This window comes from Bradyrhizobium sp. 45 (assembly GCF_023073155.1).
Classification (GTDB): domain Bacteria; phylum Pseudomonadota; class Alphaproteobacteria; order Rhizobiales; family Xanthobacteraceae; genus Bradyrhizobium; species Bradyrhizobium canariense_D.
Genome location: NZ_JADPIX010000006.1, coordinates 112332 through 167603, shown reverse-complemented (window position 1 = coordinate 167603; position 55272 = coordinate 112332). Strand labels below are relative to the sequence as shown.

The window sequence follows — 55272 nt, the reverse complement described above, 5'->3', positions numbered from 1 at the left end:
CGACTTGCGTCTCATAGTCGGCAGGATCGATCTGGATCAGGAGATCGCCGGCCTTGACGCGCTGGAAGTCGGTGACCCCGACGGTCAGCACTTCGCCGGAGACGCGACTGGCGAGCCGCGTCAGCTCGGCGCGCACATAGGCGTCGTTGGTGGTCTGGACCACCGAATTGCCGACCCATTCGTCGAAGCGCTGCGTTGCAAGCGCGACGAAGCCGAGCGCGACGATCACCGCGAACAGCGGAATCGCGAGCCGGCTCCAGAGCGAACTCGCCGGTGGCTGCGTTGGCTTCGGTGGCGGCGGCGGTGTAGCAGGAGGTGGCGATGGCGAGATTTGTTCCTGCTGACTCACGCTAGACTCCAAACCACTTTCCCGAACGCTATTTTCAGACCGTCTTTTCCGGCCACCGGCAGAGATCGTTGATCAGGCAAACCTCGCAGCGCGGCTTGCGCGCGAGGCAAGTATAGCGGCCATGCAGGATCAGCCAATGATGGGCATGCAGCATGAACTCGGCCGGGATCACCTTTTCGAGACCGAGCTCGACCTCCAGCGGCGTCTTGCCGGGCGCAAGTCCGGTCCGGTTGCCGACGCGGAAGACATGCGTATCGACCGCCATGGTGTGCTCGCCGAAGGCCATGTTGAGCACGACATTGGCGGTCTTGCGCCCGGCGCCGGGCAACGACTCGATCCCGACGCGCGTGCGCGGCACCTCGCCGCCGAACTCGCTGAGCAGCTTCGCCGACAGCGCGATGACGTTTCTGGCCTTGGTGCGATAGAGCCCGATGGTCTTGATGTACTCGCGCAGGCGTTCCTCGCCGAGGTCAAGCATCTTCTGGGGCGTGTCGGCGACCGCAAACAGCGCGCGCGTCGCCTTGTTGACGCCGGCGTCAGTCGCCTGTGCCGACAGCACCACGGCAACCAGCAGCGTGAACGGATTGACGTGCTCGAGCTCCCCCTTTGGCTCCGGGTTAGCCTTGCGGAAACGGCTGAAGGCCTCGCGGACTTCGGGCGGCGTCCAGGGTTTCATGGCTTTGAGAGATTTCTTGCCGGGGGCCTTGGGCTTCGCGGCGGCCACCTTCGCCTTTTTCTTCGGCACGGACGTTTTGCGGGGGGCCGGCGTGCGGGTGATTTTCGCCATGATCGGGATATACTGAGGGACGATGAGCACAGGCAATGAAATTGAGCGCGAACGATCTGCAAGCGAGGCTGAGCCTCAGATCTTTTCCGCGCGCCTGACGCCGCACCGCTCGCTGAACCGCACCGGCTTCCTCGCCGTGATGCTGTTCCTGAGCGCCGTCAGCTTCGTCACCGGCCTCGTCTTCCTGATGATGGGCGCCTGGCCGGTGTTCGGCTTTTTCGGCCTCGACGTGCTGGTGATCTGGTGGGCTTTCAAGGCCAATTTCCGTGCGGCGCGGGCCAGCGAGGAGATCGTGGTCACGCCATCTGAATTGCGCGTGCGGCGCGTCAGCCAGCATGGCCAGGTCGTCGAATGGACCTTCAATCCGCTCTGGGTTCGACTCGACATGGAAATCGACGAGGATTTTGGCATCGAGCACCTCTATCTGATCTCGCGAGGTCACCAGATCCAGATCGCCCGCTTCCTGGGGCCGGACGAAAAGGCAAGTTTCTACAAGGGTTTGGTTGAGGCCTTAAATGCCGCCAGGCGCGGTCCGACCTACAATCCGGTGACCTGATTTGCGGATCGGAAATCGGGTGGTTTCGTACCCCGCCCCCTCCTACATTTCCAGGCATGATGACACTCGCGATACATGACCAGCGCCTGGCCGGGCCGGGCTCCCAGAACGCCGCGATGCGCGACTATGATTCCGTGCGCCGGGCGATCGCCTTCATCTCCGAAAAATGGCGCACGCAGCCGACCATCGAGGCGATGGCGGATGCGGCCGGCGTCACCCCGGACGAGCTGCACCATCTGTTCCGCCGCTGGGCCTCGATCACGCCGAAGGCTTTTATGCAGGCGCTCACGCTCGATCACGCCAAGGGCTTGCTCAGGGATTCGGCGAGTATCCTCGACGCCGCGCTTGACTCCGGTTTGTCGGGTCCGGGCCGGCTGCACGATCTCTTCGTCACCCATGAGGCGATGTCGCCGGGCGAATGGAAGAACGGCGGCGCCGGCCTCACCTTGCGCTACGGCTTCCATCACTCACCGTTCGGCACCGCGATCGTGATCGCGACCGATCGCGGATTGTCGGGACTCGCTTTCGCCGATCCCGGTGAGGAACAGGTGGCGCTTGCCGATATGACGCGGCGATGGCGGAACGCAACTTACGTCGAGGATCACGAAGGTACCGCACCATTGGCGCAGCGCATCTTCGACACAAAACTCTGGCGGCCGGACCAGCCGCTGCGCGTGGTGATGATCGGTACCGATTTCGAGGTGCGGGTGTGGGAGACCTTGCTGAAGATCCCGATGGGCCGCGCGGTGTCCTATTCGGACATCGCCTGCAACATCAACAGCCCGAAAGCGTCACGCGCCGTCGGCGCCGCCGTCGGCAAGAACCCGGTGTCCTTCGTCGTGCCCTGCCACCGCGCGCTCGGCAAGAGCGGCACGCTCACCGGCTACCACTGGGGCATCACTCGCAAGCAGGCGATGCTGGGCTGGGAGGCCGGGCAGCTGGGGCTGCAGTAAGAGTTGCCACGCGTAAACTGCCCCACTTAGTCGTCCTGGCGAAAGCCAGGACGACACCGAGTGCTTGGCGGGACTCAGTCGCGCGCGAACGTCTTTATCCCGCCAGATCCAGCTTCGATGCCACCGTCGAATCCGCATTGAGCCGGTAGATGATCGGCACGCCGGTGGCGAGCTCGCGCTTCAAAATGCCTTCGGGCGAGAGCTTTTCCAGCACCATGATCAGCGCGCGCAGCGAATTGCCGTGAGCCGCGACCAATGTGCGCTTGCCGTTGAGCACGCCGGGCAGGATCTCCTGCACGTAATACGGCAGCGCGCGCGCCAGCGTGTCCTTCAGGCTTTCGCCACCGGGCGGCGGCACGTCGTAGGAGCGGCGCCAGATCAGCACCTGGTCCTCGCCCCATTTCTTGCGGGCGTCATCCTTGTTGAGACCGGAGAGATCGCCATAGTCGCGCTCGTTCAGCGCGAGGTTCTTCGTCGTCGACAGGCCCTTCTGGTCGAGCTCGCCGAGAATGAGATCGAGCGTGTGCTGTGCGCGCGTCAAGACCGAGGTGTATGCAACGTCGAACACGAGACCCTGCGCCTTCAGCTTGCGGCCGGCTTCCGAGGCTTCCTTGACGCCGAGCTCGGTGAGATCAGGATCCTTCCAGCCCGTGAAGAGGTTCTTCAGATTCCATTCGCTCTGGCCGTGCCGCACCAGCACGAGAAGACGTTCGCTCATCGACTGCTTTTCCGTTTCGTTCGTTGTTTAAGCATGATCTTGTCGGAAAACCGCTTCACACTTTTCCGGATCATGCTTCGTTCAGATGTCGGACAGGCCGAGTACGTCGGCCATGGAGTAGTGCCCCGGCTTCTTGCCATGCGCCCAGAGCGCGGCTTTCAGCGCGCCGTGGGCGAACAGCATGCGATCCTCCGCGTGATGCGACAGCGTCAGGCGCTCGAACGCGCCGAGGAAGCTCACGCTGTGATCGCCGGCCGCGGTGCCGCCGCGCAACGACGCAAAGCCGATGTCGCCGGGCTTGCGTGCGCCGGTGATGCCGTCGCGGCCGCGGTCTGCATGCTCGTCGAGCGCGATGCCGCGGCCGCTAGCTGCGGCCTGGCCCAGCATCAGTGCCGTGCCCGAGGGCGCGTCGATCTTCATGCGGTGATGGGTCTCGACGATCTCGATGTCGAAGCTCTCGTCGAGCGCCTTGGCGACTCGCTTGACCACAGCGGCAAGCAGATTGACACCCAGGCTCATATTGCCGGACTGCACCACGACGGCGCGGTTGGTGACGCTCTTGATCACGGCGTTGTCGGAGCCCGACAGGCCGGTCGTTCCGACCACGTGCACGAGGCCGCGCTCGGCGGCGATCGCGACATTGGCGAGGGTCGCCGCGGGCACGGTGAAATCCAGAATGCCGTCGGCGTCCTTCGACATCGCCCAGAGATCGCCGGAGAGTTTGATGCCATTGGCCGGCAGACCTGCCAGCACGCCGGCATCCTTGCCGAGCAGCTCCGAGCCCGGCGCCTCCAGCGCGCCGGCCAGCACCGCGCCTTTGGTCTCGGCAATCGCCCGCGTCAGCGCCCGGCCCATCCGGCCGCCGGCTCCAGCAACGATCAAGCGCATATCGGACATGGTGCGATCCTCTCACGGCCGTTGTAGCGGGGGGATGCAGTTCCGGCAACCGAGGGGGATTGGGGGCAGGTCGCCTGCGGCCATCCTTCGAGACGCCCGCCTGTGGCGGCCCTCAGGATGAGGTCGCGTCTTGCGGCAAGATATCAGACCCTCATGGTGAGGAGCCCGCAAGGCGGGCGTTCCGGACGATGCTCTGCATCGCCGGGCGAACCATGCAGGCCGAGCATTTCGGCAAGAGTAATAAGAGGAGTTCGCGCCTCAGCCGTCTGACGGTTGCGGGCCGTCATAGCCCTCGATGACGATGAGGTCGGCGACGGAGTGCGGCTGGCGCACCTTGATGTTGGCCTGGTATTCCGGCGAGTTGTAGCAGGCGATCGCGGTCTCGTAGTCCGGGAATTCGATCACGACATTGCGGGTGCGGCTGGCGCCTTCGACGGTGGTGAACTTGCCGGCGCGGACGACGAAGCGGCCACCCCATTTCTTGAAGATCGGACCATTGGCGACGGCATAGGGCTTGTAGCCCTCGTCACTGCTCACGTCGACGCGTCCGATCCAGTAGCCTTTTGCCATTGTTCTTCTCCCTGTGTTGGTAGTTAGCCGAGCGCTTGCGCGATCTCGGCCTGGATGGCCTCGGCGATCGCCCTGGAGTCCGTGGCTTCCACCACCGGCCGCCCGACCACGAGATAATCCGCGCCGGCCGCAATCGCGCGGCCCGGCGTCATGATGCGTTTCTGGTCGCCGCTCGCGGCGCCCGCCGGCCGGATGCCGGGGGTGACGAGGCTCATCTGGTGGCCGACGATCTTGCGCAAGGCTCCGACTTCCTCGGGCGACGATACCAGCCCGTCGATGCCGAGCACCTGCGCCTGCTGCGCGCGCGCTTCGACGAGCTCGGAGACGCCGAGCCGGAAGCCTGCCGCGTGCAGATCGTCCTCGTTGTAGGACGTCAGAACAGTGACGGCGAGGATCTTCAGGTTCGAGCTGCCGCGACCTTCGACGGCACCCTTCATGGTCTGCGGATAAGCGTGCACGGTGAGGAAGGTCGCGCCGAGCCTTGTGATGCTGTCGACGCCCTGCGCCACGGTGTTGCCGATGTCGTGCAGCTTGAGATCGAGAAAGACCTTCTTGCCCTGGTCGGCGAGCTTGCCGACCAGCGGCAAGCCGCCGGCATAAGCGAGCCGATAGCCGATCTTGTAGAAGGTGACGCTGTCGCCGAGCCGGTTGACCATAGCTTCCGCGGCATCAACGCTGGGCAGATCGAGCGCGACGATCAGGCGGTCTTTCGGGGCAATCTCGGCTGGCGTCATGTCACCTCACATCATGCGTTGGGAAACGTCGATCAACTGCCGCACCAGTTCCTTCAACGCGGCGATATCGCCCTCGTGCTTCAGCCTGTCCATATCGTCATAGGCCTGGTCGGCAAAGGCGAGCGTCAGCTGGCTGGCAATCACATTGGCGTGGCAGGAGGTCAGGATCAGCCGCAACGCCTGCAGCGCGCGAGCCGCGCCAAGCCGGCTCTGCGAGGCGCCGGCGAGCGCGAAGACGCGGTTGCGGAACACCTCGCCGCGCGGCTCGTGCAGCTCATGCACGCGGCTGACCCAGTCGATCGCGTTCTTCAGCAGCGGCGGCACCGAGGCGTTGTATTCGGGCGAGACGATCAACACGCCATGATGCGCGCCGATCATGCGCTTGAGATTGATCGCGTGCTTCGGCACACCGGATTTGGCCTGCAGGTCGCCGTCATAAATCGGCAGCGGAAAATCGGCGAGCGAGATCCGGGTGACGTCGACACCGGCCTGATCGAATGCATAGGCAGCGACCGCTGCCAGCTTCGCATTTTGCGAGCCGGTGCGCAGGGAGCCGGGAATGATCAGAATTTTCGGTGCGGACATCCGCTTCCATGCGTTCGGCGAAACGAGACCGCCACGCAAACAGGAATGCCGGCGGAATTAGTCCTTGCGATACACCCAGACGCGGGCCGGCGGAAGGTTCATCCAGATCCGTTCGGAGGCCTCTGTGGACACGCCGGGCAGCGATTTCGGAATCGGCGGCACCACCGCATAGGTGAACTGGACGAAGGGCGCACCGGGCGCCAGGGCCGTGAAGGCGTCGCGGATGAGCCGCAGCCGCGTCAGCATCGGTTTTGTGACCAGCGGCAGGCCGGAGACGACCGCGGAGGCCGGCGCGCTCAGCACGTTCCACAGGGTGTCGCGCAGACGATAGGCATCGCCCTGCACCACCTTGGCCTGCGGATAGCGGTCGCGCAGCAGGGCGCAGAAGCCCGGATTGTATTCGACGAGGACGAGACGTTTCTGATCGACGCCGCGCTCGACCAGGGCCGAGGTGATGGCGCCGGTGCCGGGCCCAAGCTCGACCACCGGTGCGTCCGAATTGACGTCGACGTAATGGGCCATGGTCCGGGCCAGCAGCTTGCCCGACGGCATCACCGCACCCATGTGCAGGGGCTTTTCGATCCATGACCGGAGAAAACGCACCTCGTCATCGAGACGGGGCTTCTTCAACGCACGCGCGGACGATGGCAATGGCATGTCGGGACCGGCCGGGACCGCGGGACCGCGGCGTGTCAGAAAATGGTCATAAAGACGTATAGGCCGAAAGCGGCACGGTCAAGACGCGTCAACTCGCCCGATTACCGAAGAAATCCTTGACCTTGGTGAAGAAACCCTCGGATTCCGGCTGGGTGTTGCCGGAGGAGAGTTTGTCGAACTCGGCCAGCAATTCCTGCTGCTTTTTGGTGAGATTTTGCGGGGTCTCGACCACGACCTGAACGTACATGTCGCCCATCTGGCGCGAGCGCAGCACCGGCATGCCTTTTGATGCGATGCGGAATCGACGGCTGGACTGGGTCCCCGCAGGGACCTTCACCTTGGTCTTGCCCTTCTCGATGGTCGGCACCTCGAACTCGCCGCCAAGCGCCGCCGTCACCATCGAGATCGGCACGCGGCAATGCAGATCGGCGCCGTCGCGCTGGAAGAACTGGTGCTGGGCCAGCGACAGGAAGATGTAGAGGTCGCCGGGCGGGCCGCCGCGGACCCCGGCCTCGCCCTCGCCGGCAAGCCTGATCCTGGTGCCGTCCTCGACTCCAGGGGGAATGTTGACCGACAGCGTCCGCTCGCGGGTGACGCGCCCCTGACCCGAGCAGGACGGGCAGGCGTCCTCGATCATCTGGCCGCGGCCCTGGCAGCCCGGACAGGTTCGCTCCAGCGTGAAGAAGCCCTGCGACTGCCGTACGCGTCCGGCGCCGCCGCAGGTCGAGCAGGTCTTCGGCTTGGTACCGGCCTTGGCTCCGATGCCCGAGCAGGCTTCGCAAGTGACCGAGACCGGGATCTCGATCTGCGCGGTCTTGCCGCCAAAAGCTTCCTCGAGCGTGATTTCCATGTTGTAGCGCAGGTCGGCGCCGCGCTCGCGGCCGCCACGGCCCCCGCGCTGTCCGGCCATGCCGAACAAATCTTCGAAAATGTCGGAAAAGGAGGAGGCGAAGCCCGCGCCGAAACCGGCGCCGCCACCGCCGCCCTGCTCGAAGGCGGCATGGCCGTAACGGTCATAGGCGGCGCGCTTGTCCTTGTCTTTCAGGACCTCGTAGGCCTCGTTGATTTCCTTGAACTTGACTTCGCTGGTGTTGTCCCCGGGATTACGGTCGGGGTGAAACTTCATCGCCAGCTTGCGGAACGACGATTTCAGCGCGGAATCGTCGGCATCGCGTTCGACTTCGAGGGTTTCGTAGTAGCAGCGCTTGGTGGACGTGGACATGATGAGCTCGGTCTATCCGATCGCGATTCAAGTCGGAGCGAAGCAACGTCGCCATGCAGCGATATAAGCACCCTTCCGCCTCGCGGCAGAGGATTGCACGGCAGTGTTCAGAATAACGGCTGGGAATTGATCGATCGTAACGGCCCCGATTTTATCAGTGCCGATTTTATCAGTGCCTTGGCTTGTCGAGCCCGACACGATGGCCTCCCCCGCGAGGGAGGAGGCCGTTGGCGTGTGGAGGGTCCAAGCCGTCCGCATCATCACCCTCGCGGGGTTCAGGCGGACTTCTTGTTGGTCTTGTCGTCGTCGACTTCGGTGAATTCCGCGTCGACGACGTCGTCCTTGGCCGCATCCTTCTTGGCGTCGGCCTCGGCCTGCTGCTTGTACATGGCCTCGCCGAGCTTCATCGAAGCCTGGGCCAGCGTTTGGGTCTTGGCCTTGATCGCTTCGGCATCGTCGCCCTTCAGCGCTTCCTTGAGGTCGCTGACGGCATCCTCGATGGCGCGGCGCTCGGTCTCGGCGACCTTCGAACCGTGCTCGGCCAGTGCCTTCTCAGTCGAATGCACCAGTCCATCCGCGTCGTTTTTGGCAGTCACGGCCTCGCGGCGCTTCTTGTCCGCCTCGGCATTGGCCTCGGCGTCCTTGACCATCTTCTCGATGTCGGCTTCCGACAGACCGCCGGAGGCCTGGATGCGGATCTGCTGCTCCTTGGACGTGGCCTTGTCCTTGGCCGAGACGTTGACGATACCGTTGGCGTCGATGTCGAAGGTCACCTCGATCTGCGGCATGCCGCGCGGGGCCGGCGGAATGCCCATCAGGTCGAACTGGCCGAGCATCTTGTTGTCGGCCGCCATTTCACGCTCGCCCTGGAAGACGCGGATGGTGACCGCGTTCTGGCTGTCCTCGGCGGTCGAGAACACCTGGCTCTTCTTGGTCGGGATCGTGGTGTTGCGGTCGATGATGCGGGTGAACACGCCGCCCAGAGTCTCGATGCCCAGCGACAGCGGGGTCACGTCGAGCAGCAGCACGTCCTTGACGTCGCCCTGAAGCACGCCGGCCTGGATCGCGGCGCCGATCGCCACGACTTCGTCTGGGTTGACGCCCTTGTGCGGCTCCTTGCCGAACAGCTGCTTCACGACTTCCTGGACCTTCGGCATGCGCGACATGCCGCCGACCAGCACCACTTCGCCGATCTCGGCGGCGGTGAGGCCGGCATCCTTCAGCGCCTTGCGGCAGGGCTCGACGGTCTTCTGAACGAGGTCATCGACCAGCGCCTCGAACTTGGCGCGGGTGAGCTTCATCGTCAGATGCTTCGGGCCGGTCTGGTCCGCGGTGATGAAGGGCAGGTTGATCTCGGTCTGCGTCGTCGACGACAGCTCGATCTTGGCCTTTTCGGCGGCTTCCTTTAGGCGCTGCAACGCGAGCTTGTCGTTGCGCAGGTTGATGCCCTGCTCCTTCTGGAATTCGTCGGCGAGATAGCCGACCAGGCGCATGTCGAAGTCTTCGCCGCCGAGGAAGGTGTCGCCGTTGGTCGACTTCACCTCGAACACGCCGTCGCCGATTTCGAGAATCGAGATATCGAACGTGCCGCCGCCGAGATCGTACACGGCGATCGTGCCGGCCTTGGTCTTGTCGAGGCCGTAGGCGAGCGCGGCCGCGGTCGGCTCGTTGATGATGCGCAGCACTTCAAGGCCCGCGATCTTGCCGGCGTCCTTGGTCGCCTGGCGCTGGGCGTCGTTGAAGTAGGCGGGCACGGTGATGACGGCCTGGTCGACCTTCTGGCCGAGATGGGCTTCCGCGGTCTCCTTCATCTTCTGCAGGATGAACGCCGAGACCTGCGAGGGCGAGTAGGTCTGGCCGTCGGCCTCGACCCAGGCGTCGCCGTTGGAAGCCTTCACGATCTTGTACGGAACGAGCTTCTTGTCCTTCTCGACCATCGGGTCGTCGTAGCGGCGGCCGATCAGGCGCTTCACTGCGAAGAACGTGCGCTCGGGATTGGTGACGGCCTGGCGCTTGGCCGGCTGGCCGACGAGGCGCTCACCGTCGTCCGTCACGGCGACGATCGAAGGCGTCGTGCGCATGCCTTCGGAATTCTCGATGACTTTGGCGTTCTTGCCATCCATTACGGCGACGCACGAATTCGTGGTGCCGAGGTCGATCCCGATGACCTTTCCCATGGTCCTGTATCCTTGTTTTTGCGGCAGGCTGGCTGGGCCCAGAAGGCACCCGAACCGAAACCCCCTAAGATCAAACATTCGCGATATTGCGATGGTTGGGGGTCATATAGGAGGGGGGGAGGTGCCTGCAAGGACCGAACGCAAGTTTCGGCCGTGAAAACATTGGGTTTTGGAAGAACATATCCGGGCTGCACCGCCCTTGCGGGTGAGGAATTATTAACAGGTCCGCGATTGGCCGGCATCCGCTACCGCATCCCGCCCCGCCCTGTTGCGGCCAGACCAAAACCGTTAAAAGGCGGGCAGCCGGCCGGGCTCGTCCTCGGGCTGCCTCGCGCGACAAAGCGGCCGGCTGGCCACCATCGAACGGCCTCAATGTGAACCAATCAGAGTGCCCATGAAGCTGATCCGCCCCCTCGCCGCGCTCGCCCTCCTCGTCGCCTCTACGCTTCCGGCTCTGGCCGCCGACGCCGTTTTCCCACCCGGCTTGCGCCTCGGCATGGTGCCATTGGTCGGCCTCAGCACGGCCAAGACCTTTCCCGGCTTCGAGAGCGAGGACGGCAACGTCAAGGTGCTGATCACGGAGCTGCCGGCGGCCGCCTATGGCGAGGTCGTGAGCGCCTTCAACTCCAACCCGGCCGGCACCAACGGCGTCAAGCAGGACAAGATCGAGACGCCCGCGGGCGTGGCCTATTTCACCACGGAGAGCGGCAAGGCGGGCGAGACGCCAGTGCGGCGCTATTCGATGATCGTGCCGGGCGCCGGCTTCTCCGGCTACGTCGCGGTGCAGATTCCGGAGAATGCGATCAAGATCTACACCGACGAGGCGGTGCGGCAGATGTTCGCGAGCGTCGTCACCCGGAAGCAGGTCTCGGCCGAAGAGCAGATCGCACTGATGCCGTTCAAGATCACCGATCTCGCCGACTTCAAGGACGTCCGCACGCTGGCGCCGGGCTCGAGTATCATCCTGGCCGACGGCGACGAGAGCTCCGGCTATGAATCGAAGCCGTTTATCATCCTCGGCGTGATTGGCGCCACACCGCAAGCCGCCGACGACCGCGCCCGCTTCGCCCAAGAGGCGGCGCTCCAGATTCCCGGCGTGCGCGAGTCGCGCGTCACCATGTCCGAGCCGATCCGCATCAGCGGCCAGCAGGGTTTCGAGACCCGGATCGACGGCGTCAGCGGCAAGGACAAGACGCCGGTGACCGTGGTGCAGTGGATCCGCTTCAGCAGCGGCGGCGCCTCGCTGCGCATCATCGCCAGCGCCCCGCGCGAGCAATGGCCGGCCGCCTTCACCCGCTTCCGCGCGGTCCGCGACGGCATCCAGCCGAAGGGCTAGCAGCATCCGCAAGCGGGAGAGGTGCACCGAACCCGCGGCTCAAGCCCAACCACTCACCAAAGCCGGCTGCATTTTCGGGCTTCTGTTCGTATACGAACGGAACTAGGCTCCCCCTCCGTTGAGTTCATCCTGGAGGGAGGCGAATGATGCTGGATCGGCGACAAGTCTTGGCGGCGCTCGGGACGAGCGCGCTCGTGGCGCTCGCGCCAACCGCAGTTCTGGCAGCGGCATCGATCAAGCCGGACGATGCATCCGCGCTGCTCGTGATCGACGTGCAGAATTGCTTCCTGCCCGGCGGCAGCCTCGCCGTGAAGGAAGGCGAGCAGGTGGTGCCCGTCATCAACAAGATCTCGAAAGCATTTTCGAACGTGGTGATGACGCAGGACTGGCACACGCAAGGCCATATTTCCTTCGCGTCAGTCCACGCCGGCAAGAAGCCGTTCGAGACCGTCGATCTTCCCTACGGCAAGCAGGTGCTGTGGCCCGACCATTGCGTGCAGGGCACCGACGGCGCCGCGCTGTCGAAAGACCTTGCGATCCCGCACGCCGAGCTCATCATCCGCAAGGGTTTTCACAAGGACGTCGACAGCTATTCGGCCTTCCTCGAAGCCGACGGCAAGACCTCGACCGGTCTCGCCGGCTATCTGAAGGCGCGCAAGATCAAGCGCGTCTTCGTCGCGGGGCTGGCGACGGATTTCTGCGTCGCCTGGACCGCGCTCGACGCGCGCAAGGCGGGCTTCGAGGTCTATGTGGTGGAAGACGCCTGCCGCGGCATCGACAATCAGGGTTCGCTGGCAAAAGCCTGGGCCGACATGGCAAAGGCCGGCGTGAAGCGGATTCAGTCCGCGGATATCGCGGCGAGCGCGTAGGCCCGGTCAAAAAACTGCAAGACCCTCAGCCTGAGGAGCGCGCTTCTTCGCGCGCGTCTCGAAGGATGAAGGCCGCGATGCAGCAGCGCGGCCTGCATGGTTCGAGACGGCGCTGACGCGCCTCCTCGCCATGAGGATCGACTTAGTTGGCCGCGCCGTTCGGCTCGTTGCTGTTGGCAGCGGGCGCAGCCTTGGCGCCGCCCTTGGCGACACCGACCAAGGCGGGACGCAGCACGCGCTCGCCGATGGTGTAGCCGGCCTGCATGACCTGCACGACCGTGCCTGCGGGCACCGACGCATCGGGCACCTCGAACATCGCCTGCTGGAAGTTCGGGTCGAACTTCTGGCCCGAGGGGTCGAACTTCTTCACGCCGTGTTTTTCCAGCGCGCTGAGCAGCGAGCGCTCAGTCAGCTCGACGCCCTCGATCAGCGAGGCGAGGCCTGCATCGGCCGCCGCACGGGCTTCGGCCGGAACGGCATCGAGCGCGCGCTGCAGGTTGTCGGCGATGTCGAGCACGTCGCGGGCAAAGCCGGTGATGCCGTAGAGGCGGGCATCCGCGACCTCCTTGGTGGTCCGCTTGCGCAAATTCTCCATTTCGGCCAGCGTCCGCAGCATGCGGTCGCGCGCCTCGGCGACTTCCTTCTGCAGAAGCTCGACGGAGCCGGGCTCGGGATCGTCGGGCATGATGTAGGGTTTTGACACCACGGGCTCGCCGGCCGCAGCACTCGTGTCTTCGGGTTGCCGGTCTCGATCGGTCATCGGCTCTCTTTTCGCATTCGTCTCAGGGGGTTTCTGGCCCGGATATCGTGCTTCGGGCGGCGAAAATCAAGCGCCCGTGATCGGCCCGGCCGCCGGTCAGCCCCCCAAGAGCCGGCTGACGATGCGGGCAGCGTAGTCCACGGTGGGGATCACGCGGGCATAATTCAGCCGCGTCGGCCCGATCACGCCCAAAACGCCGACGATATGGCCGGCGGCGTCCCGATAGGGCGAGATGATGGTGGACGAACCCGACAGCGAGAACAGCTTGTTCTCACTGCCGATGAAGATCCGCACGCCTTCCGCGGTTTCGGCCCGGCCGAGCAGGTCGATCACGCCGCGCTTGGTCTCGAGATCGTCGAACAGCAGGCGAACGCGCTCGAGATCCTCCAGCGCATGCAAATCCTCGAGCAGATTGGCGTGGCCGCGGACGATGAGCTGACGATCCTCGTTCTCGCCGCCGGACCAGCTGGCGATGCCGGCCGAGATCACCTTGTGCGTCAGCTGATCGAGCTCGGTGCGCGCCTCTCCGAGCGCGGTCTCGAGCTCCAGCCGCGCCTCGGCCAGGGTCCGGCCCCGAATGCGGGCATTGAGGAAGTTGCCGGCTTCGGTCAACGCCGAGGATGGAACTCCCGGCGGCAGCGTCAACACGCGATTTTCGACCTGCCCGTCCTCGCCGACCAGGATCACCAATGCCTTTTCCGGTTCCAAGCGGACGAATTCGATATGTTTCAGCCGCGCATTGGATTTCGGCGTCAGCACGACGGCGGCGGCGCGGGTCAGGCCGGAGAGCCGCGTCAATGCCTCCTCGAGCGCAGCCTCCACCGATTGCGCGTGGCCGACGGAGGTCAACTGGCTCTGGATCGCCTGCCGTTCACTGTCATTGAGGTCGCCGACCTGCATCAGGGCATCGACGAAGAACCGCAGGCCAAGTTCCGTCGGCAATCGGCCGGCGGAGGTGTGCGGGGCGTAGATTAGGCCAAGCTGTTCCAGATCGGCCATGACGTTGCGGACCGAGGCCGGCGAAAGCGGCATGGCAATCAGGCGCGAAATATTGCGCGAGCCCACCGGCTCCCCGGTCGCGAGATAGCTTTCGACGATTTGACGAAAGATGTCGCGGGAACGCTCGTTGAGCTGGGCGAGGCCCGCGCGCGGCGCGATCAGATGGATCGGATCGTGATGGGCCACAGACGGTAACTCCTCTAAGACACAGGTAATTTGTCTATCCCGGATGCTTCTGACAAGCGTGGCGTTGGCGGATTGGAAATCGGGGGTGAAGAAGGCCTCGATCTTCCCCCTTGCCGCCCACCCTCACCCCCCCTACAAGCACCGCCAACAGCACTTTTTTGAGAGTTTTGGAGGATTTCCCATGCGGCCAAGCCGCCGTGCGCCCGACGAATTGCGCCCCGTGACGCTGGAGCGCGGCGTGGTCAAATATGCGGAAGGCTCGTGCCTGGTGAAATTCGGCGACACCCACGTGCTGGTCACCGCCACGCTGGAAGACCGCCTGCCGCCATGGCTGAAGGGCCAGGGCCGCGGCTGGGTCACCGCCGAATACGGCATGCTGCCGCGCGCGACCTCGGAACGCACCCGCCGCGAGGCCTCCGCCGGAAAGCAGAGCGGCCGCACCGTCGAAATCCAGCGCCTGATCGGCCGCTCGCTTCGCACCATCATCAATCTCGAAGCGCTCGGTGAGCGCCAGATCACGGTCGATTGCGACGTGCTCCAGGCCGACGGCGGCACCCGCACCGCCTCGATCACCGGTGCCTGGGTCGCGCTCGCCGATTGCGTCAGCTGGATGAAGGCGCGCAACATGGTCAAGGCCAATGTGTTGCGCGACAACGTCGCCGCGATCTCCTGCGGCATCTACAAGGGCACGCCCGTGCTCGACCTCGACTATGCCGAGGACTCCGAAGCCGACACCGACGCCAATTTCGTCATGACCGGCGATGGCCGCATCATCGAGGTCCAGGGCACCGCGGAACGCGAGCCATTCACGGAAGCCGAGTTCCTGGCGTTGATGGCGCTGGCGCGCAAGGGCGTCGCGCGTCTCGTGGACTTGCAGAAACTGGCGGTAGCGTAGTCAATAGCCCGATGCACCGCCGAATCACCGGAAAGCTGGTTATCGCGACCCATAATCCCGGCAAGCTCGCCGAGATGAAGGAGCTACTCGCGCCTTACGGCATCGAAGCAGTGTCGGCCGGCGAGCTCGGCCTTCCCGAGCCGGAAGAAACCGGAAACGATTTCCGCAGCAATGCCGCGATCAAGGCGATCGCGGCGGCGCAGGCAACGAAGCTGCCGTCTTTCGCCGATGATTCCGGCATCGTGGTCGACGCGCTCGACGGCGCGCCCGGCATCTACTCGGCGCGCTGGGCCGGCCCGAACAAGGATTTTGCCGCAGCGATGGCGCAGATCGAGCGTCTGTTGCAGGAGCGCGGCGCGACCACGCCGGCCAAACGCAAGGCGCACTTCGTTTCCGCGCTCTGCGTTGCATGGCCCGACGATCATCTCGAAGAGGTCGAGGGGCGCGTCGACGGCACGCTGGTGTGGCCGCCGCGCGGCACCGCCGGCTTCGGCTACGACCCGATGTTTTTGCCCGACGGCCATAGCCGCACCTTCGGCGAGATGGAGAGCATCGAGAAGCACGGCCTGCCGCCGCTCGGTCTCGGCCTGTCGCATCGTGCCCGCGCCTTCGTGAAACTGGCGGAGATCTGCCTTGAGCCGCGCTAAGGAAGCCTTCGGCGTCTACGTGCACTGGCCGTTCTGCCTGTCGAAGTGCCCCTATTGCGACTTCAACAGCCACGTTCGCCACGCCCCGATCGACGAGCCGCGGTTTGCGTCAGCATTCGCGCGCGAAATCGCTGCGACCGCCGAGCGCGCGCCCGGACGCGAAGTCACCTCGATCTTTCTCGGCGGCGGTACGCCCTCGCTCATGCAGCCTGCAACCGTCGGCGCTGTGCTCGACGCCATCGGCAAGCACTGGACCGTGGCGAAAGACGTCGAAGTCACGCTGGAGGCAAACCCGACCAGCGTCGAGGCTACGCGCTTCGCCGGCTATCGCGCCGCCGGCGTCAACCGCGTCTCGCTCGGCGTGCAGGCGCTCGACGATGCCTCGCTAAAAGCGCTCGGCCGCATGCACAGCGCGCGCGAGGCCCTCGATGCCGTCGCTATCGCGCGCCGCTCGTTCGATCGCTATTCGTTCGACCTGATCTACGCCCGTCCCGACCAGACGCCGGCGATGTGGGCCGATGAATTGCGTCTCGCGATCGGCGAGGCGGCCGAGCATCTGTCGCTCTATCAATTGACGATCGAAGAAGGCACGCCGTTCTTCGGCCTACATCAAGCCGGCAAGCTGAAGACGCCGGATGAAGCGGTCGCACGCGCGCTCTACGACGTCACGCAGGAGACCTGCGACAGGCTCGGCCTGCCCGCCTACGAGATTTCAAATCACGCGCGGCGCGGCGCCGAGTGCCGGCACAATCTGGTCTACTGGCGCGGCGAAGAATATGCCGGCATCGGCCCCGGCGCCCATGGCCGCCTCGACATCGACGGTATCAGGCACGCGACCGCCACCGAGAAGCGCCCCGAAGCCTGGCTGATGCGGGTCGAGACCAACGGCCACGGCGTCGTCACCGACGATCTCCTCAACAGCGAAGAGCGCGCCGACGAATTCCTGCTTATGGGATTGCGCCTCGCCGAGGGCATCGACCCCGAGCGTTACAAAGCGCTCTCCGGCCGCTCACTCGATCCCAAGCGCATCACGCTGCTGAGCGAAGAAGGTGCAATCACGGTGGATGCAACGGGACGGCTGCGCGTGACGAGCAGCGGTTTTCCGGTGCTGGACGCGGTGGTCGCGGATCTCGCGGCGTAAAGTCTCTCCATCGTCGTCCTGGCGAAAGCCAGGACGACGTCGAGGAAACAGCTACGCCCCAAAGCTCTTCGGCGAGCCCGCGACCGCAACGCCGCCGCCGGTCGTGACCTTCATCACCGCCAAGCCCCGCTCATTGGTGCCGTCGGCGCGAAAGCGGAACAGGCCGTCGATGCCGGCAAAGCCGGAGGGATTGGTGAGCACGTCCGACGAAAAGCGCGTCGTGCCCTGCGTACGCGCCAGCGCGGCCACCAGGGCGACCGCATCATAGGCAAGCGTGGCGGTGCGCACGGGCTCGGCGCCATATTTGGTGCGATAGCGGCCGGAGAAGGCGCGGAAGCCGGCCGGGTCCGGCGCGGCGTAGAGGCCGCCTTGCAAGTTGGAGCTGGCATAGACGCGCGGACTGTCCCACAGGCCGGTGCCGAGCAGCTGGATATTGCGCAGATTCGCACCCGCCGCGCTCATCGCATCGGCGACCGAGACGACGGCGTCGCCATCATCGGCGATGAACAGCGCATCGGCGCTGCCGAGCTGCTGCGCCACGGTCCGGGCCGGCGTGGCGCGATCGGCGCCGTATTTCTCGAACGCGACGATGCGCCCTCCGCGGCGCGGCACCGCCGCCTTCACCGCGGCCTCGACCACATTGCCATAGGCATTGTCGGGCACGAGCACGGCGACGGAGCGCTTCCCGATGCTGGCGGAATATTCGACGATGCGGTTGACGTCGGACTCCGGCAGGAAGCTCAGCAGATAGACACCGCGGCCGGCGATGCTGGAATCGGTCGAGAACGCCATCACCGGGATGCCGCGCGTGCGCGCGATCTGCGCCACCGCAGGCACCGACTGCGCGAATAGCGGCCCCAGGATGATCTCGGCGCCCTCATCGACCGCCTGCTGCGCACTGGCCTGCGCGCCCTGCGGGCTACCATTGTCGTCCTTGATCAGGAGCTGGATGTTGGGATTCTGGAACTCGGCCAGCGCCATCTCGGCGGCGTTGCGCATCGACTGCGCGGCAAGGCCGGCATTGCCAGATGCCGACAGCGGCAGGATCACGGCAACCTTCACCCCGCCGGTGCCGGCGGTCGTCGCCTGTTGCGGCGGGCCGGCCGGCTGGGCCGGAGGCGGGGAGGAACTGCTGAACGGATTGGAGAACTGGCTCAGGCTCTGCTGCACGCCGGCGCAGGCCGACAGCAGCGGCGCGCCGAGCAACAGACCGAGCGCGCTTCGCCGCGTCGCCCCTGACATCAGGGGCCCCTGAACGGGAGACTCCTCCGAAAAGGAGGATCTGGGATCACGTGGGCCCGTCATGACAGTTTCTCTTCCGACCGACCGTCGCCAGCCGGTCACGACATTCTTTCCACGACACCGGCCATGGATTCAGGCATATTGTCGGCAAATAGTTAACTCAAACAAAAGGATAATGCCCGCTTAACGCGGCTTCCTTTCAAGTTCTGGCTAGCTGTCCGCCGTCCGTCACCCAGCATCAAGGCGGCGTTTCCGCCGCGAATATGGCGCTGACGCTTCATTCCCTGGGGAATGTGATGCCGAATGGATCACATTCCAGTCCTGCCTCGCCCCTTGCCTCGCCCAGGCACGATCTTTTTCCGGGGACCGGTTCCCAGCCCCGGGGATCATACCTAAGTTCGTCTGATTATGCGCGCAAAGCCGTCCCCGACAAACACACCTGAGACGACGGAGGCCGCCTCGCGCGGTTTCTCCGTCGACGCCCATCGGCTTGTCGCGCCGAAGGCCGCGCCTGGCCTGCACCTGGTGGCGACCCCCATCGGCAATCTCGGTGACATCACGCTGCGGGCGCTGCAGACCCTCGCCGGGGTCGACGTCATCGCCTGCGAGGACACCCGCATCACGCGGCGTCTGACCGAGCGCTACAACATCTCTGCGCAGCTCAAGCAGTATCACGAGCACAACGCTGAAGCGGCCCGTCCGAAGATCCTGGAGCGGCTTTCGCAGGGCGGCTCGATCGCGCTGGTGTCGGATGCCGGCACGCCGTTGATCTCGGACCCCGGCTACAAGCTGGTGCGCGAGGTCTGCGCCGCCGGCCACGCGGTCTACGCGCTGCCCGGCCCGTCCTCGGTGCTGGCGGCGCTATCGGTCGCAGCGCTGCCGACCGACCGCTTCTTCTTCGAAGGCTTTCTGCCTTCGAAATCCGCCGCGCGAAAGTCGCGCGTGGCCGAGCTTGCGCGCATCGATGCGACGCTGGTGATGTTCGATTCCGGCAACCGCGTGCAGGACACGCTCGCCGAGCTCGCCGAGATCATGGGGACCCGGGAAGCCGCGATTTGCCGCGAGCTGACCAAACTGCACGAGCAGATTTCGCGCGCGACGCTGCGTGAGCTGGCGCGCGATGCCGACACGCTGGAGACGCGCGGCGAATTCGTGCTGGTGATCGCTCCGCCTGCGGCGGATGCCGAGATGCTGACATCGGATGCGCTCGACGACGTCCTGCGTGAGCAGCTTGCCGCGAACAGCGTCAAGGATGCGGTGGCGCATGCGGTCGCCCTCTCGGGCCGGCCGCGCCGCGAGGTCTATGCCCGCGCGCTTGAGCTTGCCAAAGATCTGCGGGGCGGCGATGGCGAAGACTGACGTCCCGTCGGAACCGAAAATCGCCTCGCCCGAGCGCGTCGCCGCGTTCCACACCGGCATCTCTGCGGAAAGCCGCGCTGCGGCTTATCTCATGGCCAAGGGCTACCGCATCCTCGCCAAACGTTACCGCACGCCGCATGGCGAGATCGACATCGTGGCGCGCCGCCGCAATTTGATCGCCTTCGTCGAGGTCAAGGCGCGCGCGACGCTGGACGACGCCGCCTTCGCCGTGACGCCGCGCCAGCAGCAGCGCATCATCGATGCCGCGCAAGGCTGGCTCGTCGCGCATCCCGAGCATGCGGAATTTGAAATGCGATTCGATGCCATGCTGATTGCGCCGAAACGACTTCCACGCCATGTGTTGGCGGCATTCGACGCCTCGACCTGAAAGGCAGACCATGAAACTGAACGTCGCCGTCCAGATGGACCCCATCGCCCGCATCAACATCAAGGGCGATTCCACCTTTGCGCTGCTCCTGGAGGCGCAGAAGCGCGGCCACGGCCTGTCCTATTACACGCCCGACAAGCTCTCGATGGTCGGCGAGGAAATCGTCGCTCCGGTTCAGCTGCTCACCGTGCGCGACGAGCCCGGCAATCATTTCACCCTGGGCGAACCCAGGCGCGAGGCGCTCAACAGCTTCGACGTGGTGTTGCTGCGCCAGGATCCGCCGTTCGACCTCGCCTACATCACCTCGACGCACCTTCTCGAACGCATCCATCCGAAGACACTCGTCGTCAATGACCCCGCATCGGTGCGCAACGCGCCGGAAAAGCTGTTCGTGATGAACTTCCCGCAGCTGATGCCGCCGACGCTGATCTCGCGCGATCTCGACGAGATCAACGCCTTTCGCGACAGGCATGGCGCCGTCGTCATGAAGCCGCTGCACGGCCATGGCGGCGCTGCGGTGTTCCGCGTGATGCCGCAGGACATGAATTTCGGCTCGCTGTTCGACATGTTCTCGGTGACATTCAAGGAAGCCTGGGTGATCCAGCAGTTCATCCCCGAGGTGAAGCACGGCGACAAGCGCATCATCCTGATCAACGGCGAGTTCGCGGGCGCGGTGAATCGTGTCCCGGCCGCCGACGACCTCCGCTCCAACATGGTGCGCGGCGGCGCTGCGCAGGAGACCGAGCTCACGCCGCGCGAGCGCGAGATCTGCGCTACCGTCGGCCCGGCGCTGCGCGAGCGCGGGCTGTTGTTCGTCGGCATCGACGTCATCAACGGCAACCTCACCGAGATCAACGTGACCTCGCCGACCGGCATCCGCGCCATCGCGCGGCTCGGCGGACCGGACGTTGCCGCAAAGCTCTGGGACGTGATCGAGCAAAAGCGCGCGAAGTAGCCGCCGGCCCGTAGCCCGGATGGAGCGCAGCGAAATCCGGGATGCCACATCATGTTCAGCGGCCCCGGATTGCGCTTCGCTCCATCCAGGCTACGTAATGCATGCGCGGCATCACCCCACACACCACTAACCACCCATTCACCATGACGCCGCGCGCATCATTCGAACGCAGTGGCCGCACTGCGTGAAACTACGGGGCCGGTGGCCGACCGGCTAACGCGACGTTCACCATCTGCCGAAAGACCACAGCGCGGCCGTCGATCACATTCGGCCTCGCAACACCGCTTATACTTTTGCTGCCTACTCATCGATGTCGGGGAGCCCGCCAGGTGCGGTTCGAGTGCCCCGCGTAGAGTAGAAGCGTATGAACACCGCACGCATTGTCGTTCTCGTCATCGCACTGGGCGCCGGCGGCGTCGCTGCGTATCTGGCGAGCGGCTATGACAACAAGCCCGCGCCCGTTCTCCCCGTCGCCGAGAAGCTGCCGACGGTCGAGGTCCTGGTCGCCAAGAACGACATCCAGCTCGGTCAAGCCGTGAAGCCCGAGGACCTGCAATGGCAGCTCTGGCCGGCGGCGACCGCGAGCAGCGCCTTCATCCGCCGCGACAACAGGCCCGAGGCGCAGATCCAGATTGCAGGCTCGATCGCACGCGTGCCGTTGATGCAGGGCGAGCCAATCCGCGAGCAGAAGCTGGTCAGGGCCGACGGCTCCGGCTTCATGGCCGCGATCCTGCCGTCGGGCATGCGCGCCGTCTCCACCGAGATTTCAGCCGAGACTGCCGCCGGCGGCTTCATCCTGCCGAATGACCGCGTCGACATCATGCTGACCCGCCGCCTGAAGAATCCTGACGGGGCCGCCGGTAACGACCTCATCCTATCCGAAGCGATCCTGACCAATATCCGCGTGCTCGCGATCGACCAGGCGCCGAAGGAAAAGGACGGCCAGAACGCCGTCGTCGGCAGGACCGTCACGCTCGAGCTTAAACCCGACCAGGTCGCCGCGCTATCGGCAGCGCGCCAGGGCGGCACGCTGACACTCGCGCTGCGCAGCATCGTCGATGCCAACTCGGTCGACAGCACGCCCGAGGACCAGGCGAGCAAGCGGTCCGGCGGGGTCAACGTGATCCGCTACGGCGTACAGGCGCGGCAACTGACGTCACAGAAGTGATGGGGACATGATGAACTACGGGGATGATCGGACGGGCATGCGCATTCGGGGGAATCGCGCGCGCTCGTTCTGGACGGGGACGATGCTGACCCTGGGGCTCCTCGCAGCCCCCGATGTCGTCAGCGCCGCAGATGCGCCGGTCGGCGACCAGGCGCCGATGCAGGCAGCCGATCTCGATGTTTCGCCGGTCGGGACGATCGCGCCGGCGAAGACGCGCTTCCTGTCGCTCGGCGTCGGCAAGTCCGCCGTCATCGACCTGCCGCGCGACGTCAAGGACGTGCTGGTCGCCGATCCCAAGATCGCCAATGCCGTGATCCGCTCGGCCCAACGCGCCTATATCATCGGCGGACAGGTCGGCCAGACCAACGTCGTGTTCTTCGCCGCAGACGGCCAGCAGGTCGCCGCCTACGATATCGCGGTGAAGCGCGATCTCAACGGCATGCGCACGGCGCTGCGCCAGTCGCTGCCGGGCGTGCAGATCGAAGGCGTCGGCGACAGCGTGATGCTGACAGGCTCGGTATCGAGCCCGGTCGAGGCCCAGCAGGCCGGCGACGTCGCCGCGAAACTGGTCGGCGGCTCCGACAAGGTGGTCAATAACATCATCGTGCGCGGCCGCGACCAGGTGATGCTCAAGGTCGTCGTCGGCGAAGTGCGCCGCGATATCGTCAAGCAGTTGGGCGTCGATCTCAGCGCCAGTCTGAACGCCGGCACCGCGGTGGTGAACTTCAACAATTCCAACCCGTTCTCGGTCAGCGGCGGACCGATCGTCAGCAACAACGGATTAGGTGTCGCCGGTCTCACCAAAGGCTTCGCGACCGTCAGCGCCACGATGCGCGCGATGGAAAGTGCCGGTGTCATGCGCACGCTCGCCGAGCCGAGCCTGACCGCGATCTCCGGCGAATCCGCCACCTTCATCGCCGGCGGCGAATTCCCCATTCCCTCGGGCTATGCCTGCGATCCCGTCACCCACGTTTGCACCACCCAGATCACCTACAAGAAGTTCGGCATCTCCCTGAACTTCACCCCGGTCGTGCTGAGCGAGGGACGGATCAGCCTGCGGGTGATGACCGAGGTGTCCGAGCTGTCGAACCAAAGCGCCATCACGGTGACCCAGGCGCTGTCGTCGAGCTCGACCAACTCGATCACCATCCCCTCGATCCAGACCCGCCGCGCCGAAACGACGCTGGAAATTCCCTCGGGCGGCTCGATGGCCATGGCCGGCCTGATCCAGCAGCAGACCAAACAGGCGATCAACGGCCTGCCCGGCGTCGACCAGGTGCCGATCATCGGCGCGCTGTTCCGCAGCCAGGACTTCGTCAACAACGAAACCGAGCTGATGGTGATCGTGACGCCCTATGTGGTGCGCGCGGTGGCTCAGAAGGAGCTGTCCCGCCCCGACGACGGCTTCGCCCCGGCGTCTGACGCCCAGACGGCGCTGCTCGGTCGCATGAACCGCCTCTATGGCGTCGCGCGCCGCGTCGATCCGATCGCGGGCACGCCCGGCGATTTCGGCTTCATCATCGACTGACGACGAACGGACAGGTTGGGGAACGGGGCAAGAGACGGGGCACGAGGGGATGAAGCGATGACGAAGACCATGGCCGATCGACGTCGCGGGTTGAGCGTCGCGCTGGCACTGACGGGGCTCTCCGTCATGCTGGGCGCCTGCAACACCACCGGCGAGATCGTCACCCAGACGGTGCCGACCGACTATCGCCAGCGTCACCCGATCGCGGTCGAGGAAGCCAAGAAGTCGATCGTGATCTTCGTCGGCAAGGCTCGCGGCGGCCTCTCGGCCGCGCAGCACGCGGACGTCGCCGGCATTGCCCGGGACTGGGTGCGCGAAGGCACCGGCTCGGTCGTGGTCGACGTCCCGGTCAACGCGGCGAATTCGCGCGCGGCGGCGGCGACCTATCACGAGATCCGTTCCGTGCTCGCATCCGTCGGCGTGCCATCGCGTGCCATCGTCCAGCATCCCTATCGGCCCGAGGATCCAGGGCTGCTGCCCACCATCCGCCTGAGCTATTCCCGGATCGCCGCGGTCGCCGGCCCCTGCGGGCTGTGGCCGGAAGATATCGGCCCCTCCATCCTCGACCCCGGCTACAACGAGAACCGGCCCTATTTCAATCTGGGCTGCGCCAGCCAGCGCAACCTCGCGGCCATGATCGACAATCCGGCCGACCTGGAGCAGCCGCGGTCCGAGACGCCGGTCTATAACGCACGGCGTGACATGGCCTTCGAGCGCTATCGCAAGGGCACGCCGATCGCGAGCAGCAATCCAGACGCCGACAAGGCCAAACTCAGCGATACAGGCAGATGACACGCGTCCACGACGAAGAAGCGGACGATCCGCAGCACCCCGAGGAACACATTGCGCCGGTTCCTCGCATCTCCGTGCAAGCCTTTTGCGAGACCGCGCAGACGCTCGCCGCGGTGACCGCGGCCGGGCAGGATCGCCGTCTCGCCAAGGCGCATCTCACGGCCAAGGACGGTGGCCTCGCGGCGGCAATCGAAGTCTATGAAACGATGCCGACGCCGAACGTCATCGTGATCGAATCCGACGGCACCCGCGACATCCTCGAGGGCCTCGACGACCTCGCCGGCGTCTGCGATCCCGGCACCCGTGTGGTCGTGATCGGCAATCCCAACGACACCGCGCCCTATCGCGAGTTGGTCCGCCGCGGCGTCAACGACTATGTGGTGGGACCGGTCGAAACGCTCGACGTCGTCCGCTCGATCTGCAGCCTGTTCTCGGCGTCCGAAACCATCATCACCGGCCGCGTCATCGCGGTGGTCGGGGCCAAGGGCGGTGTCGGTGCCTCCACCGTCGCGCACAATGTGGCCTGGACCATCGCCCGCGACCTCGCGCTCGATTCCGTCGTGATCGATCTCGACCTCGCCTTCGGCACCGCGGGTCTCGACTACAACCAGGACCCGGTGCAAGGCATCGCCAATGCGGTGCTGTCGCAGGATCGGCCGGACACGGCCCTGATAGAGCGTCTGCTCTCCAAATGCACCGAGCGTCTCAGCCTGCTTGCTGCGCCCGCCACCCTTGACCGCGTCTACGATTTCGGCGCGGAGGCCTTTGACGCGGTGTTCGACACGCTGCGCATGACCACGCCCTGCATCGTGCTCGATGTTCCCCATCAATGGTCGGGCTGGACCCGTCGCGCGCTGGTCAACGCGGACGACATCGTCATCGTGGCCGAGCCCGATCTTGCGAACCTGCGCAACACCAAGAACATGCTGAACGTCTTGAAGGCGGCGCGGCCGAACGACCGGCCGCCGCTCTACTGCATCAACCAGGTCGGCATGCCCAAGCGGGCGGAGATCGAGGTCAAGGCCTTCGCCAAGACCATGGAGAGCCAGCCGATCGCGGTGATCCCGTTCGATTCGAAGCTGTTCTCGACCGCGGCCAACAACGGCCAGATGATCGCGGAGGTCTCCAAGAGCCACCGCACCACCGAGCTGTTCCAGAACATGGCGAACCGCCTCGCCGGGCGGGGCGAAGTGAAGAAGCCGAAGCGCTCGCTGCTCGGGCCGCTGCTGAAGAAGCTGAAGGGCAGGTCGGGTCGCGGGTCAGCCCCGCATCGCAAGGCATCCTGAGCAAGGCGTTCTGAGCAAGGCGTTCGGACCAAGGCTTCCTGACACGGCATCCTGACGCGCGCGAGCGAGTTACTTCTCCGCCCGCTGCTGCTTCTTCACCAGCAACTGCCGCAGCGCCGTGACCTTGGCCGCCGCCTGATCCGGCGGCAGGTCCGCCTTCACGATGGCTTCGGCCTCGGCCTGCTTTCCTTCGAGTCCCAGCACGAGCGCGAGATTGGCGCGCACGCGGAAATCGGCGGGATTGCGCTCGTGCGCCCGGCGCATCGTTTCCTCAGCCCGCGGCAGATTGTTCTGCAGCATGTAGGACAGTCCGAGATTGGACAGCACCGACGGCTCGTCCGGCACGATCTTCAGCGCGGCGGCGTAATATTGCTGCGCCTCCTCGTTGCGACCGAGCTGATCGAGCGCGGCGCCTTGCGCCGACAGGATATGCCAGTCGGGATCCTCGGGCGAATGCGCGCGGCCGAGGACGTCGAACGCCTGCTGGAAACTGCCGCTGTCGGCGAGCGCACGGCCGTAGCCGGCGAGCAGCGCCTTGTTGCTGGAATGGGCGAGCACGGCCTGCTCCAGCACCGCGAGCGCCTGCGCGCGCTGGCCGGTCTGGCGCAACGCCTTGCCGTATTCGAGCGCGACGTTGGGATCGCCAGGCTTGGCGCGATAGCGCTCGCGCAGCGCATCCATGTCCGGCTTCACGTCCGGCTTGGCCTCGGCCCTGCCAGCCGTGTCCGACTTTCCGCCGAGCGCGCCGGTGATGTCCTCGATGCCGGTTGTCTGACAGCCGCCGAGGGCCAGGATCAGAAGCGCGGAAAACAGATATCTCGCCGGAAGAGAGGCGACGGACAAACGCTTGGACATACTCTGATCACTCGGCGACTGATCAGAGATGCTTACCGATTAACGCTAAAGTCCCGTTAAGGCGGGGCGCTTCCGAAAGCTCAGTCGGTGAATTCAGCGCCGAACTCGCAGCCGATGCGCCAGCGCAGGCGGCACTGCCGGGAATAGTCGGGCGCGAAGATGATGGTGAATTGCGGCGGCACTTCCAGAAATTCCGCCACGACTTTCACGCCGCCATCCGAAATATCCGTGATCGTGCAGTCCCGCGGCAGCGAACCCGCGCCAAAATGAATCTTGGCGAGCCGCGTGCACATCCGTCGTTCGCTTCTCCGGCGATTTGCAAGCATTTGAATTGTTCACCCGTTAGACCACGGCCCATCCCGCACCCCTAGGAGTAGCGGACATTCGTTGGAATGTGCTGAGCAGAGCAGCTTGCATTCGAGGCGTAGTGTCTTCGTCGTGTTTACGATTGGTTAGGACCTTCCGGCGCCCCTCGACCCGTTCCTGTATTGTTCTTGCAAGAATTGGCCCGCTCTGCTACCCCTAATTGTGCAAAAGGGCAGGCTGGTTCGGGCATGGTTCAGCGGGTTTCTACCGTCGCCTTTGAGGGGATCGAGGCCCGCGCGGTCGACGTGCAGGTGCAGGTCGCGCCCGGTCTGCCGGCCTTCGCGATCGTCGGTCTCCCGGACAAGGCGGTGTCGGAGGCGCGCGAGCGGGTCCGCTCGGCGCTGATCGCCTCGGGGCTGGCGCTGCCGGCGCGGCGGATCACCGTCAATCTCGCGCCCGCCGATTTGCCCAAGGAGGGCAGCCATTATGACCTGCCGATCGCGCTCGGCCTGATGGGGGCGATCGGCGCGATCCCTCCGGATGCGCTGTCCGGCTTCACCGTTCTGGGCGAGCTTGGCCTCGACGGATCGATCGCGCCGGTGGCCGGTGTTCTTCCCGCCGCGATCGGCGCCAATGTGCGCGAGGAGGGGCTGATTTGTCCGGCGGCTTGCGGCTCGGAAGCGGCATGGGCGAGCCCGGACATCCAGATCATCGCCGCAAGTTCGCTGATCCAGATAGCCAACCATTTCAAGGGAACGCAGGTGCTGTCGCGGCCTGTGCCGAAGGTGCATGAAGCAGCAAGCTCGCCGCTCGACCTGCGCGACATCAAGGGCCAGGAGAGCGCCAAGCGGGCGCTGGAGATCGCGGCCGCCGGCGGCCATCACCTGCTGATGATCGGCGCGCCCGGCGCCGGCAAATCGATGCTGGCGGCACGCCTGCCCTCGATCCTGCCGCCGCTGTCACCGGGCGAGTTGCTCGAGGTCTCGATGATCGCCTCTGTTGCCGGCGAGATCGAGGGCGGCGCACTGACGGCGCGGCGGCCGTTTCGCTCGCCGCATCATTCCGCCAGCATGGCTGCGCTCACCGGCGGCGGCATGCGCGCCCGGCCCGGCGAGATCTCGCTCGCGCATCAGGGCGTGCTGTTCCTCGACGAGCTCCCCGAATTCGATCCGCGCGTGCTGGATTCGCTGCGCCAGCCGCTGGAGAACGGCGAGGTCTCGGTGTCCCGCGCCAATCACCGCGTCACCTATCCCGCACGCTTCATGCTGGTCGCGGCGATGAATCCCTGCCGCTGCGGCAATGCGTTCGAGCCCGGCTATGCCTGCAAGCGCGGCCGCATCGATCGCTGCACGGGCGACTACCAGGCCCGCATCTCGGGGCCGCTGATGGACCGCATCGATTTGCGCATCGAGGTTCCCGCGGTGACCGCGGCCGATTTGATCCTGCCGCCGCCCGCAGAGGGCTCGGCCGAAGTCGCCGCGCGCGTGGCGGCGGCGCGGGATATCCAGCTCGCCCGCTACGCGGACGCCGGCCTGCCGAAGGTTCGCACCAATGCCGAAGCGCCGGCCTCGGTGCTGGAGGAGATTGCCAAACCGGATGCGCAAGGCCAGAAGCTGCTGCGCGACGCCGCCGAGACCATGCGGCTGTCGGCGCGCGGCTATCACCGCGTGTTGCGGGTGGCGCGCACGCTGGCCGATCTCGATCATGCGGACAGGATCGGCCGGCTGCATCTCGCCGAGGCCTTGTCCTACCGCGCACTCGCGGAGGATGTGCGCCAGATCGCCTGACCGATACGCCCGCGGCATCTTCCTGACGAACAGCACGTTCCCCGAGAGTGAAGCTATGACCGACGCCAATGCCTGCACCATCAGATTTGTTCGTGCGTCCCAATACGCTGATTGGCTGAGGTCATACGAGCTGTGGGTCAACGGGACCAGCGTTGGGAAGCTTGCGCGCAACGGCGTGTTGGAGATCACGCTGCCGGCCGGCGCCTGCACGATCGAGGCGACCATTGATTGGGGCAGGAGCCAGCCGCTCGTCGTTCGCACCACTCCCGGCCAAACCGTCGAGATCGAGGTCAGGAACAGGTGGGGTGCCTGGGCGGCGCTGTGGGCGATCAGCTTCGGCAAAAACAGCTATTTGGTTCTCACTGAAGTCGAGCGAAAAACGAACAGAAGCGCCTGACCGACTGAGATCCTCATCCCCGGATACCGGCATCAACCCGGCGGTAACGAGTTTCCTTTACGCTCTGCAAACCATAAGGCCCATCAGTTCCCCGTACCGGGCCCGGCGAGTAGCGCGTCATGTTGCGTTTCAAGATCCTGGCGTCGGTTGTTCCCCTGTTGGCGGCCGCGGTGTTTGCCCGAAGCGAGATCGGATCGGTCTCGCATCCCTGCATCGCCCTCGGCGACACCTCGGTCGAGCTGACGTCGCTGTTCTGGACCGCCGGCGTGCATGTCGCCTTCACCGATGATCCCGCGCGCGCCACGGTGCGGGTTCAGATCACCGAGGATGCGGACGCGGCCGACTTCGCCGTCGTCGACGACGGCCTCGGCTCGGAATCGGAGTCCTGCCAGGCCAACCCCTCGACTCGCCTGATCTCGATTGCCGCGCAGCCCGTCGACGGCGGTCAGGTGATCTATCTCTCCACCGAGGGGCCGGCGGATTACCGTGTCTATGTGCGCTCGAAAACCTTCTCGCAGCGCGAGGCGGCGGCGCTGATCGTCGGCGCCCGCGGCGGCCACCGCCGTCTCCAGGCCGCCTCGCTTTGAGCCGCGTCGCTTTGCGCCGTTAACGCCTCGTCAACCCTGTTTGGAGGCGGTCGCAGGGCCTCAAACTGTTCGCAAGGTCGGCGGCACATCGTCGTTTACAGCGAGCGTAGCGTTTTAAGAAAACAGTCGGGTCGGTGGCGATGGGTCGGACGTTCCGGATCAAGGTGCGCATGCGCCGCTTCAGGCGACAGCACCCCCGAATCGCCTTTGCGATCCGCTCCTTCATGATCTTCTCGGCGACCTTCGGCGGCGCCTATGGGTTTGTCTCCGGCAGCCGGTCCGAGACGTCCGGCTACGATCCCAATGCATTTGCGATCGGCGTCAGCTTCCTGTTCGCGCTCGCCTGCCTCGGCCTCGCCACGCTCAGCATGCGCCTGCGCTTCGTCAACAAGCGGATGCGGGCGCTGGCTGCCCACAACGAAACGCTGATCGACCGCAATTGGGAGCTGAAGGAAGCGGAAGAACGCGCCCGCAGCCTGTTCGAACAGCAGGGCGATCTGATCGTGCTGCGCGACACAAATGGCTGCATCACCTTCGCCAACGACGCCTATTGCGCGCTTGCCGGACAGGCGCGCGGCGCGCTGGTCGGCACGCGCTTTGATTTCGCCGTGCTGGAGCAGGGCGACAGCGCCCGCGAGAGCAACGGCACGCGCATTCACGACCAGAAGATCACAACCCCGCTCGGCGCGCGCTGGATCGCCTGGCGCGAAGGCTATGTTCGCCTCGACGCCGGCCAGCCCGCCGAATTGCAGAGCGTCGGACGCGACGTCACCGACCGCACCGAGACCGAGCGCGCGCTGTCCGACGCCCGCGATCAGGCCGACGCCGCCAACCGGGCCAAATCGCGCTTCCTGGCGATGGCGTCGCACGAGATCCGCACGCCGCTGAACGGCATCATCGGTATGGGCGGGCTGCTGCTCGACACCACGCTGACGCCTGAGCAGTCGACCTACGCCAAGGCCGTGAAGACCTCCGGCGAAGCGCTGATGGCGCTGATCGAAGAGTTGCTCGACTATTCCAAGATCGAAGCCGGCAAGCTCGATCTCGAGCAGCGTCCCTTTTCGCTCTCGGCCCTGATCGAGGACATCACCGAGCTGCTCGCGCCGCGCGCGCAGGCGAAGCAGCTCGAGATCGCCGCCTATGTCGACGAGCGGCTGCCGCTCGAAGTGGTCGGCGACGCCGCGCGGCTGCGCCAGGTGCTGCTCAACCTCGCCGGCAACGCCATCAAGTTCACTGCGAGCGGCGGCGTCGCGCTGATCGTCGAGCTCGGCATCTGGCCGAACGAGATCAGTTTTCTGGTGCGCGACACCGGCATCGGCATCGCAGCCGACGCGCAACAGCGCATCTTCCGCGAATTCGAGCAGGCCGACGAACGCGTCGCCCGCACCTATGGCGGCACCGGCCTCGGTCTCGCCATCAGCGAGCGCATCGTCAAGCGCATGGGCGGCCGCATCACGCTCACGAGCGAGCCGGGCAAGGGTTCGACCTTCGAGGTCGCGATTCCGCTCGCGCCAGCGCACGCTGGCGCAGAACAGACGGCGTTCCCCGTCCCCGATCTCACCGGCAAGTCGATCCTGCTGATCGCCGACGGCATCGAGGCCTCCTTGATCGCGCGCCGGCTGGAGCGCTGGGGCGGCCAGACCTGCATGGTGACGGACGTCGCGGTGGCGGAAGCGCTGCTGCCGGAACGCTCATGGCATTCGGTCCTGATCGATCGCGCGCTCGGCGCTGCCACCGCCGACCGCCTCGGCGAAGCCGCACGCAGTCATGCGACGCAACGCCTCGTGCTGCTGACGTCCGGCTCGCGCCACGAGAAACTTTCGCCGGCCTTCACGGGCTTCCTGGTGAAGCCGCTGCGCGCGGCCTCGCTCGCCGCACGCCTCACGCTACCCCCGGAGGTCGCCTCGCCCGATCTCGCGCCGGAGCCCTCGGCCCCATCCACCGCCGCGGTACCGGCGAAAGGCCTGTCGGTTCTCGTCGCCGAGGACAACGAGATCAACGCGCTGTTGATGCGCTCGCTGCTGACGAAACTCGGCCACCGCGTCGTCATCGCGATCAATGGCGAGGCCGCGCTGGAATCCTGGCTCGGCGCGGCATCGGCCGGCACGCCCTATGATCTCGTGCTGATGGACATCCAGATGCCGCAGCTTGACGGCATCGAAACGACAAAGCGAATCCGTGCGCATGAGGCAGCTAGAGGCGGCCATCACACGCCGATCCTCGCGCTCACCGCCAATACGCTGGTGGAAGATCGCTACGCCTGCTTTGAAGCGGGCATGAACGGGTTTCTGATCAAGCCGCTCGATCGCGAGAAGCTGGAAGAGGCGCTGGCCGGACTGGCGGCGGCGCGGCAGCTCGCGGTTTGATTCGGATTTCATAGGAACCTGATCTCGGCCGGTAATCGACAATTGAAATCGACCGCGTCGCACGTCACCATCCTCTGGGGCATTTAAACAGAGGATTTCGCATGAACGTGCTTTGCCGCCTCGCTTTCGTGATCCTTCTCTGTGGTTCCACTCAAGCCGCCGCGGCCGATAGCTCGCAACTGATCGCCTCGCTCAAGCAAGGCGGCTACGTGCTGGTGTTTCGCCACACCGCTACCGACGACAGCCAAAAGGATGTCTACCCTTTCAAATTCGACGACATGAGCGCCCAGCGTCAGCTCAGTGAAAAGGGCCGGGACATGGCGCGCCAGATCGGGACGGCCATCAAGGAACTCGCGATCCCGATCGGCGACGTCTACACCAGCCGGCTGAACCGCGCGATCGAGGCCGGCAGACTGATCTCCGGCCGCGAGATCAAGCCGGTCGACGCATTGACGGACAGCAGTAACGCGAGTGCGTCGGGCATGGCAAATCCGACCGGTGCAAATGCAAAGGCGGGCCAGGCCGTGCGGCAGTTCGTCGATGCGCCGCCCAAGGCCGGCACAAACACCTTCCTGGTCACCCACAAGACCAACATCGCCGATGCCTTCGGCAAGGAGGCCGGGGACGTGCAGGAAGGTGAAGCCTTCGTCTACAAGGCCGGCGGCTCGGGTCCCGCAACCTTTGCAGGACGCATCAAGCCTGCGGATTGGATCGCGAAGGCAGGCAAGTGAGCCACCTGCCGGCGACGCACGTCAGCTTGGGTGCGGAGCAGGCCGGGAGCCCGGCATCACTGCGCGCTCCGACGGGATGAACCGTTATGCGGCATAAGCCATAAACCGCGGCGCAGACAGCTTGTCATGCGGCGCCTGGCCTCCCCTGAACATGGTGTCTACCTGGGCGGCGCGCTTGCAATGCGGACACACGAAGAGATGCGCGATGATCGGGGTCGGCTCGTCCGCGAGCAGTTCGGAGCGGAACCACTTCATCTCGATATGGCAGTCCGGGCAGGTCGGTGCTTCGAGATGCTCGGCGGCGCTTCTGAGACGATCAACCATGGGGCCCGTTTGCGTTTCCGAAAGCCATAACCAAATACCCCTCGCCGGTCTGCAACAAAAGATACTCAGCCCGAAATTTGACAAAGGGCGCCGTCCATCAAGGCTGCTACAGCCGCCTGAGCGCCACGCTCGCCACCGTGTGATCGGCGCCCTTCTTCAGGATCAGGGTCGCGCGGGGACGAGTCGGCAGGATGTTGTCCTCGAGATTTGCGAGGTTGGTGCGTTCCCAGATCGCGATCGCGGTGGCGGTGGCTTCCTCGTCCGACAACAGCGCGTAGCGATTGAAGTAGGATTTTGGATTGGTGAACGCGGTGTCGCGCAGCGACAGGAAGCGCCTGATGTACCACTGCCGCAGCGCCGCCTCGTCCGCGTCGATATAGACCGAGAAATCGAAGAAGTCGGACACCACGGGCACGGCCTTGCCGTCACGCGGCAGCTTGCCGGTCTGCAGCACGTTGACGCCCTCGACGATCAGGATGTCGGGCTGGTCGATCTCGGCCCACTGGTTCGGCACGATGTCGTAGGTCAAATGCGAATAGACCGGCGCGCGCACATGGCGGCGGCCGGCCTTGATGTCGGAGAGGAAGCTGAGCAGCAGCGGCAGGTCGTAGCTCTCCGGAAAGCCCTTCTTCTGCATGATGCCCTGCCGCTCCAGCACGGCGTTGGGATACAGAAATCCGTCGGTGGTGATCAGCTCGACCTTGGGACGCGGCGACCAGCGCGCCAGCAGCGCCTGAAGCACGCGGGCCGTGGTGGATTTTCCAACCGCGACCGAACCGGCGACGCCGATGATGTAGGGCATCTTGCGGTCGCGGATGTTGAGGAACTGGCGCTCCGCGTAATAAAGCCGCTGCATCGCATCGACATAAATCGACAGCAGGCGCGACAGCGGCAGGTAGATGTCCTCGACCTCCTGCAAATCGAGGCGGTCGTGCAGCGAGCGTAGCCGGTCGAACTCGCCCGGCTCCAGCGTCATCGGCGTGTCGTCGCGCAGTCGCGACCACTCCTCGCGCGTATAGACGCGGTACGGATTATACTGCTGCTCGGGTGCGCGGATATCCATGACGCGACTCTCCACCTCGGCTAGCTGCCGCCCTTACGCGACGCCTTTTCTTCCAACCCTGACATATTGGTCCGCTTGTCCAATGCGGCCTCGACCTCTTCCAGCTTTACGCCGCGGGCCTTGAGCAGCACAAGGAAATGATAGAGCAGGTCGGCGCCTTCGGCGATCAGATGCGCGCGATCGTTTTCGACTGCTGCGATTACGGTTTCGACTGCCTCCTCACCGAACTTTTTGGCGCAATGTTCGGCGCCCTTGTCGAGGAGCTTGCGGGTATAGGACGCCTCGCCACCCGCTGCCGCGCGGGCGTCGATGGTCTCGGCCAGATCGTGGATGGTGAAACGCGGCATACAAATACTCGGAAAACGCGCCTTGGCCGATGATTGGCCGGTTTCTGACGGGATAAGCCGGTTCCCGCCGATGATTTAGCATTTTTAGGAACGGGAGTCGTCAGGCATCGAGGCGCATGGGCAGCCCGCGCCGGGACATGTGCTCCTTGGCTTCGCGGATGGTGAATTCCCCGAAATGGAAGATCGAGGCGGCCAGCACGGCGGTGGCGTGGCCGTCGCGAATACCGTCGACGAGGTGATCGAGATTGCCGACGCCGCCCGAGGCGATCACAGGAACGGGAATGCTGTCGGCGATCGCCCGGGTCAGCGGGATGTCAAAACCCTGCCGCGTGCCGTCGCGGTCCATCGAGGTGAGCAGGATTTCACCGGCACCGAGCGAGACCACTTCCTGGGCATATTCGATGGCATCGATGCCGGTCGAGTTGCGGCCGCCATGCGTGAATATCTCCCAGCGCTCTCCGCCACCGGCGCGCTTGACCCGCTTGGCGTCGATCGCGACCACCACGCACTGCCCGCCGAATTTCTCGGCGGCTTCCTTGACGAACTCGCGCCGCGACACCGCGGCGCTGTTGATCGAGACCTTGTCCGCACCGGCGCGCAGCAGGGTCTTGATGTCGTTCACCTCACGCACGCCGCCGCCGACGGTGAGGGGCATGAAGCAGGCTTCCGCGGTGCGCTGGACCACGTCCAGCATGATGCCGCGATTCTCATGGGTCGCGGTGATGTCGAGAAACGTAAGTTCGTCCGCGCCGGCGGCGTCATAGGCGATCGCCGCTTCGACGGGGTCACCGGCATCGCGCAAATCGACGAAGTTGACGCCCTTGACGACCCGGCCGTCCTTGACGTCGAGGCAGGGGATCACGCGCACCTTGAACATCGGAGGTCTCCTAGGCAGCGCCTGCGTTACGGATCAGGGCGAGGGCGGACGCAGGATCGAGCCGGCCGTCATAGAGCGCGCGGCCGGCGATCGCGCCGGCGAGTTTTTTCGCGCGCGGCGTCAGCATCGCCTTGACGTCCTCGATCGAGGCGAGGCCGCCGGAGGCGATCACGGGAATCGAGATCGCATCCGCCAGCGCAATGGTCGCATCGAGATTCAAGCCTTTGAGCAGGCCGTCGCGCGCGATGTCGGTGAAGATGATGGCGGCAACGCCGGCATCCTCGAAACGCCGTGCGATCTCCAGCACCGTCACCTGCGAGGTCTCGGCCCAGCCTTCGACCGCGACCTTGCCGCCACGTGCATCGAGCCCGACCGCGACGCGGCCGGGGAATTTCCTGGCGGCAGCCTTCACCAATTCGGGGTCGCGCACCGCGGCGGTGCCGATGATGACGCGGGTGATGCCCTTTTCGAGCCAGGCTTCGACAGTCGCGAGATCGCGAATGCCGCCACCGAGCTGCACCGGAATCGTGATCGTCTTCAGCATCGCCTCGACGGCCTGCGCGTTCACAGGCTTCCCGGCAAACGCGCCGTCGAGGTCGACGACGTGGAGATACTCAAAGCCTTGCGCGACGAAGCTCGCCGCCTGCGCAGCGGGATTGAGGTTGAACACGGTCGCGCGCGCCATGTCGCCCTGTTCGAGGCGCACGCATTGGCCGTTCTTGAGGTCGATCGCGGGAAAGAGAATCACGGTTTCCATCGCAAAAAATTCGAGATCAGGGCGAGGCCGAAGCGCTGGCTCTTCTCGGGGTGAAACTGCGTCCCGATCGCGGTGTCCTTGCCGACGATCGCGGTGACGGGCCCGCCGTAATCGGCGCGCGCGAGCACGTCCGCCTCGTTGGTGGCGTTGAGGTGGTAGGAGTGCACGAAATAAGCGTGCTGGCCCTTGGGGCCGAGCGGCAGCCTGTCCAGCACCGGATGCTCGCGCAGCACATCGAGCGTATTCCATCCCATGTGCGGGATCTTCAGCCTCTCGTCGTTCGGCGTGATCTTCTCGACGTCGCCGCCGATCCAGTTCAGCCCTTGCGTGATCACATGCTCCTTGCCGCGGGTGGCGAACAGCTGCATGCCGACGCAGATGCCGAACATCGGCCGCGCCTTGACGCGCACCGCTTCGGTGATCGCCTCGACCATGCCGTTGACGGCATCGAGCCCGCGCCGGCAATCAGCGAAGGCACCGACGCCCGGCAGTACCAGACGGTCGGCGCTGTAGGCCTGGTCTGGATCGCTGGTGACGAACACCTTTTGCGGGTTGTCCATGCCGCGCGCGGCGCGCTCGAACGCCTTGGCGGCCGAATGCAGATTGCCGGAACCGTAATCGATGATGGCGACGCTCATCTTGACCCTCCCGGTTCTGGAAACAAACCAATGATGCCACCTGCCGGCATTGGCGGCGGGTTGGAGAATTGCTGACCCGGCACGTTGCGGGTCGGCGGCGGGCCACCGCGATCGACGGCCCATTGATCGTTGACGATGCCGCGCTGCTTCTGGCTCCAGCGCTCGAAGAAGCGGCGCTCGGCGGTGTCCTCGTCGTCGGAAATCACCACGTCGAGCTGTCGCCATTTACCGCGCGAGAGCGTCCAGCGGCGCAGGCTGGAGGCCTCGAATCCCATCAGCAGCGCGACGATGATGTCGGCGAAAAAGATCGACGAACGGCCGACACCGAGGCTGGACAGCCCGACGTTGAAGGCGGCAACGAAGATCACCCAGCCGATCAGCGCCAGCCACAGCCGATTCCACAGCAGCCAGAGCGGTCCGAAGATCATCGCCCAGAAATGGAAGCCGTCGCGCACGAAGACGAACTTGTCGGTCGCGCGCAGATCGGATCCTGCGGGGGAGGGAGCATGAACTGTGTAGACGGACATGGCGATGCCCCGTTCCCTAGGAATTCAGTGATACCGCAAACGGCGCGGGCCGCGGGCCGAAAGATGTCAGCCGCCGAGCGAGCCCTTGGTGGACGGGATTTCGCCCACCGCCTTCGGATCGATCGCGACGGCGGTGCGCAGCGCCCGTGCCAGACCCTTGAAGCAGGACTCGGCGATATGGTGGCTGTTATCGCCATATAGGGTCTCGACGTGAAGAGTCACGCCGGCGTTCATGGCGAAGGCCTGGAACCACTCGCGCACCAATTCGGTGTCGAACTCGCCGATCTTGTCGCGGGGGAAGTCGACCTTGAACACCAGGACCGGGCGGCCCGAGATGTCGATGACCACGCGTGACAGCGTCTCGTCCATGGGCATGTGCACGCCGGCATAGCGGGTGATGCCCGCCATGTTGCCGAGCGCCTGCTTGACGGCCTGGCCGAGCGCGATGCCGGTGTCTTCGGTGGTATGGTGATGATCGATGTGCAAATCGCCGACCGCCTTGACCGTGAGGTCAATGCGGGAATGGCGGGCGAGGAGATCGAGCATATGGTCGAAAAAGCCGATGCCGGTCGCGATATTGGACACGCCGGAGCCATCGAGGTTCACGGTGACCTCGATGTCGGTTTCCTTGGTCTTGCGCTTGATCGTCGCGGTGCGCATCAAAACACGCTTCCATCCTAGTTCGGGCCGAAAACGCCGGTCTTTTAACAGCCAAATGACGCCTTCGCTACTGCGGCAACGGCTGGCCGGGCCTCTACTTCTGCCTATGGTGAGCAAATTGGGCCCGGAGCGGCCCGTTGTGCCCCCGCTCCCGACCGCCTAAATCAGCCCGGTCAACGAGGATCATTCATGCAGGACTCCCCAAACAGCTCGCCGGGCTGGCACGGCACCACGATTTTGACGGTCCGCAAGGGCGGCAAGGTGGTGGTCGGCGGCGACGGCCAGGTCTCGATCGGCCAGACCGTGATCAAGCACAACGCCAGGAAGGTCCGGAAACTCGGCAAGGGCGACGTCATCGGCGGCTTTGCCGGCGCCACCGCCGACGCCTTCACGCTGTTCGAGCGTCTGGAAGCCAAACTCGAGCAATATCCGGGGCAATTGACCCGGGCCGCCGTCGAGCTCGCCAAGGACTGGCGCACCGACCGTTATTTGCGGCGGCTGGAGGCCATGATGATCGTCGCCGACAAGGACGTCTCCCTGGTGCTGACAGGCACCGGCGACGTGTTGGAGCCCGAAGCCGGCGTCATGGCGATCGGCTCCGGCGGGAATTACGCGCTGGCGGCCGCCCGCGCCCTACTCGACACCGACAAGGACGCCGAGACCATCGTCCGCCGCTCCCTCGACATCGCCGCCGATATCTGCGTCTACACCAACCGCAATGTGACCATCGAAGCGCTGTCGGCCGGGTAGGCCATGGCCCTCGCCTACACCTTCCGCCCGATGACCGCGGCCGTTCTGCCGCTGATTCGGCGATGGCTGGGCGAAGCGCATGTGCGGGAATGGTGGGGCGATCCGGACGAGCAGTTCGCGCTCGTGAGCGGCGATCTCGGCGAGCCGGCAATGGACCAGTTCATCGTGTTGGCCGAAGGCAAGCCGTTCGGCTATCTTCAATGCTACCGCCTGACCGCCTGGAATACGGGTGTTGGGCCGCAACCGGAGGCCACCCGTGGCATCGATCAGTTCATCGGCGAAAGCGACATGATCGCGCGCGGGCACGGTTCGGCATTCATCCGGCAATTCGCCGACGCGCAGTTGCGGCAGGGCCTGCCGCGCATCGTCACTGATCCTGATCCGCTCAACGCGCGCGCCGTGCGCGCCTATGAGAAGGCCGGCTTTGTCCGCGACCGCATGGTCGAGACGCCCGACGGGCCCGCACTCCTGATGGTGCGCGAGCCATGACGCTGGCAACCACGCATGAGAGCAAGGCCGCGTTTCCGCCGCTCGCCTGGGTCGGCATCGCGCTGCTGCTGCTGGCGATGCAGGCCTCGATCCTGCTTGCGATGGGCCGGGTGCCGATCTGCACCTGCGGCTATGTCAAGCTGTGGCATGGCGTGGTGAACAGCTCGGAGAATTCGCAGCACATCGCCGACTGGTACACCTTCTCGCACATCCTGCACGGCTTCCTGTTTTACGGGCTGACCTGGCTGCTGTTCGCGCGGCTGCCGTTCGTGTCTCTGTCCTGGCCCGCCCGCCTGATCATCGCCATTCTGATCGAAGGTGCCTGGGAGATCGTCGAGAACTCGCCCTTCATCATCGAACGCTACCGCGCCGGCACGATCTCGCTGGATTATTTCGGCGACAGCATCGTCAATTCGATCTCTGACAATTTGTCCATGATGCTGGGCTTCCTCGTAGCGCGCCTGCTGCCTGTATCAGTGACCATCCTGCTTGGGCTCGCCTTCGAAATCATGCTGGCGCTGCATATTCGCGACAATCTGACGCTCAATATCCTGATGCTGATCCATCCGATCGAGGCCGTGAAACTATGGCAATCGGGTCCGCCGATCATCTGACGGCCAAAAAAAGCGGCTTGTCCCGCCCCGCATCTGATCCTAGCTAAGGTCCCATGACAGACTTCTCCCCCCGCGAAATCGTTTCCGAACTCGACCGTTTCATCGTCGGCCAGGCCGATGCCAAGCGCGCCGTCTCGATCGCGCTGCGCAACCGCTGGCGGCGGCAGCAGCTCGAAGGCTCCTTGCGCGAAGAGGTGCTGCCGAAGAACATCCTGATGATCGGCCCGACCGGGGTCGGCAAGACCGAGATCGCGCGGCGGCTCGCCAAGCTTGCCAACGCGCCGTTCCTGAAGGTCGAGGCGACGAAATTCACCGAGGTCGGCTATGTCGGCCGCGACGTCGAGCAGATCGTGCGCGATCTCGTCGAGGTCGCGATTTCTCAGGTCCGCGAGCGCAAGCGCAAAGACGTGCAGGCACGTGCGCAGCTCGCCGCTGAGGAGCGCGTACTTGATGCCCTGGTCGGCGCCAATTCCAGCGCCGCGACGCGGGACTCCTTCCGCAAGAAGCTGCGCGCGGGCGAGCTCAACGACAAGGAAATCGAGATCGAGACGCAAGGCGGCGGCAGCGGCTTTCCGATGTTCGAGATCCCGGGCATGCCTGGCGCGCAGATGGGCGCGGTTTCGATCGGCGACATCTTCGGCAAGCTCGGCGGACGCAGCAAGACGCGGCGGCTGACGGTGGAGAGCTCGCACGAGATCCTCATCAACGAGGAATCCGACAAGCTGCTCGACAGCGATCAGTTGACGATGGAGGCGATCAGTGCGGTCGAGAACAACGGCATCGTGTTCCTGGACGAGATCGACAAGATCTGCGCCCGCGAAGGCCGCGCCGGCGGCGACGTCTCGCGCGAGGGCGTGCAGCGCGACCTGCTGCCGCTGATCGAGGGCACCACCGTCTCGACCAAGCACGGCGCGGTGAAGACCGACCACATCCTGTTCATTGCCTCAGGCGCCTTCCACGTCGCAAAACCGTCCGATTTGCTGCCGGAATTGCAGGGCCGCCTGCCGATCCGCGTCGAGCTGCAGGCGCTGACCCGTGACGACATGCGCCGCATCCTGACCGAGCCGGAGGCTTCGCTGATCAAGCAATATGTCGCGCTGATGCAGACCGAAGGCGTCACGCTCGACATCACCGACAACGCCATCGACGCGCTTGCGGACGTCGCGGTGGCCGTGAATTCCACCGTCGAGAACATCGGCGCGCGGCGGCTGCAGACCGTGATGGAGCGGGTGCTGGACGAGATCTCCTTCACCGCCCCAGATCGCAGCGGCGAGACCGTCAGGGTCGACGCCGATTTCGTGCAGAAGCACGTCGGCGACCTCGCCAAGAACGCGGATTTGAGCCGGTTCATTTTGTAATTCCGGACGGTCGCGCTATGGATGCGGCGTGACCGCACGCTTCCTGCAAAACCCCTGGCGCCTGCTGCTCGCGATCAACGCGGCAATCATCGTTGGCGTCTTCGTTCACAAGATCCAGCTGCCGCCTTACGTCCCCTACATCCACCTCCTCGTCGATTACCATTTTGGCTTCATCAAGCGCGCGCTGATCGGGACGATCGTCGCGCTGTTCACCGACAAGGTGCCGCTATGGCTGGTGTTCGCGCTCGGCGGCGCTACATGGCTGGTGACGCTCGGGCTGTACGCAAGACTATTCCAGACAACGTTCGGCTTCACCGCGAAGACATTGCCGACGTTCGTCTTCATCGCGGGCTCGCCGTTCTTCCTCAAGAACTTCATGCACACGCTCGGCCATTTCGACATCTATGGCTGCGCGCTGGCGATCGTCCTGCTGCTGGTGCCGGCCGGCTCGCTGCTGTTCGTGGCGCTGGCTGCGCTGTTCTCGATCGTTCTCGTCCTGATCCACCACATCCATCTCTTGATGTATGTGCCGACCATCATCACCATCGTCGTGATCAGGCATTATCTAGCGCATGGCTGCGATCGCACCAATGTCGCGTTCGGCATCATGGCCCTGCTGGCCGTCTCCGCGCTGTTCTTCGCCGCGCAGTTTTGGGGAACGATGCCGGTCCCGGAGGCGGATTTCGTCGCCGATCTGAAGAGCCGGATGGCCGATCCGTCGCGGACCGACCTGCTGCAGTTTGCCTACATCTGGTATCAGCCGTTGGCGAAGGAGATTTCCGACACCTGGGGCCGCCTGCCGCACAACATCCTCGGCGTGCCCGTGTTCGCGCTGCTGATCTGGCTGCACACACCGCTGTGGCGCTATTTTGCGAATTTGATCGGCGCGCTCGCAAGCGACACGCATCGCCGCCTCGTCATTGCGGCGCTGATCGGCGTCAGCCTCGCCTATGTCGTGATGTTCGCGATGGTATTCGACTATTCGCGCTGGATCTCGAACTGGGCAGTCTGCATGTTCCTGATCCTGCACGCGGTGAAGATGCTGCCCGCCGCACGCGAGACGCCGCTGATTTCGGCGGAAGATCAGACGACAAATATCTTCGGCCTGATTGTCACATTGATCCCGCGCGTCGGAATCGTGCGGCCGTTCTAATATCTCGCCCGCCTGATCCGCACGTAGAGCGCGCCCTCGCCGCCATGGCCGATACCGGCCTCTTCGAATCCGACGACGAAGGCCCGGAATTCCGGCAGGCTCAGCCATTCCGGCACCTGACGGCGCAGCACGCCGCTTTCGCCGCCGCTTCGGCCCTTGCCGGTGATGACCAGCACGAAGGTCAGGCCGTCATGATGGGCGCGGTGCAGGAAGCCGCTCAGCGCGCGGTGGGCACGCATCTGGGTCATGCCGTGCAGATCGAGCCGCGCCTCGATCTCGCTGCGCCCGCGCGACAGCTTTGTGCGCTCGCGCTTGCCGAGCGGCGCCAGCGGCGGCACCGCCGGCTTCGCTGCGCGCGGTGCCGGGGCAGCGGCAATCGGACGTGGCGACGGCGCAATCCGGGGGGCGGGCGCTGCAGGCGAAGACTCGGTGCGTGGTGCAGCTTGCGCCTTCGCCGCACGATGCTTTCTCAGCGGCTTGACCTGCTTTGCGACCGTATCCCACAGCGCGCGCTCTTCCTCACTCAGCGCGCGACGGCGCGGCGAGGGACGAGGCTCCAGCACGGGCGGACGGGACGATCGCTTCATTGTTGCCGATGGGAGCGATTTTTCACCGGCCGCCGCGGCTCCTGAACTGGCTCGATCACGGGACGCGGCACCGGCAGCGGGACTGGACCGGCGACAGCGACCGTCTCGCTCTTGCTTTGCAGCTCGGCAGGCGGCTTGTCCTTCGCAGGCTCCGTTTGCGGAAACAGCTTTGCGATCTTCTCCGAGGGCCGCGGGTCCGGCACCGGGAGCCGCGCGCCGCGCGTTGTGGGATCGAGGCTCTTCGGCACCAGCATCACGAAATGCATGGCATGGCGCAGCCGTCCGGAGACCCGGCCGGCATCCTGACCCGCGCCGAAATAGAGATCGGCGCGCGCCGGACCGATGATGGCCGAGCCCGTGTCCTGCGCGATCATCAAGCGATGGAACGGCGTCTTCGCGCGTTCGGAATCGATCGGCAGCTCGCCTTCGATGAAAAACGGGGTGCCGTAGACGTGGAGCGATTTGTCGACCGCGATCGAGCGGCCGGCCGTCAACGGAATGCCTTGCGCGCCGACCGCCTCCTCCTTGTCGGATAGATTGACCTCGCGAAAGAAGATGTAGGAGCGGTTCTGGCGGCGCAGCTCCTTGGCACCGTCAGGGGTCTGCGCCATCCACTCCCTGATCTTCTGCATCGACATCTCTTCCTTTGGAATGATGCCGCGCTCGATCAGGATGCGACCGACCGCCGTATAGGGATAGCCGTTATAGGCGTCGTAGTTGAGCCGGACCGTGCCGCCGTCGTCGAACTTGATCCGCGCCGAACCCTGGATCTGGGCGAACAGCAGATCGGTCGGGTCCTTCAGCCAGGCAATCTCGAGTCCGCGGCCGGCGATCTTGCCGTCCTCGATCTCGGCGCGGTCGTAATAAGGCACGAGCTTGCGGCGGCCGATCTTGCGATAGACCGGGCCCTTGTTGGGCAGGCTGACCGAATCCTGCTTGTAACCGCGCACAAAGAGATTCGAGGGGCGGCGATAGACCGGGACATTGTAGACGTCGGTCTGCGTGCGCGATCCCTCCAGCACCGGTTCGTAATAGCCGGTGACGAAACCATCGGGCTCGCCGAGGCGCGAGATCCGCAGCGGCGCAAAATTCTCCTCGAAGAAGGTTTTGGCCCGAGCGTCGTCGGTAAGCTCGAGCGATTTGGCGACCCGGCAGGGTTCGCCCAGCGAGGCGCCCAAAGCCTTCGGTTCGGGAGCGCCGGTCTGCGCGTTGATCGGACGGCAGCTCGCGCGAAAGGTCTTGTAGGCGGCGAGATGATTGTCGTCGCCCCAGCCCTTCACGTCGGCCCAGGCCAGCGGCAGATATTGGGCGCCGGGAATTTCGAGCGGCAGGGGAAGCTGCGGATATGGCAAGGCGCGCGGCGGCGCGGCAGGCAATTCCGGGAGATGATGGTGATGGCTGCGATAGTGGCGCCGCGCCGCCTCAGCGCCGAGTGAAAACGACGACAGCGCGACGGCACCTGCGCAAAGCGCCGTCGCGCTGGTCTTCAGGAAAACCTTAATTCGCGCTTCCGGTGCCAACCAGCTTCCAGTTCGGATCGCGAGAAGTGATGTCGCGGGCGAAAGTCCAGATGTCGGTGATGTCGGCGACCGTGTCGGCGCTTCCGTCGACGATGTTGCCGGCCTTGTCCCGGGTGGCCGAGATCATCTGCGAGACGAAGCGGATCGTGAGCTGGGCGGTGCGGTCGCGCAGTTCGGCGCCGACGAGCTCGGCCTTGTCGATCGAGACAAAACGCGTCTCGGTCTTCTGCTCGTTCTTCTCGCGCTCCTTGATCGCGGCATCGAAGCTTTCATAGACCTCCGACGACAGCAGGTCGCGCAGCGCGCGGCGGTCGCCATTGGCAAAGGCCAGCACGATCATCTCATAGGCGCCGCGGGCGCCGGAGATGAAATGCCGCGGATCGAAGGTGGAATCCTTTTCGACGATGGCGTCGAGACCCTGGGCGAGCACGGTGCCCGGCTCGGTCAGGCCCTTCCAACGGTCGGAGGGCGGGGTCGGCTCGGCCGTCGGCGCCAAGGGAGCCTGGTCGATGACCTTGCCCGGCATGGTGACGACGTTCTTGTCCTGGGCGCCCTGGAGCGCGTTGCGGTCGAACGGCGGCCGCTCGTTGCCCGTGCGCTGCCCCAGCACGCTGCGCAGCCTCAGAAAGATGAAGACCGCCAGCGCCAGGAAGATGATGGTGTAGATGTCCACGTCGTATTCGCTTTCTGGTCGTCTGTAGAAGGGGCCGTCTCGAAAGGATCGTGCCGGGAAAATCGATCCGGCCAGTAGACCGTTCCATACCGGAACGGCAAGTCTACATCACCATTTTGGGTCCGCGCGTCAGGTCCGTGGGATGTAGGCACGAAATCTTGCCCGGCCAATGGCGCCTTTTGGCACAGCACCGAGTGTAGCGCGTTTTATGCTTAAGGGGAAACCCGATCCTGCCCGGAAATCGCGCATCTTCAATCGTTTAAGGCGCAGTTGCGCTGGATCGCCGGGGTGAACGCCACAGTTGTGGGCGTGGCCGGAATTCCCCATCCGGGACCGTTCGTCCTTGTGGAACGAGGTAGCCCTATGTTAGCCAACCGCCGCGAAATTCAGCCCAATCGGGTAAGGAGACACTCTTATGACCAACGGTAACGGCACCCCTCCCGAGGCGGCCCAGGCTCCCCAGCTCAACGTCCTGGCGCAATATACCAAGGACCTCTCGTTCGAAAATCCGAATGCGCCCAGCTCGCTCCAGCAGCAGAGCCAGCCGCCCCAGATCAACATCCAGATCAATGTCAGCGCCAACAATCTCAGCGAACAGGAGTTCGAGGTGACGCTGTCGGTCGAGGGCAAGGCCGAGACCGCCGGCAAGATCATGTTCTCGTTCGAGCTCGCTTATGCCGGCGTCTTCCGCATCTCCAACGTGCCGAAGGACAATTTGCATCCGCTGGTCATGATCGAATGCCCGCGCCTGCTGTTCCCGTTTGCCCGTGAGATCATCGCCACTGCCGTGCGCGACGGCGGGTTCCCGCCTTTGATGCTGGATCCGGTCGACTTCGTCGGCCTCTATCGCCAGAACATGGAGCGGCAAATGGCCGCTCAGCCGAGCGGCCAGGCTTAACCAGCCAAAGGGGCGGCTGGAGCGGGCAAGAACTCGTTCCAGATCGCCTTGTCGCCGAGCGTTGCGATGAAGGCCCGGTGGGCCTCGCGCTCGGCGTCCGAAATGCGCGGGGTGAGCGGCGCCGGCCGTTGCCGCCGAGGCGCATCGGCAGCCCCATTGGCGCGAGTCTCTTCGGATTCCGAAGCAAGCAGCAGCTGCGACTGCCGCGCCCCGACCAGATCCACATAGACTTCCGCAAGCAGCTCGGCGTCGAGCAATGCGCCGTGCTTGGTGCGGCGTGAATTGTCGATCGCATAGCGTGAGCAGAGATCGTCGAGCCGGTTCGACACGCCGGGATGCTTGCGCCGAGCCAGCAGCAGCGTATCGACCAGCCGCTCGCGCGGGATCGCCGGGCGCTTGATCCGGTCGAGCTCGGCATTGATGAAGCTGATGTCGAACGAGGCATTGTGGATCACCAGCGGCGCGTCGCCGATGAACTCCAGAAAATCGTCGACGACCTCGTGAAACAGCTGCTTCGTCGCCAGGAATTCGGCCGACAGCCCGTGCACCGCAAAGGCTTCTGCCGGCATGTCCCTTTCGGGATTGATGTAGACGTGGAAACTCTGCCCCGTCGGCATGCGATTGAGCATCTCGACGCAGCCGATTTCGACCAGGCGATCTCCCCGCAACGGGTCAAGGCCGGTGGTTTCTGTGTCGAGAACGATTTCGCGCATGATCTGGGAAGCCGTGTCAGGCGGCGAATCAGGCGCGCCGCTGCGGCATCTTAACGACGTCGGCGAGGATGTGCGCGATTTGGGCGCGCACCGGTTCGAGTCCGTGGGATGTATCCACCACGAAATCGGCACGCCTGCGCTTTTCCGCATCGGGTGTCTGCTTGGCGATGATGGCGTCGAGCTTGGCCTCGTCCATCGTGCCGCGCGCCAGCACCCGCTCGCGCTGCAGTTCCGGAGACGTGGTGACGACGACTACGGCATCGACCCGCGTCTCGCCACCCGTCTCGAACAGCAGCGGTATGTCCAGCACCACGACCGGCGCGTTGGCGGCTTCGGCGTCGGCGAAGAACTTTTTCCGGGAAGCGCCGAGCATCGGATGGACGATCTGCTCGAGCTGCTTGATGGCCGCAGGATCGTGCACCACACGCGCCGAGAGTTTTGGCCGATCAACCTTGCCGTTCGCGGTAGTGCCGGGGAAGGCGGCCTCGATCGCGGGTGCGGCCTCGCCCTCATAGAGCTGATGGACGGCCGCATCGGCATCGTAGACAGGCACGCCAGCCTCCGCGAACAATTTCGCGGTGGTGGATTTGCCCATCCCGATCGAGCCGGTCAGTCCCAGGATCCGCATCAGCGCCCAACCATATCTGCCAGTCACACCGCAACTAGCCGCTCGCGCCGCAGGAACGCAAGCAGCGGCAGCAGCGGCAAGCCGAGAATGGTGAAGTGGTCGCCCTCGATACGCTCGAACAAATGGATCCCCAGGCTTTCGAGCTGATAGCCGCCGACGCTGGTGCTGACGGCGCCGCCGGCGATGTCGAGATAGGCCGAAAGCTCGGCCTCGGTCATCTGCCGCATCGTGAGGCAGGCAACCGAGACGTCCTCGAAGATGATCTCGCCATCGCGTGCGATCGCCACGGCGGAATTCAGCTCATGGCTATGGCCGGAGAGATCGCGCAGCTGCGCCAGCGCCTGGGCGCGGCCCGCTGGCTTGTTGAAGAGGCGATCGCCAAGCGCCAGCGTTTGATCAGCACCAATGACGGTGCTTCCAACGTGATGGGCCGAGACTGCCTTGGCTTTTTCGCGCGCCAGCAGCAGGGCAATCTCGCGCGGACCAGAAAGCCCGGAGGCGGCCTGGATGCCGCGCTCGTCGATATCAGCCGTGATCGCCTTGAACTCGAGCCCGGCATTCGCCAGGAGCATCTTTCTCGCGCTGCTCTGCGAGGCCAGGATCAACGAAGATTTGCCGAGCCAGAGACCCATCGCGAAACTATCCCAAAGCTATTCAGAAGGCCGGTTACGCTGACGATCGCTGTAAAGTTTCATGATCGCCGCGGCGGTTTCCTCGATCGAGCGCCGCGTGACGTCGAGCAGCGGCCAATCGTGCTTGGCGCTCAGCTTGCGGGCAAATGCGACCTCCTCGGCGACCGATTGCTTGTCGGTATAAGTGTCGCTGCTGGAATCGGCCCCCATGGAGAGCAGGCGGTTCGTGCGCACCTGGATCAATCGTTCCGGCGTCGCATGCAAGCTCACCACCAGCGGTCGCGTCAACGTCTCCAGTTGCGAGGGCACCGGAATGCCTGGAACCAGCGGCACGTTGGCAGTGCGGATGCCTCGGTTGGCAAGGTAGATCGACGTCGGGGTCTTGGAGGTGCGGGAAACGCCGACGAGCACCACGTCCGCGTCGTCGAGCCCTTCGACATGCTGGCCGTCATCGTGGATCATCGTGTAGTTCAACGCGTCGATACGCTTGAAGTATTCGGCATTGAGCACGTGCTGGGCGCCGACCCGGCCGGTCGTGGCAGCTCCGAGATAGGCCTCGAACAACTGCATCACCGGCCCGATGATCGACAGGCTCGGAACATTGATCCCCTTGCACTTATCCTCGAGCCTCGAAACCAGATCCTTCTCGAGCAGCGTGAACAGCACGATTCCCGGCGCTTCCTCGATCTCGTCGAGCACGCGATCGAGCTGTTTCTGGCTGCGCACCAGCGGATAGACGTGCTCGACCGGGGTCACGTTGGCGTACTGGGCGGCAACGGCGCGCGCGACCGTGATCAGCGTCTCACCGGTGGAGTCGGAGACGAGGTGCAGATGGAAATAATTGTTCGAAGTCGGCACAAAAGCCCTTTGTATGGAGTCGGTGTGGTTTGTGGATTTCTGTGGAGCTTAACCTCCCGGAAAGGGATGTGCGACACCGGGGGCGGGACAACGGCGGATTTTCTTCACACCGCTGCCCCTGAGAACAACTTCGACGCCCTCCCGAAAGGGAAACGGGATTGCGTCGATAACCCTCTTGATAAGCTGCCGACAGAAACGCGCAAGCCTTTGAAGCTGACCGACTTATCGAAAGCGGCCGGAGCTGTCAGAGGATATGTTGATGGATGTGAACAAGCGCGTGTGAACGGGCGGACGGAGATGTGTGAGTCCAATTCACCGTCACATAGACTCAAACCTTAAGAATCTAAGATTCTTATTGGAGAAGGGCGCTACGGACGGATATGTGTGCAGGCAAGACCTTAACGAGTTCTTACTATCCCCAACGTTTCCCCTCGGCTGGGCAGGAATCCGGACCCCCAGACATGTTTGAAGACGTCTACCTCTGGATCAAGGCGCTGCATGTGATCGCCGTCATTTCCTGGATGGCGGGCATGCTCTATTTGCCACGGCTGTTCGTTTATCATTGCGAGGCTGAAGTCGGCTCGCAGCAGTCGGAAACGTTCAAGATCATGGAACGGCGGCTGTTCAAGGCGATCATCAACCCCGCTATGATCGTGACCTGGCTCGCCGGGCTCTACCTCGCCTGGGCTGGACACTGGTTCACTTTCGGCTGGCTGCACGTAAAACTGGCACTGGTCCTGGCGATGTCCGCGGTCCACGGCTTTTTTTCGCGCTGGCTGAAGGATTTCGCGGCGGACCGGCGCCCCCGGAGCCAGAAATTCTATCGGATTATCAACGAGGTACCAACTGCCTTGATGATTCTGATCGTCATCATGGTGATCGTGAAGCCGTTCTAGGCAGCGGTCGCGAACAATCGCTCAGTGCTTCTGCTTGCGGAGTGTGAGGCGATTTTCTATATTAGCGATATCCCACCCAACGCAGGCGGATGTGGTCGTGTCTGAGCTTTCCAGAGGCCGGACACCCCATCAGGTTTGAAGCCTCACCGGCGCTCTCCTTGCCAGACCTGCGGACCTTACCTTTTCGCGTCCGCATTTCAGAGCCTCCTCGCACCCCCCTCCCAGGTTACCCCACAGGACCACCCCAATGCGGGAAATCAAACTCCAGGACCTCAAGTCGAAGACGCCGGCCGAGCTCGTCTCGTTCGCGGAAGAGAATGGGGTCGAGAATGCCAGCACCATGCGCAAGCAGGAGCTGCTGTTCGCCATCCTCAAGCAGCTTGCGCTCGCCGAGACCGACATCGTCGGCGAAGGCGTCGTCGAGGTTCTCTCCGACGGCTTCGGCTTCCTCCGCTCGCCCGATGCGAATTATCTGCCGGGCCCGGATGACATCTACGTTTCGCCCTCGCAGATCCGCCGTTTTGGCCTGCGCACCGGCGACACTATCGAAGGCCACATCCGCAGCCCGAAGGAGGGCGAGCGCTATTTCGCGCTGCTGAAGGTCAACACGCTCAATTTCGAGGACCCGGAAAAGGCCAAGCACAAGGTCAATTTCGACAACCTCACGCCGCTGTTTCCGAATCAGCGCTTCCGCATGGAAATCGACGACCCCACGCGGAAAGACCTGTCTGCAAGGGTGATCGACATCGTTGCGCCGATCGGCAAGGGTCAGCGCGCGCTGATCGTCGCGCCGCCGCGCACGGGCAAGACCGTGCTGATGCAGAACATCGCGCACTCGATCGCGCATAATCATCCCGAGTGCTATCTGATCGTGCTCCTGATCGACGAACGTCCGGAAGAAGTCACGGACATGCAGCGCTCGGTGAAGGGCGAGGTCGTCTCCTCGACCTTCGACGAGCCGGCGGTGCGCCATGTCCAGGTCGCCGAGATGGTGATCGAGAAGGCCAAGCGTCTGGTTGAGCATGGCCGCGACGTCGTGATCCTGCTGGACTCCATCACGCGCCTCGGCCGCGCCTACAACACCGTGGTGCCGTCATCGGGCAAGGTGCTGACCGGCGGTGTCGATGCCAACGCGCTGCAGCGGCCGAAGCGGTTCTTCGGCGCCGCCCGCAACATCGAAGAGGGCGGCTCGCTGACGATCATCGCGACTGCGCTGGTTGATACCGGCAGCCGTATGGACGAAGTCATCTTCGAAGAGTTCAAGGGCACCGGCAACTCCGAGCTGATCCTCGATCGCAAGGTGTCGGACAAGCGGACCTTCCCGGCGATCGACATTTCGCGCTCCGGCACCCGTAAGGAAGAGCTGATCACCGATCCGGTGGTCTTGAAGAAGATGTACGTACTCCGCCGCATCCTGAATCCGATGGGGACGATGGACGGCATCGACTTCCTGCTCGACAAGCTGCGCTCGACCAAGAGCAATTCCGAGTTCTTCGATTCGATGAACACCTGATTGCAGTGCAACATGATCCAAAGGGCGCCTTCGGGCGCCCTTTTTCTTTGTGCGACTTTGTTGCAGCGAGCTGCAGCATGGCGGGGCGTTGTCGTCTGGAGTAGGCGTCGTCTAAGATGTTGATATAATTTATGAATAGCGGATCGAGGGATGCCGCTCATTCCGTTGCAAGTGGTTCTTGCAGTAGACGCTCGCGAATTTATTGCATCGCACTATTGGTTTTGCTGCGAGAATCCAAGCAGCATAATCGCTCGATTTGTCAGCCGAAACGGATGTTTGCCTTTTCCCTTTCAGCCGGACAAATAGGCTATGTATCCGCGAGACCACACCATCTTTGCACTGTCGTCTGGCCGTCCGCCAAGTGCGCTTGCGGCGGTGCGTGTCTCCGGGCCAGGCGCCAGCCTGGTGCTGACGACGCTGGCGGGCAAGCTGCCGGCGCCGAGGCAGGCCAGCCGCCGGCTCCTTCATGACGGCGTGGGCCAGCCGATCGACGATTCGGTGGTGTTGTGGTTTCCGGGGCCCGGCAGCGCGACCGGCGAGGACGTCGCCGAATTTCACGTCCATGGCGGCCGCGCGGTGCTGGCCGCACTGTTTACCGCAATTTCCGTAATTCCGAATATGCGAGCTGCCGAACCGGGCGAATTCACCCGGCGCGCCTTCGAGAACGGCAAGCTCGACCTGACCGAGGCGGAGGGCCTCGACGATCTCATTCATGCCGACACCGACCGCCAGCGCCGCCAGGCGTTGCGGCAGTTGCAGGGTCTCCTCGGCAATCGCGCGCGCGACTGGCGCGAGCGCATCATCGACGCCTCGGCCTTGATCGAGGCCGGCATCGATTTCTCCGACGAGGGCGATGTGCCCGCCGAGTTGAGAGCGCCTGCGGTCAAGGCGATCAGTGCGCTGCATGACGAAATCGCAGAAGTCCTTGCGGCACAGGGACAAGCTGAACGCTTGCGCGACGGCCTGGTGGTTGCGATCGCGGGCGAGCCGAATGTCGGCAAGTCGACGCTGATCAACCAGCTCGCGCGCCGCGACGTCGCGATCGTCTCGCCGCATGCCGGCACGACACGCGATGTGATCGAGGTGCAGCTCGATCTTGATGGCTATCCCGTCACGGTGATCGACACGGCCGGCATTCGCGAGACCGACGATCCGGTGGAGCAGGAGGGTGTTCGCCGGGCGCGAGCCCGAGCCGAAGACGCCGACCTCGTGTTGTGGCTGGTGGAGGCGGGGCGCGCGGTCGATCCGGCCGCAATGCCGTTGCTGGGGAAGTCCGGCAATGCAGGCAGCCGCTCCGGCGGTTCGGTCTGGATCGTGCGCAACAAGATCGATCTCGGCGGGGTCGAGGACGTCGGCCTGTACGGTGAGTTCGGAATCGCCGCCAGCCGGGGGGACGGCATTCCCGCGCTGGTCGATGCTATGGTGAAATTCGCCGCCGACTTCTTCGGAACGACTGAGGGCGCGTTGGTGACCCGGGCCCGGCAGCGGGATTTGCTGCGCCGGGCGTCGGACAGCTTGCGGCGGAGTCTGGAGCTTGTAGAAGACGGCGAGGAGCTTGCCGCCGAAGAGCTGCGCGCTGCGGCCTATGCCTTGGGCCGGCTGCTGGGTCGGGTGGATGTCGAGGACGTCCTGGGGGCGATTTTTCAGAAGTTCTGCGTTGGGAAGTAGCCCTAGTTCTTCATTGTACAACTAGCCTTTGTTCCACTTCTTCGTTTCACGTGAAACACTGCGGTCGCGTTCCGAGACGTTTCACGTAAAACGTGACTCCATTACCCATATTTGCTGGCAAACGTGGCAGCTAAGGGAGCGGGTGAGCGGAGAGATCCCGGATCACTCCGCTCGCGATGATGGGAGTATGCCGCTGCCATCGAGCTTCGAGACCGGGCCGCATCTGGACGTTACGGCCCTTCAGTAGACACTTTATGCGTCGGGAGCTCCGTTTTCTCCCACTGAAAATGATAATCTTTCCAAGGGCGGTTCTACTGTGCCTGGGGTTGTTTTCGCGAAAAACATCTGGGCTCCGCTTGCACCGTTTCACGTGAAACAACCGCCTTTCCAGTTTCCGCTTCCGGCTTCCCCGCCTCTGAGCTAGAAGTCCGTCCATGCGCACAGAGCGAGAGAGCTTCGACGTCATTGTGATTGGCGGCGGCCATGCCGGCTGTGAGGCCGCTTCTGCCTCTGCCCGGATGGGCGCGGCGACCGCTCTGGTGACGCACCGCTTCTCCACGGTCGGCGCGATGTCCTGCAATCCCGCCATTGGCGGTCTCGGCAAGGGCCATCTGGTTCGCGAGGTCGACGCGCTCGATGGTCTGATGGGCCGGGTCGGCGACGCCGGCGGTATTCAGTTTCGCGTTCTCAATCGCCGTAAGGGCCCAGCGGTCCGTGGTCCGCGCGCGCAGGCCGACCGGAAGCTCTATGCGGCCGCGATGCAGGCGGCGATCCGGGAGACCGAGGGTCTTTCCGTGGTCGAAGGCGAAGCGGACGAGCTGATCGTGGTCGAGGGACGGGTGATCGGCCTGCGCCTGGCAGATGGCCGCGAGCTTCGGGCAGGGGCTGTCGTCGTCACCACCGGCACCTTCCTTCGCGGTCTGATCCATCTCGGAGAGAAGAATTGGCCCGCCGGCAGGGTCGGCGAGGCGCCTGCGATGGGCCTTTCGACCTCGTTCGAGCGCGCCGGATTCACCCTTGGACGGCTCAAGACGGGCACTCCGCCGCGTCTGGATGGCACGACGATCGACTGGTCGGCGGTCGAGATGCAGCCGGGGGACGAGCCTCCGGAGCCGTTTTCGATGGTGACCGAGCGGATCACGACGCCGCAGATCCAGTGCGGAATCACCCGAACCAATTCCGCCACCCATGAGGTGATCCGGGCCAATGTTCATCGCTCTCCGATGTACTCCGGCCAGATCAAGAGCTCCGGACCGCGCTATTGCCCCTCGATCGAGGACAAGATCGTTCGCTTCGGCGATCGCGACGGTCACCAGATCTTCCTGGAGCCGGAAGGGCTCGACGACAGCACTGTCTATCCCAACGGCATCTCGACCTCGCTGCCGGAGGACGTTCAGCTCGCCATTCTCGCAACCATTCCCGGCCTGGAGCGGGTGAAGATGGTCCGGCCGGGCTATGCCATCGAATACGACCACATCGATCCGCGTGAGCTCGATCCGACCCTCCAGACCAAGCGCCTGCGCGGTCTGTTCCTGGCCGGCCAGATCAATGGCACCACGGGGTACGAGGAAGCTGCCGGCCAGGGCATCGTGGCCGGGCTGAACGCGGCATTGGCTGCGAGCGGCGCCGCGCTGACAGTGTTCGACCGAGCTGATGGCTATCTTGGCGTCATGGTCGACGACCTCGTCACCCGCGGCATCAGCGAACCCTATCGGATGTTCACCTCCAGGGCCGAGTACCGCCTGACACTGCGTGCCGACAATGCCGATCAGCGTTTGACCGAGAAGGGCGTCGCTCTGGGCTGCGTTGGCAGCGCCCGGACGGTGCATCATCGCGCCAAGATGGACGCCCTGAATGCGGCACGAGCGCTCTCGAAGTCGCTGACGATCACTCCGAACGAAGCGATCAAGCATGGTCTGTCCCTGAACCGGGACGGCCAGCGGCGCTCGGCTTTCGAACTGATGGCCTATCCCGATATTGGCTGGAGCCAGGTCCGTGCGATCTGGCCCGAGCTGTCCGGCATTGATCCCGTCATTGCCACCCATCTCGAGATCGACGCGAAGTACGATGTCTATCTGGAGCGCCAGAGCGCGGACGTCGAAGCCTTCAGGCGGGACGAGGGGATGGTGTTGTCGGACGTCGATTACCAGCAGGTCCCCGGTCTCTCCAATGAGGTGCGGGCCAAGCTGGAGAACGCGCGGCCGTTCACCGTTGGCCAGGCCGGCCGAATCGACGGCATGACGCCTGCCGCGCTCGGCATTCTTGCGGCCTATCTCCGCCGCGAAGCGCGGAAGACTTCCAAAGTAATCGCATAGGTTTCACGTGAAACAGCGCGGGCCGGGCG

At 64.6% G+C, this 55272-nt stretch carries 60 protein-coding genes (2 of these 60 running past the window's edge); 30 read left to right on the top strand and 30 right to left on the bottom strand.

Features of this window, described 5'->3' with window-relative positions; translation table 11 throughout:
- Together IVB42_RS01350 and nth are read right to left on the bottom strand one after the other, a co-directional pair.
- Positions 1–349, bottom strand: the 5' end (the start) of a protein-coding gene (locus IVB42_RS01350) for an HlyD family secretion protein (protein ID WP_026233848.1). 788 nt of this gene lie to the left of the window's left edge; the window shows 349 of its 1137 coding nt (coding positions 1–349); the start codon lies at positions 347–349; its stop codon lies beyond the left edge, outside the window.
- Between the two features lie 34 nt (positions 350–383).
- Complete coding sequence (gene nth, locus IVB42_RS01345) at positions 384–1136, bottom strand: endonuclease III (protein WP_026233849.1); 753 nt, start codon at positions 1134–1136, stop codon at positions 384–386.
- A 22-nt stretch (positions 1137–1158) separates the two neighbouring features.
- Between nth and IVB42_RS01340 the strand changes: the two genes are divergently transcribed.
- Positions 1159–1692, top strand: a complete 534-nt coding sequence (locus IVB42_RS01340) for a DUF2244 domain-containing protein (protein ID WP_018459597.1) — start codon at positions 1159–1161, stop codon at positions 1690–1692.
- Between the two features lie 56 nt (positions 1693–1748).
- A complete protein-coding gene (locus tag IVB42_RS01335; RefSeq protein WP_018459598.1) occupies positions 1749–2645 on the top strand; it encodes a bifunctional helix-turn-helix domain-containing protein/methylated-DNA--[protein]-cysteine S-methyltransferase in 897 nt (298 codons plus the stop codon).
- A 94-nt stretch (positions 2646–2739) separates the two neighbouring features.
- On the opposite strand, the gene IVB42_RS01330 is transcribed toward IVB42_RS01335, so the two are convergent.
- The 8 genes from IVB42_RS01330 to dnaK form a co-directional block, all read right to left on the bottom strand.
- Positions 2740–3363, bottom strand: a complete 624-nt coding sequence (locus IVB42_RS01330; RefSeq protein WP_018459599.1) for a 2,3-bisphosphoglycerate-dependent phosphoglycerate mutase — start codon at positions 3361–3363, stop codon at positions 2740–2742.
- Positions 3364–3444: 81 nt separating this feature from the next.
- Entirely contained in the window at positions 3445–4260 is an 816-nt protein-coding gene (gene dapB / locus IVB42_RS01325; protein WP_018459600.1) for a 4-hydroxy-tetrahydrodipicolinate reductase, read from the bottom strand.
- Between the two features lie 258 nt (positions 4261–4518).
- Positions 4519–4830, bottom strand: coding sequence for a DUF1330 domain-containing protein (locus IVB42_RS01320; RefSeq protein ID WP_018459601.1), 312 nt, complete (start codon positions 4828–4830; stop codon positions 4519–4521).
- Between the two features lie 23 nt (positions 4831–4853).
- Complete coding sequence (gene pyrF / locus IVB42_RS01315) at positions 4854–5564, bottom strand: orotidine-5'-phosphate decarboxylase (protein WP_018459602.1); 711 nt, start codon at positions 5562–5564, stop codon at positions 4854–4856.
- Positions 5565–5570: 6 nt separating this feature from the next.
- Complete coding sequence (locus IVB42_RS01310; RefSeq protein ID WP_026233850.1) at positions 5571–6149, bottom strand: NAD(P)H-dependent oxidoreductase; 579 nt, start codon at positions 6147–6149, stop codon at positions 5571–5573.
- Positions 6150–6206: 57 nt separating this feature from the next.
- Positions 6207–6806 carry an rRNA adenine N-6-methyltransferase family protein gene (locus IVB42_RS01305; RefSeq protein WP_007598495.1) on the bottom strand — a complete coding sequence of 200 codons (600 nt, stop codon included), beginning with the start codon at positions 6804–6806 and terminating at the stop codon, positions 6207–6209.
- Positions 6807–6894: 88 nt separating this feature from the next.
- Positions 6895–8028 (bottom strand): molecular chaperone DnaJ, encoded by a 1134-nt coding sequence (gene dnaJ / locus IVB42_RS01300; protein ID WP_018459605.1) that lies wholly within the window; start codon positions 8026–8028, stop codon positions 6895–6897.
- Between the two features lie 275 nt (positions 8029–8303).
- On the bottom strand, positions 8304–10205 hold the full coding sequence (gene dnaK / locus IVB42_RS01295; RefSeq protein ID WP_007598490.1) for a molecular chaperone DnaK: 1902 nt from the start codon (positions 10203–10205) through the stop codon (positions 8304–8306).
- 394 nt (positions 10206–10599) lie between these two features.
- On the opposite strand from dnaK, the gene IVB42_RS01290 reads away from it, so the two are divergent.
- Together IVB42_RS01290 and pncA are read left to right on the top strand one after the other, a co-directional pair.
- Entirely contained in the window at positions 10600–11541 is a 942-nt protein-coding gene (locus IVB42_RS01290; protein ID WP_247469625.1) for a hypothetical protein, read from the top strand.
- A gap of 146 nt (positions 11542–11687) precedes the next feature.
- Positions 11688–12410 (top strand): bifunctional nicotinamidase/pyrazinamidase, encoded by a 723-nt coding sequence (pncA, locus tag IVB42_RS01285; protein WP_247390188.1) that lies wholly within the window; start codon positions 11688–11690, stop codon positions 12408–12410.
- A gap of 142 nt (positions 12411–12552) precedes the next feature.
- Here pncA and grpE read toward each other — a convergent pair whose 3' ends face one another.
- Both grpE and hrcA read right to left on the bottom strand, forming a co-directional pair.
- The gene (gene grpE, locus IVB42_RS01280; RefSeq protein ID WP_085349936.1) at positions 12553–13170 is read right to left on the bottom strand and encodes a nucleotide exchange factor GrpE; all 618 of its coding nucleotides are present in this window, start codon (positions 13168–13170) and stop codon (positions 12553–12555) included.
- Between the two features lie 96 nt (positions 13171–13266).
- On the bottom strand, positions 13267–14355 hold the full coding sequence (gene hrcA, locus IVB42_RS01275) for a heat-inducible transcriptional repressor HrcA (protein ID WP_007598483.1): 1089 nt from the start codon (positions 14353–14355) through the stop codon (positions 13267–13269).
- A 181-nt stretch (positions 14356–14536) separates the two neighbouring features.
- Here hrcA and rph point away from each other — a divergent pair, with 181 nt between their 5' ends.
- From rph to hemW, 3 genes are read left to right on the top strand one after another with little or no spacing between them, the layout of a single operon-like run.
- Entirely contained in the window at positions 14537–15250 is a 714-nt protein-coding gene (rph, locus tag IVB42_RS01270) for a ribonuclease PH (protein ID WP_007598482.1), read from the top strand.
- Positions 15251–15261: 11 nt separating this feature from the next.
- Positions 15262–15897, top strand: a complete 636-nt coding sequence (rdgB, locus tag IVB42_RS01265; RefSeq protein ID WP_018459609.1) for an RdgB/HAM1 family non-canonical purine NTP pyrophosphatase — start codon at positions 15262–15264, stop codon at positions 15895–15897.
- Positions 15884–17038, top strand: coding sequence for a radical SAM family heme chaperone HemW (hemW, locus tag IVB42_RS01260; RefSeq protein WP_018459610.1), 1155 nt, complete (start codon positions 15884–15886; stop codon positions 17036–17038). The genes rdgB and hemW overlap by 14 nt, the downstream gene beginning before the upstream one ends.
- A 51-nt stretch (positions 17039–17089) precedes the next feature.
- On the opposite strand, the gene IVB42_RS01255 is transcribed toward hemW, so the two are convergent.
- Entirely contained in the window at positions 17090–18280 is a 1191-nt protein-coding gene (locus IVB42_RS01255) for a penicillin-binding protein activator (RefSeq protein ID WP_018459611.1), read from the bottom strand.
- A gap of 408 nt (positions 18281–18688) precedes the next feature.
- On the opposite strand from IVB42_RS01255, the gene rsmI reads away from it, so the two are divergent.
- The 7 genes from rsmI (at position 18689) to IVB42_RS01220 (ending at position 25756) form a co-directional block, all read left to right on the top strand.
- Positions 18689–19639 carry a 16S rRNA (cytidine(1402)-2'-O)-methyltransferase gene (gene rsmI / locus IVB42_RS01250; RefSeq protein ID WP_247295830.1) on the top strand — a complete coding sequence of 317 codons (951 nt, stop codon included), beginning with the start codon at positions 18689–18691 and terminating at the stop codon, positions 19637–19639.
- Positions 19626–20027, top strand: a complete 402-nt coding sequence (locus IVB42_RS01245) for a YraN family protein (RefSeq protein ID WP_018459613.1) — start codon at positions 19626–19628, stop codon at positions 20025–20027. Before rsmI ends, IVB42_RS01245 begins: the two co-directional genes overlap by 14 nt.
- 10 nt (positions 20028–20037) lie before the next feature.
- A complete protein-coding gene (gene gshB, locus IVB42_RS01240) occupies positions 20038–20982 on the top strand; it encodes a glutathione synthase (RefSeq protein ID WP_018459614.1) in 945 nt (314 codons plus the stop codon).
- Positions 20983–21346: 364 nt separating this feature from the next.
- A complete protein-coding gene (cpaB, locus tag IVB42_RS01235) occupies positions 21347–22150 on the top strand; it encodes a Flp pilus assembly protein CpaB (RefSeq protein WP_018459615.1) in 804 nt (267 codons plus the stop codon).
- Between the two features lie 10 nt (positions 22151–22160).
- Entirely contained in the window at positions 22161–23678 is a 1518-nt protein-coding gene (locus IVB42_RS01230; RefSeq protein ID WP_026233853.1) for a type II and III secretion system protein family protein, read from the top strand.
- Positions 23679–23735: 57 nt separating this feature from the next.
- A complete protein-coding gene (locus IVB42_RS01225; RefSeq protein WP_018459617.1) occupies positions 23736–24470 on the top strand; it encodes a pilus assembly protein CpaD in 735 nt (244 codons plus the stop codon).
- Entirely contained in the window at positions 24467–25756 is a 1290-nt protein-coding gene (locus tag IVB42_RS01220; protein ID WP_018459618.1) for an AAA family ATPase, read from the top strand. Before IVB42_RS01225 ends, IVB42_RS01220 begins: the two co-directional genes overlap by 4 nt.
- A gap of 69 nt (positions 25757–25825) precedes the next feature.
- Here IVB42_RS01220 and IVB42_RS01215 read toward each other — a convergent pair whose 3' ends face one another.
- Entirely contained in the window at positions 25826–26611 is a 786-nt protein-coding gene (locus tag IVB42_RS01215; RefSeq protein ID WP_018459619.1) for a tetratricopeptide repeat protein, read from the bottom strand.
- A gap of 80 nt (positions 26612–26691) precedes the next feature.
- Positions 26692–26937 (bottom strand): PilZ domain-containing protein, encoded by a 246-nt coding sequence (locus IVB42_RS01210; RefSeq protein WP_007598461.1) that lies wholly within the window; start codon positions 26935–26937, stop codon positions 26692–26694.
- 228 nt (positions 26938–27165) lie between these two features.
- Between IVB42_RS01210 and IVB42_RS01205 the strand changes: the two genes are divergently transcribed.
- From IVB42_RS01205 to IVB42_RS01185, 5 genes are all read left to right on the top strand, one after another.
- Positions 27166–28704 (top strand): YifB family Mg chelatase-like AAA ATPase, encoded by a 1539-nt coding sequence (locus tag IVB42_RS01205; protein ID WP_085359551.1) that lies wholly within the window; start codon positions 27166–27168, stop codon positions 28702–28704.
- Positions 28705–28759: 55 nt separating this feature from the next.
- Positions 28760–29101 carry a hypothetical protein gene (locus IVB42_RS01200; protein ID WP_018459621.1) on the top strand — a complete coding sequence of 114 codons (342 nt, stop codon included), beginning with the start codon at positions 28760–28762 and terminating at the stop codon, positions 29099–29101.
- A 119-nt stretch (positions 29102–29220) separates the two neighbouring features.
- Complete coding sequence (locus IVB42_RS01195) at positions 29221–29688, top strand: hypothetical protein (RefSeq protein WP_085349256.1); 468 nt, start codon at positions 29221–29223, stop codon at positions 29686–29688.
- Between the two features lie 140 nt (positions 29689–29828).
- Entirely contained in the window at positions 29829–32054 is a 2226-nt protein-coding gene (locus IVB42_RS01190) for a PAS domain-containing hybrid sensor histidine kinase/response regulator (RefSeq protein ID WP_018459623.1), read from the top strand.
- A gap of 101 nt (positions 32055–32155) precedes the next feature.
- Positions 32156–32785, top strand: a complete 630-nt coding sequence (locus IVB42_RS01185; RefSeq protein ID WP_018459624.1) for a histidine phosphatase family protein — start codon at positions 32156–32158, stop codon at positions 32783–32785.
- Positions 32786–32869: 84 nt separating this feature from the next.
- Here the strand turns inward: IVB42_RS01185 and IVB42_RS01180 are convergent, their stop codons facing one another.
- From IVB42_RS01180 to hisB, 8 genes are all read right to left on the bottom strand, one after another.
- Entirely contained in the window at positions 32870–33109 is a 240-nt protein-coding gene (locus tag IVB42_RS01180) for a hypothetical protein (protein ID WP_018459625.1), read from the bottom strand.
- A 106-nt stretch (positions 33110–33215) separates the two neighbouring features.
- Positions 33216–34172 (bottom strand): type I pantothenate kinase, encoded by a 957-nt coding sequence (gene coaA / locus IVB42_RS01175; protein WP_007598451.1) that lies wholly within the window; start codon positions 34170–34172, stop codon positions 33216–33218.
- Between the two features lie 20 nt (positions 34173–34192).
- Positions 34193–34519: a phosphoribosyl-ATP diphosphatase gene (locus tag IVB42_RS01170; protein ID WP_007598445.1), complete on the bottom strand. Its 327-nt coding sequence runs from the start codon at positions 34517–34519 to the stop codon at positions 34193–34195.
- Between the two features lie 100 nt (positions 34520–34619).
- Entirely contained in the window at positions 34620–35396 is a 777-nt protein-coding gene (gene hisF / locus IVB42_RS01165) for an imidazole glycerol phosphate synthase subunit HisF (protein WP_018459626.1), read from the bottom strand.
- A 10-nt stretch (positions 35397–35406) separates the two neighbouring features.
- Positions 35407–36153: a 1-(5-phosphoribosyl)-5-[(5-phosphoribosylamino)methylideneamino]imidazole-4-carboxamide isomerase gene (gene hisA, locus IVB42_RS01160; protein ID WP_018459627.1), complete on the bottom strand. Its 747-nt coding sequence runs from the start codon at positions 36151–36153 to the stop codon at positions 35407–35409.
- The gene (gene hisH, locus IVB42_RS01155; protein ID WP_018459628.1) at positions 36141–36791 is read right to left on the bottom strand and encodes an imidazole glycerol phosphate synthase subunit HisH; all 651 of its coding nucleotides are present in this window, start codon (positions 36789–36791) and stop codon (positions 36141–36143) included. The genes hisA and hisH overlap by 13 nt, the downstream gene beginning before the upstream one ends.
- The gene (locus IVB42_RS01150; protein WP_018459629.1) at positions 36788–37318 is read right to left on the bottom strand and encodes a DUF2628 domain-containing protein; all 531 of its coding nucleotides are present in this window, start codon (positions 37316–37318) and stop codon (positions 36788–36790) included. Before IVB42_RS01150 ends, hisH begins: the two co-directional genes overlap by 4 nt.
- A 66-nt stretch (positions 37319–37384) precedes the next feature.
- Positions 37385–37978, bottom strand: coding sequence for an imidazoleglycerol-phosphate dehydratase HisB (gene hisB, locus IVB42_RS01145; protein WP_007604059.1), 594 nt, complete (start codon positions 37976–37978; stop codon positions 37385–37387).
- Between the two features lie 189 nt (positions 37979–38167).
- Here hisB and hslV point away from each other — a divergent pair, with 189 nt between their 5' ends.
- From hslV to IVB42_RS01120, 5 genes are read left to right on the top strand one after another with little or no spacing between them, the layout of a single operon-like run.
- Positions 38168–38728, top strand: a complete 561-nt coding sequence (gene hslV, locus IVB42_RS01140; protein ID WP_018459630.1) for an ATP-dependent protease subunit HslV — start codon at positions 38168–38170, stop codon at positions 38726–38728.
- Positions 38729–38731: 3 nt separating this feature from the next.
- Positions 38732–39217 (top strand): GNAT family N-acetyltransferase, encoded by a 486-nt coding sequence (locus tag IVB42_RS01135; protein ID WP_018459631.1) that lies wholly within the window; start codon positions 38732–38734, stop codon positions 39215–39217.
- Positions 39214–39831: a DUF2585 domain-containing protein gene (locus tag IVB42_RS01130; RefSeq protein WP_018459632.1), complete on the top strand. Its 618-nt coding sequence runs from the start codon at positions 39214–39216 to the stop codon at positions 39829–39831. The genes IVB42_RS01135 and IVB42_RS01130 overlap by 4 nt, the downstream gene beginning before the upstream one ends.
- A gap of 53 nt (positions 39832–39884) precedes the next feature.
- A complete protein-coding gene (gene hslU, locus IVB42_RS01125; protein WP_018459633.1) occupies positions 39885–41189 on the top strand; it encodes an ATP-dependent protease ATPase subunit HslU in 1305 nt (434 codons plus the stop codon).
- Between the two features lie 28 nt (positions 41190–41217).
- Positions 41218–42342, top strand: coding sequence for a hypothetical protein (locus IVB42_RS01120; protein WP_018459634.1), 1125 nt, complete (start codon positions 41218–41220; stop codon positions 42340–42342).
- On the opposite strand, the gene IVB42_RS01115 is transcribed toward IVB42_RS01120, so the two are convergent.
- Genes IVB42_RS01115 through IVB42_RS01105 form a run of 3 tightly spaced genes read right to left on the bottom strand, consistent with a single transcriptional unit; the run spans position 42339 to position 45122 of the window.
- Positions 42339–42929 (bottom strand): Smr/MutS family protein, encoded by a 591-nt coding sequence (locus tag IVB42_RS01115; protein WP_018459635.1) that lies wholly within the window; start codon positions 42927–42929, stop codon positions 42339–42341. The genes IVB42_RS01120 and IVB42_RS01115 overlap by 4 nt on opposite strands.
- Entirely contained in the window at positions 42926–44449 is a 1524-nt protein-coding gene (locus IVB42_RS01110; RefSeq protein WP_018459636.1) for an MltA domain-containing protein, read from the bottom strand. The genes IVB42_RS01115 and IVB42_RS01110 overlap by 4 nt, the downstream gene beginning before the upstream one ends.
- Positions 44427–45122: a Tim44/TimA family putative adaptor protein gene (locus IVB42_RS01105; protein WP_007604067.1), complete on the bottom strand. Its 696-nt coding sequence runs from the start codon at positions 45120–45122 to the stop codon at positions 44427–44429. Before IVB42_RS01105 ends, IVB42_RS01110 begins: the two co-directional genes overlap by 23 nt.
- Before the next feature lie 415 nt (positions 45123–45537).
- Between IVB42_RS01105 and secB the strand changes: the two genes are divergently transcribed.
- Positions 45538–46020: a protein-export chaperone SecB gene (gene secB, locus IVB42_RS01100; protein WP_007598595.1), complete on the top strand. Its 483-nt coding sequence runs from the start codon at positions 45538–45540 to the stop codon at positions 46018–46020.
- On the opposite strand, the gene dnaQ is transcribed toward secB, so the two are convergent.
- From dnaQ to IVB42_RS01080, 4 genes are read right to left on the bottom strand one after another with little or no spacing between them, the layout of a single operon-like run.
- A complete protein-coding gene (gene dnaQ / locus IVB42_RS01095; protein WP_018459637.1) occupies positions 46017–46733 on the bottom strand; it encodes a DNA polymerase III subunit epsilon in 717 nt (238 codons plus the stop codon). The genes secB and dnaQ overlap by 4 nt on opposite strands.
- Positions 46734–46761: 28 nt before the next feature.
- Positions 46762–47361, bottom strand: a complete 600-nt coding sequence (coaE, locus tag IVB42_RS01090) for a dephospho-CoA kinase (protein WP_085349243.1) — start codon at positions 47359–47361, stop codon at positions 46762–46764.
- Between the two features lie 23 nt (positions 47362–47384).
- The gene (locus IVB42_RS01085) at positions 47385–47993 is read right to left on the bottom strand and encodes a Maf family nucleotide pyrophosphatase (RefSeq protein WP_247295824.1); all 609 of its coding nucleotides are present in this window, start codon (positions 47991–47993) and stop codon (positions 47385–47387) included.
- Between the two features lie 18 nt (positions 47994–48011).
- A complete protein-coding gene (locus IVB42_RS01080; protein WP_018459640.1) occupies positions 48012–48851 on the bottom strand; it encodes a pyruvate, water dikinase regulatory protein in 840 nt (279 codons plus the stop codon).
- A 461-nt stretch (positions 48852–49312) separates the two neighbouring features.
- Here IVB42_RS01080 and hemJ point away from each other — a divergent pair, with 461 nt between their 5' ends.
- The 5 genes from hemJ to rsmG all read left to right on the top strand — a co-directional run.
- The gene (hemJ, locus tag IVB42_RS01075; RefSeq protein WP_018459641.1) at positions 49313–49747 is read left to right on the top strand and encodes a protoporphyrinogen oxidase HemJ; all 435 of its coding nucleotides are present in this window, start codon (positions 49313–49315) and stop codon (positions 49745–49747) included.
- 247 nt (positions 49748–49994) lie between these two features.
- Positions 49995–51260, top strand: a complete 1266-nt coding sequence (gene rho, locus IVB42_RS01070) for a transcription termination factor Rho (protein ID WP_007598612.1) — start codon at positions 49995–49997, stop codon at positions 51258–51260.
- Positions 51261–51569: 309 nt separating this feature from the next.
- A complete protein-coding gene (mnmE, locus tag IVB42_RS01065) occupies positions 51570–52928 on the top strand; it encodes a tRNA uridine-5-carboxymethylaminomethyl(34) synthesis GTPase MnmE (RefSeq protein ID WP_247295821.1) in 1359 nt (452 codons plus the stop codon).
- A 434-nt stretch (positions 52929–53362) separates the two neighbouring features.
- On the top strand, positions 53363–55243 hold the full coding sequence (gene mnmG, locus IVB42_RS01060) for a tRNA uridine-5-carboxymethylaminomethyl(34) synthesis enzyme MnmG (protein WP_018459643.1): 1881 nt from the start codon (positions 53363–53365) through the stop codon (positions 55241–55243).
- Between the two features lie 7 nt (positions 55244–55250).
- Positions 55251–55272, top strand: partial view of a 16S rRNA (guanine(527)-N(7))-methyltransferase RsmG gene (gene rsmG, locus IVB42_RS01055; RefSeq protein ID WP_018459644.1) — the 5' portion only. 752 nt of this gene lie beyond the right edge of the window; 22 of the gene's 774 nt are visible here — the first part of the coding sequence; it begins with the start codon at positions 55251–55253; the stop codon falls past the right edge of the window.

Excerpts from the sequence above, each read along its gene's own strand:
- IVB42_RS01310 (WP_026233850.1), bottom strand. The coding sequence starts at position 6,149 with ATGTCCGCACCGAAAATTCTGATCATTCCCGGCTCCCTGCGCACCGGC.
- rph (WP_007598482.1), top strand. The coding sequence starts at position 14,537 with ATGCGGCCAAGCCGCCGTGCGCCCGACGAATTGCGCCCCGTGACGCTG.
- hisH (WP_018459628.1), bottom strand. The coding sequence starts at position 36,791 with ATGAGCGTCGCCATCATCGATTACGGTTCCGGCAATCTGCATTCGGCC.
- hemJ (WP_018459641.1), top strand. The coding sequence starts at position 49,313 with ATGTTTGAAGACGTCTACCTCTGGATCAAGGCGCTGCATGTGATCGCC.
- grpE (WP_085349936.1), bottom strand. The coding sequence starts at position 13,170 with ATGACCGATCGAGACCGGCAACCCGAAGACACGAGTGCTGCGGCCGGC.
- IVB42_RS01170 (WP_007598445.1), bottom strand. The coding sequence starts at position 34,519 with ATGCCGCGTTTCACCATCCACGATCTGGCCGAGACCATCGACGCCCGC.
- hisA (WP_018459627.1), bottom strand. The coding sequence starts at position 36,153 with ATGGAAACCGTGATTCTCTTTCCCGCGATCGACCTCAAGAACGGCCAA.
- rdgB (WP_018459609.1), top strand. The coding sequence starts at position 15,262 with ATGCACCGCCGAATCACCGGAAAGCTGGTTATCGCGACCCATAATCCC.
- dapB (WP_018459600.1), bottom strand. The coding sequence starts at position 4,260 with ATGTCCGATATGCGCTTGATCGTTGCTGGAGCCGGCGGCCGGATGGGC.
- mnmE (WP_247295821.1), top strand. The coding sequence starts at position 51,570 with ATGTATCCGCGAGACCACACCATCTTTGCACTGTCGTCTGGCCGTCCG.
- IVB42_RS01225 (WP_018459617.1), top strand. The coding sequence starts at position 23,736 with ATGACGAAGACCATGGCCGATCGACGTCGCGGGTTGAGCGTCGCGCTG.
- dnaQ (WP_018459637.1), bottom strand. The coding sequence starts at position 46,733 with ATGCGCGAAATCGTTCTCGACACAGAAACCACCGGCCTTGACCCGTTG.
- IVB42_RS01115 (WP_018459635.1), bottom strand. The coding sequence starts at position 42,929 with ATGAAGCGATCGTCCCGTCCGCCCGTGCTGGAGCCTCGTCCCTCGCCG.
- IVB42_RS01150 (WP_018459629.1), bottom strand. The coding sequence starts at position 37,318 with ATGTCCGTCTACACAGTTCATGCTCCCTCCCCCGCAGGATCCGATCTG.
- nth (WP_026233849.1), bottom strand. The coding sequence starts at position 1,136 with ATGGCGAAAATCACCCGCACGCCGGCCCCCCGCAAAACGTCCGTGCCG.
- IVB42_RS01330 (WP_018459599.1), bottom strand. The coding sequence starts at position 3,363 with ATGAGCGAACGTCTTCTCGTGCTGGTGCGGCACGGCCAGAGCGAATGG.
- IVB42_RS01205 (WP_085359551.1), top strand. The coding sequence starts at position 27,166 with ATGGTTCAGCGGGTTTCTACCGTCGCCTTTGAGGGGATCGAGGCCCGC.
- coaE (WP_085349243.1), bottom strand. The coding sequence starts at position 47,361 with ATGCGGATCCTGGGACTGACCGGCTCGATCGGGATGGGCAAATCCACC.
- IVB42_RS01220 (WP_018459618.1), top strand. The coding sequence starts at position 24,467 with ATGACACGCGTCCACGACGAAGAAGCGGACGATCCGCAGCACCCCGAG.
- rsmI (WP_247295830.1), top strand. The coding sequence starts at position 18,689 with ATGCGCGCAAAGCCGTCCCCGACAAACACACCTGAGACGACGGAGGCC.
- rho (WP_007598612.1), top strand. The coding sequence starts at position 49,995 with ATGCGGGAAATCAAACTCCAGGACCTCAAGTCGAAGACGCCGGCCGAG.
- IVB42_RS01245 (WP_018459613.1), top strand. The coding sequence starts at position 19,626 with ATGGCGAAGACTGACGTCCCGTCGGAACCGAAAATCGCCTCGCCCGAG.
- IVB42_RS01195 (WP_085349256.1), top strand. The coding sequence starts at position 29,221 with ATGTTGCGTTTCAAGATCCTGGCGTCGGTTGTTCCCCTGTTGGCGGCC.
- secB (WP_007598595.1), top strand. The coding sequence starts at position 45,538 with ATGACCAACGGTAACGGCACCCCTCCCGAGGCGGCCCAGGCTCCCCAG.
- hisB (WP_007604059.1), bottom strand. The coding sequence starts at position 37,978 with ATGCGCACCGCGACGATCAAGCGCAAGACCAAGGAAACCGACATCGAG.
- IVB42_RS01085 (WP_247295824.1), bottom strand. The coding sequence starts at position 47,993 with ATGGGTCTCTGGCTCGGCAAATCTTCGTTGATCCTGGCCTCGCAGAGC.
- dnaK (WP_007598490.1), bottom strand. The coding sequence starts at position 10,205 with ATGGGAAAGGTCATCGGGATCGACCTCGGCACCACGAATTCGTGCGTC.
- pyrF (WP_018459602.1), bottom strand. The coding sequence starts at position 5,564 with ATGACGCCAGCCGAGATTGCCCCGAAAGACCGCCTGATCGTCGCGCTC.
- IVB42_RS01230 (WP_026233853.1), top strand. The coding sequence starts at position 22,161 with ATGAACTACGGGGATGATCGGACGGGCATGCGCATTCGGGGGAATCGC.
- IVB42_RS01135 (WP_018459631.1), top strand. The coding sequence starts at position 38,732 with ATGGCCCTCGCCTACACCTTCCGCCCGATGACCGCGGCCGTTCTGCCG.
- coaA (WP_007598451.1), bottom strand. The coding sequence starts at position 34,172 with ATGGATATCCGCGCACCCGAGCAGCAGTATAATCCGTACCGCGTCTAT.
- hisF (WP_018459626.1), bottom strand. The coding sequence starts at position 35,396 with ATGTTCAAGGTGCGCGTGATCCCCTGCCTCGACGTCAAGGACGGCCGG.
- IVB42_RS01190 (WP_018459623.1), top strand. The coding sequence starts at position 29,829 with ATGGGTCGGACGTTCCGGATCAAGGTGCGCATGCGCCGCTTCAGGCGA.
- pncA (WP_247390188.1), top strand. The coding sequence starts at position 11,688 with ATGCTGGATCGGCGACAAGTCTTGGCGGCGCTCGGGACGAGCGCGCTC.
- IVB42_RS01320 (WP_018459601.1), bottom strand. The coding sequence starts at position 4,830 with ATGGCAAAAGGCTACTGGATCGGACGCGTCGACGTGAGCAGTGACGAG.
- cpaB (WP_018459615.1), top strand. The coding sequence starts at position 21,347 with ATGAACACCGCACGCATTGTCGTTCTCGTCATCGCACTGGGCGCCGGC.
- IVB42_RS01185 (WP_018459624.1), top strand. The coding sequence starts at position 32,156 with ATGAACGTGCTTTGCCGCCTCGCTTTCGTGATCCTTCTCTGTGGTTCC.
- hslU (WP_018459633.1), top strand. The coding sequence starts at position 39,885 with ATGACAGACTTCTCCCCCCGCGAAATCGTTTCCGAACTCGACCGTTTC.
- IVB42_RS01215 (WP_018459619.1), bottom strand. The coding sequence starts at position 26,611 with ATGTCCAAGCGTTTGTCCGTCGCCTCTCTTCCGGCGAGATATCTGTTT.
- IVB42_RS01305 (WP_007598495.1), bottom strand. The coding sequence starts at position 6,806 with ATGCCATTGCCATCGTCCGCGCGTGCGTTGAAGAAGCCCCGTCTCGAT.
- IVB42_RS01255 (WP_018459611.1), bottom strand. The coding sequence starts at position 18,280 with ATGTCAGGGGCGACGCGGCGAAGCGCGCTCGGTCTGTTGCTCGGCGCG.
- hslV (WP_018459630.1), top strand. The coding sequence starts at position 38,168 with ATGCAGGACTCCCCAAACAGCTCGCCGGGCTGGCACGGCACCACGATT.
- gshB (WP_018459614.1), top strand. The coding sequence starts at position 20,038 with ATGAAACTGAACGTCGCCGTCCAGATGGACCCCATCGCCCGCATCAAC.
- IVB42_RS01200 (WP_018459621.1), top strand. The coding sequence starts at position 28,760 with ATGACCGACGCCAATGCCTGCACCATCAGATTTGTTCGTGCGTCCCAA.
- IVB42_RS01130 (WP_018459632.1), top strand. The coding sequence starts at position 39,214 with ATGACGCTGGCAACCACGCATGAGAGCAAGGCCGCGTTTCCGCCGCTC.
- IVB42_RS01335 (WP_018459598.1), top strand. The coding sequence starts at position 1,749 with ATGATGACACTCGCGATACATGACCAGCGCCTGGCCGGGCCGGGCTCC.
- dnaJ (WP_018459605.1), bottom strand. The coding sequence starts at position 8,028 with ATGTCCACGTCCACCAAGCGCTGCTACTACGAAACCCTCGAAGTCGAA.
- IVB42_RS01340 (WP_018459597.1), top strand. The coding sequence starts at position 1,159 with ATGAGCACAGGCAATGAAATTGAGCGCGAACGATCTGCAAGCGAGGCT.
- mnmG (WP_018459643.1), top strand. The coding sequence starts at position 53,363 with ATGCGCACAGAGCGAGAGAGCTTCGACGTCATTGTGATTGGCGGCGGC.
- IVB42_RS01180 (WP_018459625.1), bottom strand. The coding sequence starts at position 33,109 with ATGGTTGATCGTCTCAGAAGCGCCGCCGAGCATCTCGAAGCACCGACC.
- IVB42_RS01210 (WP_007598461.1), bottom strand. The coding sequence starts at position 26,937 with ATGCTTGCAAATCGCCGGAGAAGCGAACGACGGATGTGCACGCGGCTC.
- IVB42_RS01290 (WP_247469625.1), top strand. The coding sequence starts at position 10,600 with ATGAAGCTGATCCGCCCCCTCGCCGCGCTCGCCCTCCTCGTCGCCTCT.